Origin of the sequence: Lacinutrix sp. WUR7 (assembly GCF_016864015.1) — a bacterium.
Lineage (GTDB): Bacteria > Bacteroidota > Bacteroidia > Flavobacteriales > Flavobacteriaceae > Oceanihabitans.
Genome location: NZ_CP045067.1, coordinates 35,001 through 92,671, shown reverse-complemented (window position 1 = coordinate 92,671; position 57,671 = coordinate 35,001). Strand labels below are relative to the sequence as shown.

Here is a 57,671-nt window from a genome sequence, read left to right as displayed (position 1 = left end):
ACTTTTCGTTTTATTTGTGCATAAAGCAATCCGAAGTCGCTATCCGTAAATTGTGTGTTAATGTTATATAAGTTTTCTAAAATTTTATTGAGATAGGTGAGTTTATGAATGGCTGGTAAAAACGTTTCAATAGTTTTTGAAAAGGATAACATGCCAACTTTGTCATGTTTTTTTAAAGCGACATTACTAAAAGCTAAAGTAGAATTAATAGCGTAATCTAATAACTTTAAACCATCAAAAGGCATTTTCATTACACGTCCTGTGTCAATGATGGAGTAGATTGGTTGCGATTTTTCATCTTGATATTGGTTTACCATTAATGCACCACGTTTTGCTGTGGCTTTCCAATTCACCGTTCTAAAATCGTCACCAGTAACGTAATCTTTTATTTGTTCAAATTCTTGTGTGTTTCCAATTCTTCGAATCTTTTTAAATCCAAATTCCGTTAAATGATTACCAATAGCAAGGAAATCATATTTCTGCATTTGTATAAACGAAGGATACACACAAACCATTTGTTCTTTTTGAAACTGGTACTTTCGTTTTACAATTTTTAATTTAGAAGAGGCGAAAATATTCAAGCTTCCAAAGAAATATTCGCCACGTTCTACAGGACGAACCGAATAGCTAAAATCATGAATCTCATTTGCTATAAGACTAACTTGATACGAGAAATCTCTTTTTTGAAACTGTATAGGTAACTCATCAATTACATCTAAATACACTTGAAAAATATAACTGTTGGTAATCGTTATTGGAACTGGGTTTGCATCACTATTAGAAAATTTTTCTGGAAGTAAACGTCTTGCTTTAATTCCGTTTTTAAAACGATAGAGTAGCAGTACATCGACAAAAAGTAAAATAGCAATAAGTATGGTGACAATCCACGCAATAGGATACAAAATTTTAATCCATAATGACAGCAAAAAGCATGCACTTGCTATTGCCATGTAGATGTAAAATTGTTTATGTATGTATAACGATTTAATAAATTTCATAGGTAGTTTTCGCTTTTCTAACGAGGGATTTCTACAGATTGTACAATCATTTCAATAACTTGCTCTGTGGTCATGCCTTCCATTTCGCGTTCTGGTGTTAAAATAATTCTGTGATTTAATACCGGAGTTACTGCTTTTTTTACATCTTCAGGAATTACAAAATCACGACCTTGAATGGCAGCAAAAGCTTTTGCCGTATTTAGTATAGCAATAGATGCTCTTGGCGATCCTCCTAAATATAAATGCGGATGGTTTCTAGTCTTAGCAACGACTTCTGCTATATATTTAATAATTTTTCCTTCTACTACAATAGCTTGTGTTTTAGATTTAAACTCCGAAAGTTTTTTGGCATCTAAAATGGTTTGAATGCGTGTTTCTGGTTGTTCTCCTTTACGTTCATGATGGGTTTCAATAATTTGTATTTCTTCTTCCAACGTTGGATATTCTACTTTAATTTTAAAAATAAATCGATCTAATTGTGCTTCTGGTAAAGCATAAGTTCCTTCTTGATCAATTGGGTTTTGTGTTGCTAAAACCATAAAAGGAGATTCAAAGGTATACGTTGTTCCATCTACGGTAGCTTGGCGTTCTTCCATACTTTCAAAAAGTGCCGCTTGGGTTTTTGCTGGAGCGCGATTAATTTCGTCTATTAAAACAATATTAGAAAAAATAGGACCTTTTTTAAACTCAAATTCTGAAGTCTTCATATTTAATATAGAAGTTCCTAATACATCACTTGGCATTAAATCTGGTGTAAATTGTATACGACTAAAATCGGTTTTTAGAACCTTAGAAAATAGCTTTGCTGTTATGGTTTTTGCAATACCAGGAACCCCTTCAATAAGCACATGTCCATCTGCTAATAAAGCTACAATTAGCAATTCAATAAAATTGGCTTGCCCAACAATTACTTTGCTTAACTCTTGTTTAATATTTTCTACCGTTTGTTTTAATTCTTCTAAAGGAATTCTATTATCAAAGTTTATGTCTTGGTTTTCTTCCATGTGTTTTTAGATTTAAATGCCTCGATTAACGTATTTAGTTTTTGGAGTTCTATTTTATTAATTTCTGTTTTATGCTGAAGGGTGTCTATGGTTTTAAAAAGAAGTGTGGTTTCTGCAATTGTATTATTACTTCTCGCTGCAAGATTTTCTAAAAAAGTAGCGTCTATAGTTGCAGTATTTAAATGAAACTGGCTTCTAATAAATTCTAAAAAATGACTGACTTTATGATTTGCCATTTCTGTATGTTTTTCTTTTTCATAATACATATTAGCAATAGTTCTTGTGAAATCTATAGTTTGGTTGCGTAAGGGTTTAAGGATAGGAATAGCGCGTTGCTTACGTTTTCCGTCAAAAATCACATAGATAAAAACGGCAATAAGCATTATGTAATACGCCCATTTTAGTTCTTTGGTATGGAGCATGACATATAGAGGCGAAGAATAATACTTCTTTCCAGACTTGTAGTATTGGTCTATATATATGGTTTCGGAAGGATTTATATACGATAAAATTCCTGCTGTATAATTCTGGTTGGGAGCAATAAGTAGAAAATAATTGGTGAATGCCTGCGGAAAAGTACTCAGTATAATCGTGCCTTCACCAAAAGATTGTTTAATAGTATTTATATGTTCTTCTTCTAGTTGAAGTGTAGCGTTAGAAGCATTATCTATTACTGAAACGACCTTGGTATGTAAAGTATCAATTTCTTTATAATAGTACATGTAATTTGCTTTTTCAAAAGTATATAAGCTATCCTTTTTTAGTTGCTTATTCTTTAACTGAAACTGATAACTATTCTTCAAATTATCAAAATTACTAAGTACAGACGTTTTAATATTTAAGGTATCTAGTAGTTTTCCGCCTAACTGTTCACATGCAATAAATAACGTGTTTCCTTTAGCGGTCCATGCTAAGAGCTTGTCCAGTTCTGCATCTCCAAAAGCGAGGTTGTTGTTAATAAAAACGTAAGTTCCTTGTATGCTATCCTTTTGTTCTAAAAATTCAAAAGGAGTTTTATCGACTTCAACAATGTTTTCTTTTTTAAAAATACGTTCCATTTGTTCTTGAAAAACATACGTTCCAAAAGGTATTTTATGGTATGACGCATAGCTAGGAAACCAATTTACTTTTTGTGGTTTTGTATACTCTAAAACCACAATAGAAAGTATTGCTAAAACCGTAAGAATGATATATAGTTTTCCTCTGTTATTCAAGGTTTAATGTTTTTATGAAGTGTTTCAAATGGGGATTTTAGTTTTTCAAATCGTAAGGCATCTACTTCAAATTCACCATACCAAACATAATCATAGATTTTGGTAATGTCGGCAAATCCAGATTGTAAACTTTTAGTTTTAATTTCTGAAAGGTAATCTTCATTGGTTTTTTGTTGCTCCCACGAGATAATGTTGCCTTCGGTTAATTTTTTAAGAGATAATAAATAGTAATACCGAATTGCTAATCGGTAATTTTGTTGCTGTACTGCTTCATGAATTAACGCAAGTATATCTTCGTTTTTAATGATTTGTTCCTCTTCTGTAAATGCTACAGTCGCTTGATTCTGTTTACCAGTAATGATATTTTTTGAGTTTATTTTTAAAAAGAATTTTAGTAGTAAAAAAATAAGGAAGGCTAGAAGTAGATACGGAACTACTTCAAATATAAATTTTAAAATTCCGGTAGCATTACCAACACCAAAAATCCATTCAAAAATTTTAGTTATTATATTTTTAAACCATCGAATTATCTTATTTAAAAAGTTTTCTGTTGGAACGGTTTCTGTATAATTAAAATTTTTGTCGTTTTTATATTTGTTTAAATCTTCTTTATGGATTTGCTGCTCCGTTAATTTAGAGTCATCATATTGCACGTTTAACGTGTCTTGTTGGCAAAAAGCCCAAGAGGAAATAAGTAAAAAACAAAGAAGTATTTTAGTGAGCTGCATTTATTCTTCTTTCTTTCCTAAGGATTGAATACGTTCTAAAGTTCCTGTAAAGTTTAGTTTTTCGTTCAAATTAAAATATATAAAAGCCGAAGCGACCGTTAAGATTAGGTTTAGTAAAAACTTAAAAAGGTAACTAATAACATTTAACAGGATATATATTGGGTCGATTATTCCTGTCATTTTCTCTGGGTCTATTTCACCAGAAAAAACACCCATTTTTACAATACTATAAATTGCTGCAGGAATACCAAAAGCGTAGCTAGCAATCATAATAATTAATCCTATAACTATAATAGTTGCAAAGGTGATCCAGAATTCATTTTTTATAAGATTGAAGCTGTAGCTATAAGACATTGTGGAGTCTTTATTGGTAAAAACATAAACGCAAAAAACAATAAACATTGGAACCATAAAATAAAAGACTGGTAGCAAACAAAACATCATGGCAACTATTAATGTAATCCATTTTAAGATGCTTAATCCTAAAAAGCCCCAAAAGGTTTCTTTTACTTGTTGTTTCACTTCTAGGATGTTTACATTTCCCTCGTTTTCTATATATGATTTTATATAATGTAGTACAGCAGAATCGGCAAAGGTATACGCTAATAAACCAAAGATCATAAACATAAATAAAGAACCTAAAAGTAATGGTAAATTGCTAATATTTGCCTGTTGTCCAATATTAAAATTAAACATTTCACCAGCAGAGTAGACATAAAATGAAATTGAAATTAAGAATAATACTAAGTATATTCCAGAAACTTGGAAAATTGTTTTTATAAAAGGCTTAAATTCTTTTCTAATAAAGCCAAAAGTATCCGTTAGAATATCTCCTAATTCCCGTTGCTTTTTAAATTCTATTAATTTCTTCATACTTGTTTTAAAGTGTTTAGTTGTTTTTCTAGAGTATCTTTTAAGTGTTTTCGTCTATGTAATTTTATTGGGTAAATTACGTAGTAAAATACTATTAATGCTAAAGAACTAGAAATAATAAATATCGCTAGCCAATCTGGCATTTCGGTGTGTCTGGTTACAAAGCCTTCCAAAAATCCAGCAATAATAAAAAAGGGGATAGTACTTATTAAAATCTTTAAACCGTTTTTTACACCACGTTTAAATGATTCTAGTCTGGTGTATGTTCCAGGAAAGAGCATGCCGTTTCCTAAAACTAATCCTCCGCAACCAGCAATAATGATAACAGAAATTTCTATTGTGCCATGAATCCATATGGTTCTAGCAGATTCCCAAAGTAGGCCTTGTTCATAAAAGAAATATTGAAAACTACCAAGCATGATTCCGTTTTGCAACATAATATATAAAGACCCCAGGCCTAATAATAAGCCATAAGCAAATGCCATGAGTGCTACTTTAATATTGTTTAAGGTAATTCCTAAAAACATATTAAACTCACCTTGTTCCTTATATACAGCCATTGGATCTCCTTTTTCAATATTTTGAAGGGTCATGTTTACGTAACTATCACCTAAAAAAGAACGCACAAAATCCCCTTCGTTCGCTGCAGAATACGCGCCAACAATAACAAATAAAGCAAATACTAAAAAAGCAATAAGAAGTTCCCGAAGATGTTGGTAGAACATGATGGGGAATTCGGATTTAAAAAAAGAAATAATGCGGTTTTTAGATTCCTTTTTTGTCTTATAAATCTTTTGATGTGCTTGTGAGGCTAACTGATTTAAGTAGCGTTCTGTATTGCTATTACTGTAAAAAGTATTGGCATAACTTAAATGATCTGTGATTTCTATATACAAATCTGATAACTCATCTGGATTAATATATATATTATTTGAAAGAACCCTTTCAAACTTTAACCATTTATCTTTATTTTGCTTCACGAAAGCAGCTTCACGCATAGGAGGTGTAGTTTGCTTTCAAAGAAAAGAAAATATGGAAGAATTTCAAATTGAAACGGCTCAAAATGTTGTTATAAATCAAAACGTTGCAAATATAGGCGATAGAATGCTGGGTTATCTTATTGATAGTTTTGTGATTTTCTTGTATTTAATGCTTGTAATCCTGCTTTTAATAAGTTTGGATTTGGATATGGGCGATTTATGGGCCTTATATTTATTAGTATCTTTACCCGCTTTTCTATATTATGTGCTGTTGGAAACTTTTTGGGACGGAAAAACCATCGGGAAGTACGCTATGAAAACACGTGTGGTGAAACTAGACGGTTCAAAAGCAGGCTTTTCTAATTATTTTGTACGATGGATTTTACGTCTTGTTGATGTCGTTTTAACTTCTGGAGGAGTAGCAGTATTTACTATTTTAATAAGAGGTAATGGACAACGAGTAGGAGATATTGCAGCTGGGACGACAGTAATTAGTGAAAAGCGTAACATAAGTTTAGAGGACACTATTTTAAAAGACTTGGAATCTAATTATGTGCCTAAATATAGCCAGGTAACCATTTTTACCGATACGGAAATGGAGACCATTAAAAATATGTATGAAAATGCAAAACGCAACGGACAGCATCATGTTATTATACAATTATTTGATAGAATTGTGAATGTAATGCAAGTAATTCCAACAGAAAAACCAATTGATTTTGTGGAGATTGTTATTAAAGACTATAATTATTATACGCAAACCATGTAAGTTGTTTTACCTATCTCGATAGTAATCGCTATTGTAGAAAGATTTCATAATACAAAAAAAAACTATGTTTTATATCATCGATATTTTAGGAACCATTGCCTTTGCTATTTCTGGAGTTCTAATCGCTATGAACAAAAGAATGGATCCTTTTGGGATTCTTATCATTGCATTTGTAACCGCAGTAGGAGGAGGTACTTTACGTGATATTCTTATTGGGCAAACACCAGTTGCTTGGATGACCAATATGACCTTTACCTATGTGATATTGGTTACTACCTTTTTGACGATACTTTTTAGAAGTAAGATTAATTACTTAAGAACATCGTTGTTTTTATTTGATACTATTGGAATTGGTTTGTATACCGTTGTTGGAATAGAAAAAGGACTTTCGGCAGGACTACATCCTATAATTTGTATTGCGCTTGGTACTATTTCTGCATGTTTTGGAGGAGTTATACGAGATATTTTATGTAATGAAATTCCTGTAATTTTTAGAAAAGAGATTTATGCCACGGCTTGTATTCTTGGAGGACTTACTTATTTTTTAATACGAAAATTTCCAATAGAGAATGATTTTGTTTTTGTTATCGCAGGAGTAGTTGTTATGATAGTAAGGCTAATTGCGGTTAAATTTAAAATTAGTTTACCTAACTTATATAAAAAACAGTCGGAGGCTATTTAGAAAGGTAGTCTGTATTCCTTTCTCTCTTTAGTTAAAATGAAGTGCCTTTACCTTAAAAATAAAAATTCGGAGCGTTGTATAAAACATGCTCCGAATCTTACTTATTTATTTACGTGTCTTCTTTTATTCCGTAATAGGAAAACCTCTGTCTTTCATTAATGCTTCAATTTTAGCATCACGACCTCTAAATAATCGATATGCTTCCGCAGGATCCATAGCATTTCTAGGAGCAAATAAATATTTCACTAGTTTGTCTGCTGTTTCTTTATCGTAAAAACCATCAGGAGCTTCCGCAAAAGCTTCCGAAGCATCGCTAGTTAAAACATCTGCCCACATATAACCATAATACGCGGTTGCATATCCTTCCCCAGAAAAAACATGTCCGAAGTGTGGTGTTCTATGACGCATTGGTAATTCTTTAGGCATTTTTAATTCCGCCAAAGTTTCTCTTTCAAAAGCATCAATATCTATATCTGTTGGATCTGCAAGATGTAATTTCATATCTATTAGAGCAGAAGCTAAATATTCTGTGGTACCAAATCCTTGATTAAAGGTAGCCGCTTTTTTAATTTTTGTAACTAAAGACGCAGGAATAGGTGCTCCTGTTTTATAGTGGACTAGAAACTTATTAATGACTTGATCTGTAGATAGCCAACGTTCTAATAATTGCGATTGGAACTCGGTATAATCTCTAACGCCTCCGTTTAAAGTAGGGTATTTTACGTTAGAAGAAAAGAAGTGTAATGCATGTCCGAATTCATGAAAGAATGTAGTAGCATCATCCCACGAAACAAGCACAGCTTCTCCTGGCGCAGGTTTTACAAAGTTAGAATTGTTAGATGCAAGTACATTGGTTTCGCCTTCAAAATTAGTATAGCTCCTGTAGGTTGTAGCCCAAGCACCAGAGCGTTTTCCTTCACGCGCAAAAGGATCTAAATACCATAGGCCAATATGTTTTCCTGAGTCTTTGTCGGTAACCTCCCAAACATGTACATCTTCCTGAAATACAGGAACAGTACCTTCTTTAACAGTAGTGAATTTATAGTTAAATAACTTTTCGGCAGTAAAGAATAATGCTTCCGTTAATTTATCTAATTGTAAATATTGTTTTACTTCATCACTATCCAGATCGTATTTCTTTTTTCTTACTTTTTCAGCATAAAAGCGATAATCCCAAGGTTCTATTGTAATGTTATCTCCATTATCATTGGCAACGGTTTGCATATCTGCAACCTCTTCTGCAACTCTAGCAATTGCAGCAGGCCAAACAGCCATCATTAAATTCATAGCGTTTTCTGGCGTTTTTGCCATTCTATCTTGTAAACGCCATTCCGCATAATTGGTATATCCCATTAAAGCGACACGCTCTTTACGTAATTTTAATATTTGTGCTATAATAGCATTGTTGTCAAACTCGTCTCCGTTATCTCCTCTAGAATAATAGTGTTCCCAAACCTGCTTACGCAATGCACGATTGGTAGCGTAGGTAAGAAAAGGATCCATAGAAGATCTTGTGTTTGTAATGGCGTATTTACCATCTTGCCCTTTATCTGTAGCTATTTTTGCTGCGGATTTTATAAAACCTTCCGATAAACCATCTAATTGATCTGCATTTAAATAGGTCACATAATTCTCTTCGTCATGCAAAACGTTGTCTGAAAACGTATTGTATAAAGACGAAAGTTCTTTGTTAATAGCTGCGTAACGTTCTTTTTTTGCAGGATCTAGGTTGGCGCCATTCATCTCATACTTTTTATAAGTAAGATCTACAACACGTTGTTCTTGTGGTTCTAATGGTGTTACTTGCGATGCATCATAAACGGCTTTAATACGTTGGAAAAGTTTTTCGTTTTGTGTTATTTTAGAACTGTATTCCGATAATTCCGGAGCTAATTCTGCTTGAATACTTCTAAATGCTGGCGAAGACATATTACTACTTAAAATGCCGTAGTAGTTAAACACTCTATCTAATGTTTTTCCGGAAGCTTCTAAAGCAGCAATGGTATTGGTGAAGGTTGGTGCTTCGGTATTATTTGCTATTTCGTCAATATCTGCTAGGCTTTCGGTCATCCCAAATTCTATAGCTTCTTTAATGTCTGTAACTTTCATTTTATCGAAAGCGGGAACGCCTTGATACGGACCAGTCCATTCTTGTGTTAATATATTTTCGCTCATTTTTGTAGGGTCTTGTTTTTCTTCTTGTTTGCAATTGGTAAACGTAATTAAAGCGAAGATGCCTATTGCTTTTATGTATTGCAAAGGTTGGGGTTTTTTCATTTTCATTTATTGGTTTAAGGTTTTAAAGATACAGATTGCTAGATTGATTGCAGTACTATTTAATATTCGTTTTTTTAGTATTCGGTATGCAGTCGCAGTATGCAATAAGTAGCATACAGTATTGAAATAATATTAAAAAATTTCTAATTTGGTTAGAGTTTCTTCGTGGGACTCTGTGAGTCTCGGTGAATCTCTGTGAAATAATTATTCAACATCCTCTTGCAGCAACTACTCGATAATTTCTACCTTTGTAATATATACATTGTGTAAAGGCCATTCTGCATTGTCGGTTTCTTGTTTTGCTATTTCATCTACGACATCCATGCCGCGAATAACTTTTCCGAAAATGGTATAATCGCCATCTAAGTGATATGCGCCATCTTTTTTCTGAACAATAAAAAACTGATATGGAGAAGCTAGTTTATACGGGTTTTCAATGGCTCCGCTTGGCATGCTTAAAGATCCTCGGTCATGTTTGTATCCGCGTTTAGTATCTGTTGGAAGCAAATATTTACCTATTTTTTTTCTTTTTCGTTTTACTTTAGGATCATCAGTGTTACCACCTTGAATGATGAAGTTATTTACAATTCGGTAAAACTGTGTGTTATCAAAATAGCCTTGTTTGGTTAGAAAGATGAAATTTGCACGATGAAATTTCGTTTTATCATAGAGTAGGATGTCTATATCTCCAAAATGGGTAGAGATTCTAACTTTATTTTCTTTGTTATGCTTTTCATATTCTAAAAAGAACTCCATAGCATTCTCATCTGTTAGCAGCGGAAACTCTCTTACGGGTTCTATTACAGAATCTTTTTTAGCGACTTTTTTTTCTTCGGAAGTATTTTGAACTATTTTTGAAGGCTTCTTTGTATCTGTTTTTTTATCTTCACAATTCAGAAAAAGGAAACACATAACACATAATAATATAAGTCGCATAGATGAATTTTAATCAGTTTTTAAAAGCAACATCAAAAATAAGCAATTTAGCACTTCCAGCCGAAGCATCGCAATTTAAAATGTCGCCTCCTTTTAGAGAAGCACTTTTAAAGGAGCAACAAGGCAAAATAAAAAACGCGAAACAATCTGCCGTTTTTGCATTGTTTTATCCGGATTCACTACAAGAAACAAAGTTTGTTTTAATTTTAAGAAAAACCTATAAAGGGGTCCATTCTGCGCAAGTAGGTTTTCCTGGGGGTAAAGTAGAAGAGGAAGATAGTGATTTGAAGCACACCGCTTTACGGGAAACTGAAGAAGAAATTGGAGTACCAATGCATACTATTGAAACCCTAAAGGCTTTAACACAAGTGTATATTCCGCCAAGTAACTTTTATGTGCAGCCTTTTATTGGTTATAGTAATACGACACCTCATTTTGTTAAGCAAGAAAGTGAAGTGGAGGCTATCATAGAAGTATCTCTTGCTCATTTTTTAGATGAGCGAAATGTGATAACCAAAACGGTTTCAACGTCTTATGAAGAAGATGTGGATGTTCCAGCTTTCCAGCTTAATAATCATGTGGTTTGGGGGGCAACGGCAATGATGCTAAGCGAAATTAAAGACTTGTTAAAACTAGTCTTGTAAAGGCTTAGTTTTATTACATTTGTATTCTAATTAAAAAGCAAAACATATTTATGGGTTTATTTGATAAAAATCCTTTTGGTCATAATCTTTTTATTAAAAAATGGCTGATTCGTATTTTAGGAGCGATTTCACATAGACGATTTCGTGGATTTAATGAACTGCAAATTGAAGGTTCCGAGATTATTAAAAAACTTCCAGATACAAACGTTTTGTTTATTTCTAACCACCAAACCTATTTTGCAGATGTAGTTGCAATGTTTCATGTATTTAACGCGAGTTTAAGTGATCGAGACGATTCTATAAAAAATATTGGATACCTATGGAATCCTAAATTGAATTTATATTATGTAGCTGCAAAAGAAACCATGAGTGCTGGTTTGTTGCCTAAAATATTAGCTTATGTTGGTTCTATTAGTATAGAACGTACCTGGAGAGCTAAAGGCGAAAATATAAACAGACAAGTAAAAATGAGTGATATCTCTAATATTAGTAAAGCATTAGATGATGGTTGGGTTATTACTTTTCCGCAAGGAACAACAACGCCTTTTAAGCCTATTAGAAAAGGTACAGCACATATTATTAAGAAATACAAACCTATTGTTGTGCCAATAGTGATTGATGGTTTTAGACGTAGCTTTGATAAGAAAGGATTACGTATTAAAAAGAAAAATATCATGCAGTCTTTTGAAATCAAAGAACCTTTACATATTGATTATGAAAACGAGAGCATTGCAAGTATTGTTGAAAAAATAGAATATGCTATAGAGCAACATCCTTCCTTCTTAAAAGTTATACCACAAAAAGAACTTGCTTTACAAGAAGAGCTTAATAAGAAACGTAAATGGAAAGTTAAGGAGTAAATTTAAAATTCTAATTTTTTTAATTCTTTGTAATTTCTATTTAATCGTTTTAATAGAATACCATATACTAAGTAGTAGAACAGTAGTAAAACACCTACGGTAACTACTAATACAAGAAAGACTCCTAATGCCATGCCGGCGTAAAACTTAAAAACGTCACCATTTGCAGTAGCTTTTTCAATGAGAGATTTAGTACGTGCATCATGATTAATAGCGTAAGGCAGCATTACAATGATACTAAATACCATAAATGCTAAATTAAAACCAACATACTGTTTAACGGTGCGTCTGGTTTTAAGTATGTTCTCCATTAATTTGGTAGTATTATCTGTACTGTTTATTGTTCTATAGTTTATATAAAACTTATAAAAGAAATACCCTAAAACGGAATATGAAATAACAGAAAGCACTATGAATAGTGTGCTAGATTCCAGGCTTGTAATCTGATCACTGTTTCTAGTTGTTTTAATAATGGTTGCAAAAATTAGCCAAAAAGCAAATTCTAGTATACTTATTATAAAAATCCATTTTACTATTGAAGAAGATTTCTTCAATATCATACTGTAGATTTCATTATACGAAAGTTTAGGATAACGTGCTGTACCCTCTTTCTTCCAGTCTTTTTTTAATAATTCTAATTCATCCATAGTTTTACGGATTTAAAATGGTTCTTAATTTGTTTTTCACTCTATTCATTTTCACTCTTGCATTTACTTCACTAATTCCCATTGTTTCACTAATTTCTCTGTAGTTTTTGTCTTCTAAGTATAAAAAGACAAGTGCTTTTTCAATGTCGTTTAATTGGTGCACCGCTTTGTATAGTAGCTTTAATTGTTCTTCTTCTGTATCATCATACTCATCGGCCTTAATTTTAAACTGTATAGCGTCAAAGTCTTGTGTGCTTACTCTGCGTTTACTTTTTCTATACAGTGTAATTGCAGTGTTTAGTCCAACGCGATACATCCATGTACTAAATTTAGCGTCACCTCTAAATTTAGGGAATGCACGCCAAAGCTGTATGGTTATTTCTTGAAACAAATCATTATGTGCATCTTGATTGTTGGTATATAACCTACAAACTTTATGTACAATGTTTTGATGTTTTTCAAGTTGCTCTACAAAACTATGTTCTAACTCTTTATTCAATTTGGTGGTTTAGTTACTCTATAAGTAGCATTAATTTAAAAACGTTACAATATAAGATTAAGAATATTTAAAAGTAGTGTTTAAGAGGCTAATTTTGTACCTTTGTTTTCCTAATTTTTAGTCTTCATTTATGAATATTCCTGAGTCAAAAAACCTTAGAATTGTTATTGTTGGTGGTGGCTTTGCTGGAGTTAAACTAGCTAAGTCTTTAAAAAATAAAAAAGTACAAGTCGTTTTAATAGATAAGCGTAATTACCATACTTTTCAGCCTTTATTATATCAAGTGTCTAGTGCCGGATTAGAGCCAGATTCTATTGCATATCCTTTACGGAAAATTATTAAGAAACATGAAAATGCTTTTTTTAGGTACGCCGAAGTAGAACAGATTTTTCCGGAAACGAAATCTATTCAAACCAATATTGGAAATTTGAGCTATGATTATTTGGTGATTGCTACTGGTACCAAAACAAATTATTTTGGTAACGCTGCTGTTAAAAAATATAGTATGGCCATGAAAACCATTCCGCAAGCTTTAGATATTAGAAGTTTAATGCTTCAAAATTTAGAAAAAGCGGCTATTTCTAGTTCCGATAGTGATAGAAAATCTTTTTTAAACTTTGTTATTGTTGGTGGTGGACCAACAGGAGTAGAGTTAGCTGGTGCAATTGCGGAGCTTAAAAACAACATTCTTCCTAGAGATTACAGAGATCTAAATCCTAAGGATATGAATATTCATCTGTTAGAAGGTAATTCAAGAGTATTGCCACCAATGAGTGAGCATGCTTCTAAAAAGGCGGAAAAGTTTTTACTGGATCTTGGCGTGCAGGTGCATTGCAACACTTTTGTGACGGATTATGATGGAAAAACAGTGAAGACAAATTCAGATTTGAAATTAGAATCGGAAACATTAATTTGGGCTGCAGGTGTCACAGGAAGACCTATTCAAGGATTAAAAGCAGATGTGCTAACCGAACGCGTAAATCGTTACTTGGTAAATACCTATAATCAAATTAATGGCTATGCATCTATTTTTGCTTTAGGGGATATTGCCTTAATGAAAACCGTAGACTATCCTAATGGACATCCTCAGGTTGCGCAACCAGCAATTCAGCAAGGCGAACTTCTTGGTAAGAATTTAATGAATCTTATAAATGGTAAACCTCTAAAAGAATTTGTATATAAGGATAAAGGTTCTATGGCTACTATTGGAAGGAATAAAGCGGTTGTGGATTTAAAACGTTTTAAGTTTGGCGGATTTTTCGCTTGGTTTGTTTGGATGTTTGTTCACCTGATGTCTTTGGTAGGGTTTAGAAATAGAGTGATTGTTTTTTTTAATTGGGGGTATAATTATATTAACTTTGATAAAGCGGCTAGATTAATTATTAGACCATTTAAAAGGGTAGATTAATTGTTTAGTTTGTAAGTTGTAAGTAGTTCATTAATAGCGTTTTGACTTCCTTAGATAGATTTTATCTATCATTGCTTTTTAGTGATGAAAATAATCTGTTTTCGAATCCGGAATTTCAGTGTATAACTTTTTGGTTATGGTTTAGTGTTTAACTAATCCATCCATTCTCCTCTGTGTGGTTTTAAGGTGTCTCTAAAGATTTTTTTGTCTTCTTCATTGATAACCATAAAAGCAATGGTATGTAGTTCATGAATAATTTCATGACCAACTAAATCTACGTTTGTAGTCTGGTTTTGTATGTATTCTTTTAAATGGATTTCATGATGCTGGGCAGTTTTTTCTGCTGCAGGACCTCTAAAATCCCAGATAAGTTTTAGTTTACGCATTTTGGATATATGTTTTGTTTTCTGCAAATTTTTTAAAGTCTGCTAAATATTTTTCAGATTGTTTTTTAAATGCTCTAGGCATTAATAATAGCATCATTCTAAATAGAAATGTGGTTGGTGAAAACTCGTTTTTATTTATCCACTTCGTGTGGCCCTCCGGCGTTTTTTGAAAACTGTTTTTTTGTGTGTTACGCATTCCTTTTGTTTCGTAAGAAATAGAAATCTCATGAGGTAAATTCATGTGCGTAATGGTTTCAATAAGTTCCATCTTACGTTTGTTTATGGTGTAATTTAGTTTCATTGTATTACCAACAGTACCTGGTGTGCCAGAAACATGTTCAAAGCTTACAAGGTCTTTTTGCCAATGTTTCATGTTATCGGCATTTAGAAAAATTACAATAAATTTTTCTAAAGGAATTTTAATAACAATTTCTGTGGTGTATTTCATTATTATGAAATGATTAAATAGAGTATAAAGATAGTTTTTTTAGTATTTTAATAAAGTAAAAGTATATATAATATAAGTGTTTTAAACCAAAAGCAATTTTTTAAAGGCAACCTTGCCTGCATTTTATAGCTTATTTTAAGTGTAATACTAAATGTAAAAGGAGCGGTAATTAAAACTTATTAATGCTTTGTTAATACAGCTTGTTAAATAGGTTTATATTTCTATTTTTGCAAGAACCTATATATTATATATTTATCTGAATTATGAGAATTATTTTAACCCTTTTCTTTTTAGTATTTACCTTAAGTTTTCAAGCACAAGATAAAAGCAGTGATGTCCTTTTTACAGTAGATCAAGAACCTGTTTATGCTTCAGAATTTATTAGAGTGTTTAATAAAAATTTAGACTTAGTGAAAGATGAGTCTCAAAAAGATGTAGATGCATATTTAGATCTTTTTGTTAGCTATAAGCTAAAGTTAAAAGAAGCAAAGGCCCTAGGTTTTGATACCATGCCTAAGTATAAAAGAGAATTAAATAACTATAAAAGTCAACTTGCTAAAAACTATTTAACAGATAATAAAGTCACAGATGCTTTAGTAGAAGAGGCTTATGAGCGTGTCTCTAACGAGGTAAAAGCTAGTCATATTTTAATTAAAATAGATGAAGATGCTAGTCCTAATGATACATTAGCTGTTTATAATCAATTGCTTAAATTAAGAGAGCGAGTAATAGCAGAAGGCTATAAAGCTGTGCAAAAAGAGGTGCATAATGGTAAAACCGTTTATGCCGAAGATTTAGGTTATTTTTCAGGATTTAAAATGGTTTATCCTTTTGAAAACGCTGCATATAATACAGAAATCGGAGAAGTTTCATTGCCATTTAGAACCCAATTTGGTTACCATATAGTACAAGTTTTAGATAAACGTAAATCTAGAGGGCAAAGAGAAATTGCGCATATCATGGTTAACCTAGATAAGGAAGACGCAGAAAGTAGAATACAAGATATTTATAAAAAATTAGAACAAGACGAAGACTTTGCTTCTTTAGCAAAACAATTTTCTGAAGATAAAAGTACGGCAGATAAAGGAGGAAAGTTGTCTCCTTTTTCTAGTGGGGAATTACGTTCTCAAGAATTTGAAAATCAGGCTTTCGCTATTGAAAAGGAAGGAACTTATACAAAGCCATTTAAATCTAGCTTTGGTTGGCATATTATCAAGCTCATTAAAAAAATAGAAACTGCTCCTTTTGAAGATATGAAGTCTACGCTAGAGGCTAAAGTAAAGAGAGATAGTAGGTCTAAGTTAATAAGTACCTCAAGAATAAATGAATTAAAACAACGTTATACCATATCTAACGTAGATAAAGATTTAGCATATTTTACATCTATATTAAATACAGAGTATTATAAAAGTAAATGGAAAATCCCGTCTAACTTTCAACCGGAGAAAGCATTTGTAAAAATAGAAAACAAGCAATTTACCTATTCCGATTTTTCAAATTTTTTAATTAAAAATCAACGTAGAAATGCAAAGCAATTACCATTTAGTACAATTGTTGCAAATGCATATAATTCATTTTTAGAGGAAAACATCCTTGCTTATCAAGAAGAAAATCTAGAATTTGAAAATCAAGATTTTGCAAATATACTTGGCGAATATCGTGACGGTTTGTTGTTATTTGATTTAATGGAAAAAGAAATCTGGAAAGCGGCAGCTAATGATTCCGTAGCTGTGCAAGAATATTATACAGCAAACAAAGAGAATTACTTTTTTAATGAGCGTGTGGATGCTGTTGTAGCTTCTTCCGCAAAAAAGAGGGATATAAGTAAAGTATCTAAATTACTGAAAAAAGGAAAAACTATTGAAGAGATAAAAAATACGGTGAATACGAAAGACCAAATTAATGTAATATTTACTTCAGGCATAATGGATGTAGAGCATCAAGCATTACCAAAAGACTTTTCGTTTACTAAAGGTGTATCCAAAATATTTAACCATAATGGCTCTTATAGTGTTGTAAAAGTTAATGAGGTGCTTCCAAAGGCATTTAAAACATTCCAAGAAGCTAAAGGTAAAGTGTCTAGCGATTTTCAAGATGAAAAAGAAAAAAACTGGTTGGTAGCACTAGGAAATAAATATAAGGTTATTATAAATCAAGAAGTACTAAACACGGTAAAATCTAAATTAAATAAATAATTGAAGTTCAAATCTTACATATTAATTTTCGCTACTTTACTTCTATTGTTTTCTTGTGATTTTTTCCAAGAAACAGATAATAGAGTTCCTGTAGCGAGAGTGAATGAAGCTTATTTGTATAAAGAAGATATACAGGATTTAATTTCTTCGGATGCATCTAAGCAAGACAGTATTGTTTTAATAAATAATTATATTAACGGTTGGGCAACTCAGCAATTATTGGTGCAAGGCGCAAAGTTAAATTTAAATGAAAAAAAACTAAATCAATATAATAGGTTAGTAGAGCAATATAAAAATGATCTATACTCCAAAGCATATTTAGAAGCACTTGTGAATAGAGATTTAGATACTGTAGTTTCACAAGAAGAAGCAGAGGCTTATTATGTCGATAATAAAGAAGCTTTTAAATTAAATGAAGTGCTTATTAAGTTTCGCTATATTAATTTGGATGAAAAAATGCAAGAAGCAGATGCCATTGAAATAGCTAAAAAATTTAGAAGATTTGACACAAAAGATAAAAGAGACTTAGATTCTATATCGATTCAATTTAAATCCTACTCGTTAAACGATTCTATTTGGATAAGATGGAATCAAATAGTAGGGAAAATTCCTGTAATTAATACAGATAATAAAGATGAACTGTTAAAAAAAACTAATTTTATACAACTCAAAGATTCATTAGGTTTATATTTGATGCAAATTAATGACGTACTATTGCAAAATAGCACTGCTCCTTTGGAGTATGTAAAGCCAACAATAGACCAAATTGTTATTAATAAAAGGAAATTAGAAAAAATAAGAGAACTAGAAAAGGATATAACAAAAGATGCAATTACAAACAAAAAATTTGAAATCTACAAATAAATTGAAACACCTATTTATATTAAGTATAGCAGTATTAATTACAAACGTATTAACTGCACAAGAGATCATAGAAGATCAAGTAAAAGAAGAAGTTGTTAGTGATAGTGTCAAGACATTTCTATCTAATCAAGCTACAAAAATTGATGGTGTAGCAGCAGTTGTTGGTGACCATATTATATTAGAGTCTGATATAGATAAAACCATTTTACAAATGAAAGCACAAGGTGTATCTACAGATGATATTCCAAGATGTCAATTATTTGGTTCGCTTCTAGAAAATAAACTATATGCACATCATGCAGTACAAGATAGTATTGAAGTATCGGATGCGGAAATAAGAAGTAATGTCGATTATCAAATTCAACAATTCTTATCTCAAACAGGTGGAAACATGCAAGAGCTTCTTGACTTTTATAAAAAAGACGATGAAAAGAGCTTTAGAGATGAAATGTTTGAAATTAACAAAAGCAATGAGCTAGCAAAACGCATGCAAAGTAGTATTGTGGATGAAGTTGAAGTTACACCAGAAGAAGTTAGAATCTTTTTTAATAAAATACCAGAAGACGAAAGACCAACATTTGGGACAGAACTTAAAGTGTCTCAAATAGTAATAGAACCAAAAGTAGCGCCAGAAGAAACGCAAAAAGTAATCAACAGGCTTAAAGAATTTAAATCTGACGTATTAGAAAATGGAGCAAGTTTCCGTTCTAAAGTAGTATTGTATACCGATGATAAAGCATCGGTAGCAAAAGGTGGTTTATACACTTTAAATAGAGAAAAACCACTAATGGTAAAAGAGTTTAGAGATGTTGCTTTTGCATTGCAAGAAGGAGAAATCTCAGACCCTTTTGAAACAGACTTTGGTTACCATATTATTCAATTAGAAAAAATTAGAGGACAAGAATTTGATGTTCGACATATTCTACTAATACCAGAAGTTTCTGAATCTGCAATCACTGAAGCTAAAGAAGCTTTAGAAGATGTACGTCAAAAAATAGTAAGTGGAGAAATTACTTTTGAAGATGCAGCAAAGAGATATAGTGACGAAAAAGAAACGAGAAGTGAAGGCGGATTTTTAATAAACCCAGCAACGCAAGATTATAATTTCGAATTAACTAAAATTGATACCGAATTATACACGCAAATTCAAGATTTAAAAGAAGGTGAAATAAGTTTAGTGCAAACAGAACAAGACAGAACCGGAAAAGTGAAGTTTAAAATATTACGTGTTACAGATAGAGTAGATGAGCACGAAGCAGATTACTCTCGCGATTACTTAAAAATTAAAGAACTAGCTTTAACAGAAAAACGTTTTAATGCTATCGGGAAATGGCAAGATGAAAAAATCTTGGATACCTATATTAAAATTAATGGAGAGCATAGAGATTGCGATTTTACTAGTAACTGGTTAAAGAAATAATATGTCTGACGTAGCAGCTGTAGAACAATTTGTAAAAAAATATAAAAACTTAAAGCAAGAAATTGCTAAAGTTATTATCGGACAAGATGAAGTAGTAAGTCAGATCCTGATATCTATATTTTCAGGAGGACATGCACTTCTAATTGGTGTACCAGGTTTAGCAAAAACGCTAATGGTAAATACAATTGCTCAAACCTTAGGCTTAGATTTTAAAAGAATACAATTCACTCCAGATTTAATGCCTAGTGATATTTTAGGTAGTGAAATTTTAGACGAGAACAGAAACTTTAAATTTATAAAAGGTCCAATATTTGCCAATATTATTTTAGCAGATGAGATCAATAGAACGCCTCCAAAAACACAAGCAGCACTTCTAGAAGCAATGCAAGAAAGAGCAGTTACTGTTTCTGGGCACCATTATAAATTAAGTTTACCATACTTTGTTTTAGCAACACAAAATCCAATTGAGCAAGAAGGAACTTACCCATTACCAGAAGCACAATTAGATAGATTTATGTTCGCTATACATTTAGATTATCCGTCTTTTCAAGAGGAAGTGCAAGTGGTAAAAGCTACAACGTCTGATGTGCAAGCAAAAGTAAGTGCGTTATTTAATGCAGAAGAAATTATTGGTTTCCAACAACTTATTCGTCGTATTCCAGTTGCAGATAATGTAATTGAATATGCCGTAAAAATGGTTGCTAAAACAAGACCGGATAGTGATACTGCAGCCCACTTAGTAAAAAGCTATATCGATTGGGGAGCAGGACCAAGAGCTTCTCAAAACTTAATATTAGCAGCAAAAACACATGCGGTTATAAACGGTAAATTTTCTCCGGATATGGAAGACGTTCAAGCAGTAGCTACCAGTATTCTTCGTCATCGAATTATCAAAAATTATAAAGCGGAAGCAGAAGGTATTTCCGAAGAGCAAATAATTAAAAGCTTATTTTAATTTATTCTTCTTACAAGAAGCCACTTTTATAGTTTCCTATTACCCGCTTTTCTTCTAAATATTTCCTCTATAATATTAATTTAGAACTGTTATAAATAGATTGTTTAGCAATATTTCGAAGTTCATTTATTAATTTACTATTTTTCACTTCTTAAATTATCGTATTCGTAATAAACAGTTCTATATGTGTCTTTTTGTTGGGGTATATTTAATCATTCCAGCATATCTTTAATTATTTTTTAAACTCTCCTAAATTTTGTAATTTCGCTTGATATTTTAAAAAATCAACCCTTTTATCTTTTTTACAAATGAATATTTTTTCATTAATATAATTTGAGTATTAGCGAAGCCAACGAAAACGTTTGATATATGACATTTTCTCAAATGAAATAGCATTTAATTAAGATTGAAAAAGAATTATTCCAGTTATATGAACACGTATAAAGATTACCTTAAAGAGATTGAAGACAGAAAAGAATTAGGTCTTCATCCTAAGCCAATTGATGGTGCTGAATTACTTAGCGAAATCATTACTCAAATTAAAGATGTAGATAATGCGGATAGAGAAGAATCTCTAAACTTCTTTATCTATAATGTTTTACCTGGTACAACAAGTGCTGCAAGTGTTAAAGCAAAGTTTCTAAAAGAAATCATTTTAGGAGAATCTACTGTGGAAGAGATTACTCCAGCTTTTGCTTTAGAGCAATTGTCGCACATGAAAGGAGGACCTTCCGTGAGAGTATTATTAGATTTAGCTTTAGGAGCAGATGCTGCTATCGCAAAAGAAGCTGCAGCCGTTTTAAAAACACAAGTTTTCCTTTATGAAGCAGATACTTCTCGTTTAGAAGATGCATTCAATAATGGTAGTGAAATAGCAAAAGACATTATAGAAAGTTATGCTAAGGCAGAGTTTTTTACAAAGCTTCCAGAGCTAGACGAAACAATAGACGTAGTTACTTATGTTGCTGGAGTAGGTGATATTTCAACCGATTTATTATCTCCAGGAGGAGATGCACATTCCAGATCCGATCGTGAGTTACATGGTCAATGTATGTTCGAGCATAATAAAGACATGCAAAATGAATTATTAGCTTTAAAAGAACAACATCCAGATAAGCGTGTCATGCTAATTGCAGAAAAAGGAACAATGGGAGTTGGTTCTTCTAGAATGTCTGGTGTAAACAATGTGGCTTTATGGACAGGTGTTCCTTTTAGTCAATATGTACCATTTATTAATTTTGCTCCTGTAATTGCAGGGACTAATGGTATTGCTCCAATTTTCTTAACAACAGTTGGTGTAACAGGAGGTATTGGTTTAGATCTTAAAAACTGGGTACAACAAAAAGATGCAGAAGGAAATACCGTTAGAGATGCAGATGGGGAACCAATATTAAAAGAAATGTATTCTGTAGCTACAGGTACATTTCTTACCATAAATACAAAAGAGAAAAAACTATATAACGGAGATAAAGAACTTAAAGATATTTCTGCAGCATTTACACCACAAAAAATGGAGTTTATGAAAGCAGGTGGTTCTTATGCTGTTGTATTTGGTAAAAAATTACAAACATTTGCGGCAAAAACCTTAGGTATTGAAGCTCCTCAAGTATATGCTACTTCTAAAGAAGTGACTATTGAAGGACAAGGTTTAACAGCGGTTGAAAAAATATTTAATAAAAATGCAGTAGGAACTTCAGGAGCAACTTTACATGCTGGCTCTTACGTTCGTGCAGAGGTTAACATTGTAGGTTCTCAAGATACTACAGGCTTAATGACTTCTCAAGAATTAGAGATGATGGCTGCTACAGTTATTTCTCCAATAGTAGATGGTGCATACCAATCTGGTTGTCATACTGCTTCAGTTTGGGATGATAAGTCTAAAGCTAATATTCCAAGATTAATGAGCTTTATGAACGATTTTGGTTTAATTACCGGTCGTGATCCAAAAGGAAAGTACTTTCCAATGACAGATGTTATTCATAAAGTACTTAATGATATTACTGTAGGTGATTGGGATATCATTATTGGAGGAGATTCACATACACGTATGTCTAAAGGTGTTGCTTTTGGAGCAGATTCAGGAACCGTTGCCTTGGCATTAGCTACAGGTGAGGCTTCAATGCCAATTCCAGAATCCGTTAAAGTAACCTTTAAAGGACAAATGAAATCGTATATGGATTTCCGTGATGTGGTGCACGCAACACAACAACAAATGTTAAAGCAGTTTGGGGGTGAAAACGTATTCCAAGGTCGTGTGATCGAAGTACACATCGGAACACTTACTGCAGATGAAGCCTTTACTTTTACAGATTGGACAGCAGAGATGAAAGCAAAAGCATCTATTTGTATTTCTGAAGATGATACCTTAATCGAATCTTTAGAAATCGCAAAAGGTCGTATCCAAATCATGATTGAAAAAGGAATGGACAATGCGAAACAAGTACTTAAAGGTCTTGTAGATAAAGCAGAAACTAGAATTATAGAGCTTAAAACTGGTATGAAACCATCTTTAAGACCAGATGCTAACGCTAAATATCATGCAGAAGTTATTATTGATTTAGACCAAATTGTAGAACCAATGATCGCGGATCCAGATGTAAATAACGATGATGTTTCTAAACGTTATACACATGATAATATTAGACCATTGTCTTACTACGGAGGAACTAAAAAAGTAGATTTAGGTTTCGTAGGATCTTGTATGGTGCATAAAGGAGATATGAAAATATTAGCGCAAATGTTGAAAAACGTAGAAGCGCAATATGGTAAAGTGGAGTTTAAAGCACCATTAATAGTTGCACCTCCTACATATAATATTGTAGATGAATTAAAAGCAGAAGGAGACTGGGAAGTTTTAGTAAGATACTCTGGTTTCGAATTTGATGACAATGCACCTAAAGGAGAAGCACGTACAGGATACGAAAACATGTTATACTTAGAACGTCCAGGATGTAACTTATGTATGGGGAACCAAGAAAAAGCGGCACCAGGAGATACGGTAATGGCGACTTCAACACGTTTATTCCAAGGTAGAGTTGTAAAAGATTCTGGAGAGAAAAAAGGGGAATCCTTATTATCTTCTACACCAGTTGTAGTGTTATCTACCATTTTAGGAAGAACACCTACGATGGCAGAATATGAAGCTGCAGTGGATGGTATTGTTTTAACAAAATTCAAGCCATCAACTAAACAATTAGTGAGATAATCAACAGATTACCTTACAATAAATCAAAATCCCGAGTCTTAGATTCGGGATTTTTTGTTTTAAACGCATTTCTATTAATACTCAAGTATCCATTGTTGTGTCCATAATTTGGGCGTTACCACAAGGGTCGGGCTTTCCGCTATATCTTTTTTTAACATCATTGTAAAAAAGGAACAATAGGATAGCATCTTAAATAAACCTTTTAATACGTATTTAGGTACTTATAAAAAAAAAGGATGCCACTGCAATCCCTAACGCACTAATTCTAGAGTATGAGTAATGTCCCCTTGAGGATTATTGAAATGAAAATATATTTTCATTGAAGATACCGAGCGTAGCTCATAGGGGTGTTTTTAACAGTAAAGCATATAAAAAGCCCGAATCTTAGATTCGGGCTTTTTGTGTTTTATAAGTTTCCGAATATTGAAAAAAAACTCCTTTTTATTTCGAAGAATTATAGTATAGAAAAAACTTATTTTAGTATCATTATTTATATGTTAATTCCGTTTTTAAAGTCATTCTACATTTTGTATCTTAGTAGGATAAAATTAAAACAAAAATACTATGGCATTCGATATTGATATGATCAAGAAGGTTTATGCTCAAATGGCGGAACGTGTAGATAAAGCACGTGAAGTTGTTGGTAAGCCGTTAACACTTTCAGAAAAAATATTATATAATCATCTTTGGGATGGAAGTCCTACAAAGGCATTCACAAGGGGTACAGATTATGTAGACTTCGCGCCAGATCGTATTGCTTGTCAAGATGCAACTGCACAAATGGCATTATTGCAATTTATGCAAGCAGGTAAACCACAAGTAGCAGTACCAACTACGGTACATTGTGATCACTTAATACAAGCAAAAGACGGAGCGACATCAGATTTAAAACACGCAAACTCGGTAAGTAGTGAGGTGTTTGATTTTTTAGCTTCCGTTTCTAATAAATACGGGATTGGTTTCTGGAAACCAGGAGCAGGGATTATCCACCAAGTAGTCCTAGAAAATTATGCGTTTCCAGGAGGAATGATGATTGGTACAGATTCACATACAGTAAATGCTGGTGGATTAGGTATGGTTGCCATTGGAGTTGGTGGAGCAGATGCTGTTGATGTTATGGCAGGAATGGCTTGGGAACTTAAATTCCCAAAATTAATAGGTGTTAAATTAACTGGAAAACTTTCGGGTTGGACGGCACCAAAAGATGTGATTTTAAAAGTTGCTGGTATCGTTTCTGCAAAAGGAGGAACTGGAGCAATTGTAGAATATTTCGGAACAGGAGCTACTTCGATGTCTTGTACAGGAAAAGGAACGATTTGTAATATGGGAGCAGAAATTGGAGCTACCACATCAACATTTGGTTATGATGATTCTATGGAACGTTATTTACGTGCTACCGATAGAGCAGATGTTGCAGATGCTGCAAATAAAGTAAGAGAATATTTAACAGGAGATGCAGAAGTGTATGCAAATCCAGAACAATACTTCGATCAAGTTATTGAAATTAACTTATCGGAATTAGGACCATTATTAAATGGACCTTTTACTCCAGATTTATCTACTCCAGTTGGTAAAACAATGAACGAGAAAGCAAAAGCTAACGATTGGCCACTTCAAGTAGAATGGGGTTTAATAGGTTCTTGTACAAACTCTTCTTACGAAGATTTATCCAGAGCATCTTCTATTGCACAACAAGCTTTAGATAAAGGTTTAAAAATGAAAGCAGAACTTGGTATTAATCCAGGATCAGAACAAGTGCGTTATACAGCGGCTAGAGATGGTATTATAGGAATCTTTGAAAAATTAGATGCTAAAATATTTACGAATGCTTGTGGACCATGTATTGGACAATGGGCAAGATATAGCGATCCTAAAAATGCACCAAAAAATAGTATTGTACACTCGTTTAATAGAAACTTTGCGAAACGTGCAGATGGTAACCCAAATACACACGCTTTTGTGGCCTCTCCAGAGATAACGGCTGCTATTGCAATTGCAGGTAGATTAGATTTTAATCCGTTAACCGATAAATTGATTAATGAAGATGGTCAAGAAGTAATGTTCGATGAGCCAACAGGATGGGAATTACCGCCAAAAGGATTTGCAGTGGAAGATGCTGGCTATTTAGAACCAGTTGCAGATGGTAGTAAAGTGGAAGTTTCTGTTAGTCCAACTTCAGAACGCTTACAATTACTTACACCATTTGAACCATTAGGAAATACTATTAATGGCGCGAAACTATTAATTAAAGCTTTTGGTAAATGTACCACAGATCATATTTCTATGGCTGGACCATGGTTGCGTTTTAGAGGACATCTAGATAATATTTCTAACAACTGTTTAATTGGAGCTGTAAATGCTTTCGGTAAGAAAACAAACTTTGTTAAAAATCAATTAACTGGCGAGTTTGGCGGAGTGCCAGATACAGCAAGAGCTTATAAAGCAGCTGGTGTAAAAACTATAGTAGTTGGAGATCATAATTACGGAGAAGGTTCTTCTCGTGAACATGCTGCTATGGAACCAAGACATCTAGGTGTTGCTGCAGTTATTGTAAAATCTTTTGCACGTATTCATGAGACAAACCTTAAAAAACAAGGAATGTTAGGTTTAACTTTTGCTAATGAAAACGATTACGATTTAATTCAAGAAGACGATACATTCAACTTTACCGATTTAAATGAATTTGCACCTGGAAAACAATTAACACTAGAGATTGTTCATGCCGATGGAAGTAAAGATGTAATTAAGCTAAACCATACCTATAACCAACCACAAATTGATTGGTATAATGAAGGTTCTGCATTAAACTTAATTAAAAAAGAAAACAATTCTTAAAAGAAAATAATAATAAATGAATTAAAAACTCCTGAAGCTATTCAGGAGTTTTTTTGTGCTTATTTGTAAGTTTTTATGCCAAATAGCGACAATTAATTAAATACTGTAAAATATAATACCTATGAATTCACTTTGGTTTTTTGATGATGTAAATCTATTTAAAGTACTATGTCCTCATAAATTCAAGGCGTATAAGAACAATCATAGTTTTGATGCTTATAAGAAAAAGGATTATATCTATTTTGAAGAAGATTCTGCTAATAAAGTATATCTCATTGAAAAAGGAAAAGTAAAGATTGGTTACTACAATGAAGATGGAGAAGAAGTAGTAAAAGCCATTCTAACTAGAGGAGAATTGTTTGGAGAAAAAGCAATTCTAGGGCAATTAACCAGAAAAGAATTTGCGCAATCGGTAGATAATTTAACTTCTATTTGTCCTATTGGTGTAGATACTATGCATGATTTAATGCGAGACAATCAAACCTTCAGTTTTAAGATATATAAGTTTATCGGATTTAAATTTCAAAAACTAGAACGAAGACTACAACTACTTTTATTTAAAGATACCAAATCACGTTTAAAAGAATTTTTAAATGAATTATGTGATGAATATGGTTATAACTGTCCTAAAACAGGAGATCACGTCATTAAACATCCATACACACAAAAGGATATTGCTTCTTTAATAGGAACTTCAAGACCTACCCTTAATATACTTTTAAATGAATTAAAAGAAGAGAAAGTGTTAGATTTCAACAGAAAAGAAATAAGAATTTATAAAAAAAGTGCTTAGTGTTAGCTAGCTAACATTTTATTGTTGCTATAAGATATAATTTTGAATTATTAATAATAAAATTATAAAGCAATGATTAGAAAAACAATTTTAGCAGTTATGGTATTAGGGATTTTTGCCACTTCATGCAGTAGTGATGACGATAACAACAACACTCCTTCAACAGCAGATTTAACATTAGACCTAGCAGGTTTAGAAGCATTAGGATCCGATTTCGTTTACGAAGGATGGATTATTGTAGACGGTTCTCCAGTTTCTACAGGAACTTTTACAGATGTATCTTTTCCAAAAACATTTACTGTAGATGCTACCCAATTAACGGCAGCAACAACATTTGTATTGTCTATTGAACCAGCAGTAGATGCTGACCCTGCACCAGCAGCAACAAAAATTTTAGCTGGAGATTTTTCAGGAAGTTCTGCAAATGTAAATTCTAATTTAGTAGCAGATTTTTCGACAGCAACAGGAACATACATTTTAGCGACTCCTACAGATATGGATGATACTAATGAAGCTAGTGGTGTTTGGTTTTTAGATAATACTTCAGGAACAGCAGTAACTGGTTTAGACTTACCAACACTTGCAGATGGATGGAAATATGAAGGTTGGGCGGTAATTGACGGTACACCAGTAAGTACAGGAACTTTTACAGATGCGGCAATGGCAGATGATAATGCAGCAACTTCCCCATTTAAAGGAGATGCTGGAAATGGACCAGGATTTCCAGGAGAAGACTTTTTACAAAATGCACCAGCAGGAATGACATTTCCTACAGACTTAAAAGGAGCAACAATAGTTGTTTCTGTAGAGCCTAGTCCAGATAATAGTGCAACACCATTTACATTAAAACCATTAGCACACGTGGTTCCTACAGACGCAATGAACCATACAGCAATTGCAATGGGAGCAGGACCTGTAGTATCTCTTTCGGGATCGGTAACTAGATAATAATATTAAAGGTTTAATCCTTGTTTTTTTGTTAGATTTGAAGCGTTGTTTAATTATTAAATAACGCTTCATCTTTTTTATATTATGAAAAAAATAAAACTTAAAAATGTACTCTATTTTGTAATCATTGCGCTAATGATAATACCGCAAACAAGAAAGCCTATTCAAGTAATGTTGCATAAAGGTTTGGCTTTGTTTAGCCCTTCTGTCAAAGCGGAAGAAGATAGCAAGGTGATACACTATGCTAGTTGGGAATTACAAGATGTAAAAGGAAATACGGTTAACTTTAAAGATTTTAAAGGCAAAGTAGTTTTAATAAATTTTTGGGCTACTTGGTGTCCGCCTTGTATTGCAGAAATGCCTAACCTTCAAAAGTTACAGGATGCTTATAAAGATAAGGTGGTGTTTCTATTTGTTTCCAATGAAAAAAAGGAAGTAGTAAATGCGTTTTTATTTAAAAATAAGTATTCATTTAATGTATTTACTCCTACATCAGAAAGTTCCGAATTTAATATATCCAGCATCCCAAGAACTTTTTTAATAAACAAAGAAGGGAAAATTATAATAGATAAAGAAGGTGCTGCAAATTGGAATAGTGAAACCGTTAGAGAAACAATTGACGAATTATTATCGTTTTAATGCGTATAATAGAACGAAATCGAGGTGTTCGTCTAAATTTGTGCGCACGAGAAGATTCGAACTTCCACAGACTAATGTCCACCAACCCCTCAAGCTGGCGCGTCTACCAATTCCGCCACGTGCGCAAAATAAAAAACTAATATAAATAAAAAAAAGTTAAGCGAATGCTTAACTTTTTTTGTGACCGGGCTGGGGCTCGAACCCAGGACCCTCTCCTTAAAAGGGAGATGCTCTACCAACTGAGCTACCAGGTCATTGTTTAATAACAATTTATGTAATACTAAAAAAATGATCATACTCTATTTCTAGAGATATATAAAAAAAAACCACTAATTAAAAATTAATGGCTTTTAGTGACCGGGCTGGGGCTCGAACCCAGGACCCTCTCCTTAAAAGGGAGATGCTCTACCAACTGAGCTACCAGGTCATTATTTCAAATAACAACATATAATATTGTTGTTAGCGGGTGCAAATATAAAATGTTTAATTAATAAAACAATGGTTTTTCAAGAAAATTTTAAAGTTTTTTTGTTTTTTTGTATTCTCATAAGTGTATGTTTTTAATAATCAATTTATAACAGAAAATGATAATAGTTTTACTTGGGTATATGGCATCTGGAAAATCCTATTTTGGAAGAAAAATAGCAGATATTCTAGAATATGAGTTTATAGATTTAGATGATTTTATTGAAAAAGAAGAAAATACAACTATTAGTAGCCTGTTTTCCACCAAAGGAGAGATCTATTTTAGAAAAAAAGAACACGATTCTTTAAAAAAGCTAATTGCTACCAAAAACAAAATTGTAATTAGTTTAGGAGGAGGGACACCTTGTTATGCTAATAATATGGATTTGCTTTTAAAGGATGCAAATGTAAAAACACTTTACTTACAAGTGACAATACCTAACTTGGTAGAAAGAGTCTTAAACGAAACCGATAAAAGACCTTTAATTGCGCATCTTAAAACAAAAGAAGCATTAACAGAGTTTATTGGTAAACACCTTTTTGAAAGACTTGGATATTATTCGCAAGCAGAATTTACTATTGATGCTAATAAAAAAGAAAATGAAATAGCAGAATCTATTTTAATGCAGTTATTTTAAAAAGGCTTCAAAATTGTTTCCTTCTAAGACTACGTCAATATGTTCATGTAGTGAAGTAGAAAGCGAAATCCCTTTAAAATCTGCTTTAACAGGATATTTTTTATGATTTCTATTTACAAGGACTGCCGTTTTAAATTGTTTTAAGGGCACATCTAAAAAATGTTTAACACCATAAACTAAGGTGGTACCACTATTTAATACATCATCTATTAAAATCACAGACTTATTGGTGTAATCTTTTGCAGGTATAGAAGTACTAATTTTATTTAAAGGATTTTTTTTATCAATAATAACCTTACATAATATTGGCTTTATTGTAGATATTTTAGATAATGCAGTTTTTAGTTTTTTTGCTAAAATATAACCGTTACTGTCTATACCAGCTAAAACAACTTCTTCTTCATTAACATTGCTTTCATAAATTTGATAAGCAATTCGTTTAATTTTATGATTAATTTCTTCGTGAGTTAGAATACTGTTCTTTTTGCTAACCATTATTTAGAGTTGTTTTTTCAAAGATAATTGAGATTATTTAAATGTAATAATTTTAATCTTCATTTTCTTCATTATAATCGGTAATATCTCTTCTGTCCTTTTTAGTAGGCCTTCCAGTTCCTCTTTTTCGGTAATACTCTTTAGAGTATTTTAAAAGTTCTTGTGCTTCAAATGCTTCTTTAGGCGTGATATCTGTTCGGTAAATATCAACTAGTTTTGCGCCAACTCTATTTGGTGGTATATCATTAACTTTTAATTTATAGTTTATTTGGTTTTTTCGTACCTCAATAATATCTGTAGCATATACATCTCTACTTGGTTTTGCTGCATCACCATTAATTTTAATGTGCCCTTTTTTACAAGCTGTTGTTGCTATGCTTCTTGTTTTAAAATACCTAACACACCACAAAAATTTATCTATACGCATATAACTTATTATAAAAAACTACGTTAATGTTCTTGTGCAAAATTAGTTTAAAATTGTATCTTGCAGGCAAAAAAATAGTAATAATGAAATAACCAAAAAGATTTTTAACTATTTAGAATCTAATGGTATTCCATTTTTCAAAAGAAAAATTAAAAAATCACAAATGAAATTAACAAAAATTGCATTAATAGTATTTGCATTAATTATAGGAGTTGCAGGTTGTTCTTCAGATGATGATTCTTCTACAACTATTTCATATAGAGATAGAACAGAGGTTTATGCTGAAGATATCTTAGAAATAGAAACATTTTTAGAAACGCATTATTTGAATTTAGAAGATAATGCATTTGATTTTGTCGATCTATATAATCCATCTAATGATGATTTTGAAATTGTATTTAGCGCCTTAGAAGATGGTTCTACAGAAACCGCTTTAATAGATATGCCCCAACTTAAATTCAAAATGGTAGAAGATCCTGCAGAGGAAGGTTTGTTTTACAAACTTTATTACTTAGAGATGAGACAAGGTTTAGGGAATGAAGTGCATTTTATAGATAAAGCGGTATTAACCTATGAAGGAAGTACAACGGAAAGTTTTGTCTTTGATAATGCTATAAATCCTACAAGTTTTGAGCTTACTACGGTGTTAAGTGGTGGTGTTGTTACTGGCTTTAGAGAAAGCTTAATTGAGTTTAAAACAGCTACTAGCTTTTCTGAAAATAATGACGGAACATTAGCTTATCATGAACATGGTATTGGTGCTGCTTTTTTACCTTCAGGTATTGGTTATTTTGGACAAACGTTAACGACTGTTAGTAGTTATACACCTCTTATATTTAAATTTAACGTATTTGATCGTGTTTTGTTAGATCATGATAATGATGGTATTCCTTCTTTTTTAGAAGATTTAGACAACGATGCTAACGTGTTTGATGATGATACAGATGAAAATTCTGCTCCTGACTTTTTTGATGCAGATGACGATGGAGATGGTACAAATACCATTGATGAAATTGAATTGATTTCTTATGAATTAGATGATGATGGTTTGCCATTTTTAACTAAAGCGGATGCACAAAACCATTTTGATACTAGCGATCAAATAGATGCAAATGAAGTGCTTATTGATATTCAATTTGACTTTAGTGATAATACATACACACTTAATACATTTGTTGCTACAGATTCTAACGGTAACGGTATTCCAGATTATTTAGACGATACGTATCCTGAAGAATAAATTCAGAAAAGACTAAAATAAAAAAGCCACTTTCTTAATAGAAAAGTGGCTTTTTTATTTTGGTGATTTAAAATTATAATAAAATAGAAAAACTTAGTATCAGTTGATCTGGTCTAGTGTCAATTTTATCAACACCTTCTCCTTCTAAAAGATTATTACTAATAAAAGTAGCTTCGTTTTCACTAAAACCTCTTTCGTATCTTAAATCAATTCCAATGGAATTAAAGCTTACTCCAAAACCAAAATTTAAGCCTACTGTAAAATCATTTTCTACTTCACTAATAGTAACTCCATCAAATTCAGTATCTAAAATATATTGCAAAGAAGGTCCGGCAAAAGCATTAAAGAACTTTAAAAACTTAACACCAACTAATAATGGAGCATCAAGTTTTTGCATAATAAATGCGTCACTATCATAATCACTTTTTGTTTTGGTATATACCAATTCTGGTTTGAAAAATATTTTTCCATCTATTTTTCCAAATACACCAACATGAAAACCAACATTTCTTTCTGGGTTTTCATAAGTAGTTTCAGTAGATTCAAGATACTTTCCATTAGCATTATAATTTACACCTGCTTTAATACCAAATCCAGATCCTTGTTGTGCGCTTGAATTAAAGATAAAGGCAAAAAGCAAAAGACCTGTAATTAAGACATTTTTCATAATAATTCGTTTTATTGATTTCTTATTAAAACGAAGATACAAAGTAATTATTTTCTTTTACAAATGTTTCAATAGCTTTTATACAGATTGAAATGTAGTAGAAATTGTAATTTTATTAAATGTTTAAGAAGGTATCTTGTTTAGTTAATTATATTTGCCACTTCTTAATATGTTAAAATGAAATTTGAATTAAAAGGAAAAGATGCACAAAGTAGTGCAAGAGCAGGAGTAATGACGACAGATCATGGTGTAATAGAAACTCCAATATTCATGCCTGTTGGTACTGTAGGGTCTGTAAAAGGTGTGCATCAACGTGAGTTAAAAAACGATATTAATCCAGATATTATTTTAGGGAATACCTATCATTTGTTTTTAAGACCAAAAACAACCATTTTAGAAAAAGCTGGAGGACTGCATAAGTTCATGAATTGGGATAGAAATATCTTAACAGACTCTGGTGGGTATCAAGTATATTCACTTTCAGCAAATAGAAAAATTAAAGAAGAAGGTGTTAAGTTTAAATCGCATGTAGATGGATCTATGCACATGTTTACTCCCGAAAATGTAATGGAAATTCAGCGTAGTATTGGTGCAGATATCATCATGGCTTTTGATGAATGTACGCCATACCCTTGTGATTATAACTACGCGAAGCGTTCTATGCACATGACACATCGTTGGTTGAATAGATGTATAAATCATTTAGAGAAAACACCTTTAAAATACGATTATAACCAAACATTTTTCCCAATAGTACAAGGTAGTACGTATAAAGATTTACGTCGCCAATCTGCAGAGTATATTGCAAATGCAGGAGCAGAAGGAAATGCCATTGGTGGACTTTCTGTAGGAGAACCAGCTGATGAAATGTATGCCATGACAGAAGTGGTTACAGAAATCCTTCCAGAAGACAAACCTCGTTACTTAATGGGCGTGGGGACTCCAATTAATATTTTAGAAAACATTGCCTTAGGTATTGATATGTTTGATTGTGTGATGCCAACACGTAACGCAAGAAACGGGATGTTATTTACAGCACATGGAACGATGAATATGAAAAATGCCAAATGGAAAGATGATTTTTCTCCAATTGACGAAATGGGAATTACCTTTGTAGATACAGAATACAGTAAAGCGTATCTGAAACATTTATTTTCCGTAAATGAATTGTTAGGAAAACAAATTGCAACCATTCATAACCTTGGTTTTTATATGTGGTTGGTTCGTGAAGCTAGAAAACATATATTAGCAGGAGATTTTAGAACATGGAAAGATATGATGGTAAAACAAATGGATAAACGTCTATAATAAATTTAAACACTTAATACCCCTTCCCTTTGGAGAGGTTAATAGAGGATGAAAATACTTGATTGGTACATATTAAAACGCTATTTGTCTACATTTTTCATGATGTTGCTACTCTTTATTCCTATTGGAATAACAGTACACCTTGCCGAAAAAATTGGTAAAATTCTTGAAAATGATGTGCCTATTGGTGAAGTCCTACTTTACTTTGTAGATTTTACCATTTACTTTGCACATTTACTTTTCCCGTTATTTTTGTTTTTATCGGTTATCTTTTTCACCTCCAAACTTGCAAATAATACAGAGATTGTAGCCTTTTTAAGTTCCGGAGTTTCCTTTACCAGATTTTTAAGACCTTATTTAATTGGTGCTTCTATTGTTGCTGTATTTGCCTTGATATTAGGGTTGTACTTAGCGCCAGAAGCAAGTAAAGGGTTTAATGATTTCGATTTTAAATACTTTAAAAAAGGAAAGAGCGCAGCAAAAACACAAAATGTTTTTCGGCAAATTAATGATAACGATTATATATATGTAAGTAGTTTTAATATTAAAGAAAAACTAGGACAAAACTTCACTTTAGAGCATTTTGAAAACGATAAAATGATCTCTAAAATAGAAGCGCAAAGTATACGCTATATTGAAAAGGATTCTACGTATAGATTGATTAGATATGTAAAGAGAACTATTGGAGAACACGATGATATTATAGTAAAAGAAAAAAGAAAAGATACTTTGTTTTCTTTCGATTTAGAAGATTTAACTCCTGTCGAGTATATTGCAGAAACACTTACCTATGGAGACTTAACAAAGTTTATTGCTAAAGAAGAACAAAGAGGATCCTCTAATATTGGACGTTATAAATTAGTAAAGTATAGAAAATGGAGTTTGCCAGTTTCGGTATTTATATTAACCATTATAGCAGTTGCAGTATCTTCTATAAAACGTCGTGGAGGAATGGGAGTAAACCTTGCTTTCGGTATTTGTATTGCAATGATATTTGTGTTTTTCGATAAAATCTTTGGTGTTATGGCAGCGCAATCCGACTTTTCGCCAATACTAGCAGTATGGTTTCCTAATATAATCTTTGGTGTTCTAGCTACATACTTATTATACCATGCTAAACGATAAGCTAAAAAATTACCTGCACTTACATGTACTGGTCTTTATTGCTGGGTTTACCGCAATACTAGGTGAGCTAATTACCATTAGTTCGGTGCCATTAGTTTGGTTTAGAATGGCAATGGCAAGCATATTAGTAGGTGTTTACGTCGCTGTTTCTAAAACGAAAATAAAAATTTCTTTAAACGATATAGTAAAGCTGTCTATTGCAGGTGTAATTATAGCTTTACATTGGATTACCTTCTTTGGAGCCATAGACGCTTCCAACGTTTCTATAACTTTAGCGATGTTTTCTACTGGAGCTTTTTTTGCTTCATTAATAGAACCTTTAATTTACAAACGAAGCGTTATTTGGTACGAAATACTCTTTGGTGTCATTGTAATTATAGGAGTGATTATTATCACGCAAAGCGAAATGAAATACATTAACGGAATCATTTTAGGTATCACATCTGCTTTCCTATCCTCATTATTCGCCGTACTTAACGGAAAATTTTTAGAAAAACACAGTGCAACTACCATTTCGTTTTACGAATTTATAAGCGGAGTAGCCTTTATAACCATATTTCTTTTAGTTTTTTATGATGGTTTTTCCCTTTCCTTTTTTCAATTACCTACATCCGATTATATATACTTATTCATTCTAGCATCTATTTGTACGGCCTATGCATTTATAGCTTCCGTATATGTAATGCGATACATAAGTCCATATACGGTTGTACTTACCTATAATTTAGAACCTATTTATGGTATTATTTTAGCAATCTTACTTTTTCCTGAAAAAGAAAAAATGACCACAAATTTTTATTATGGAGCATCTTTAATTCTTGGAGTAGTGCTACTTAACGGCATTTTGAAAAATAGGAAAGCTTTAAAAGCAAAGAAGATAAAAGAGTAAACAAAAAAAATACGTAATTTTGCACACTAACTATTAATTAAACTTAAATTCAAAAATGGAATATTTAGAATTTGAACTACCTATAAAAGAACTAGAAGATCAATTGCAAAAATGCCAAATCATTGGTACTGAAAGTGATGTAGATGTTACGGAAACTTGTAAGCAAATTGAAAAAAAACTTTTAGAGACCAAAAAGGATATATATAAAAATCTGACACCATGGCAACGTGTACAAATGTCACGTCATCCAAATAGACCGTATACTTTAGATTATATTAAAGCACTTTGTGGAGACTCTTTTTTAGAGCTTCATGGTGACAGAACCTTTAAAGATGATAAAGCAATGATTGGTGGTCTAGGTAAAATTGGAGACCAAAGTTTTATGTTTATCGGACAACAAAAAGGATACAATACAAAAACTAGACAATATAGAAACTTTGGGATGGCAAATCCAGAAGGGTACAGAAAAGCGTTACGCTTAATGAAATCTGCCGAAAAATTTGGTATTCCTGTAGTTACGTTATTAGATACTCCTGGAGCTTATCCTGGTTTAGAAGCAGAAGAACGCGGACAAGGAGAAGCTATTGCTAGAAATATACTTGAAATGACAAGGCTAAAAGTGCCAATTATTACCATTGTTATTGGTGAAGGTGCTTCTGGTGGTGCATTAGGTATTGGTGTTGGAAATAAAGTATTAATGCTAGAAAATACTTGGTATTCTGTAATATCACCAGAATCTTGTTCTTCTATCTTATGGAGAAGTTGGGAGTATAAAGAACAGGCTGCAGATGCATTAAAACTTACTGCTACAGATATGAAAAAACTTGGTATTGTAGATGAGATCATCAAAGAGCCACTTGGTGGAGCGCATCAAGATAGAGAGAAAACATTTGCTTCTGTAAGTACGGCTATTCTTAAAAGTTTTGAGGAGTTTAAAAACTTATCACCAAAAGAATTAGTAAATCAACGTATGGAAAAATATACAAACATAGGAGTTTATAAAGGCTAGTCCGTATAAAACCACTTGATAAAAAAATCTGAAGTTAGACGCTTCAGTTTTTTTTATGCTTATTAACAATATTTATTACTTATTAACAGTTAAAATGTTAACTACCTGTGAAGATTGAACTATCTTTATACGTACTAATATCTCAACAATTTATTTACATTCGCTTACATGAAGCAACCAAATCAAGTAAAAGGCTATCCAGTCGATAAGAGTACAATAATCAATCTTGAAAGAGGGAAAATTCCTCCGCAAGCTCTTGATTTAGAGGAAGTTGTGCTTGGCGCAATGATGATCGATAAAAAGGGTGTAGATGAAGTTATTGATATTTTAAGTGCAGATGCTTTTTACAAAGAAGCACACCAACATATATTTGAAGCGATATTTCAACTCTTTGAAAACAGTGAGCCAGTCGACTTATTAACCGTTTCTAGTCAATTAAAGAAAAATCAAAAGTTAGATTTATCCGGAGGAGATTTTTACCTTATTTCACTTACGCAAAAAGTGTCTTCTTCCGCGCATATAGAGTTCCACGCACGTATTATTTTACAGAAATTTATTCAGCGTAGTTTAATAAAAATATCTTCAGAAATCATTGAAGATTCGTATGATGAAACACAAGATGTTTTTGATTTATTAGATAGAGCAGAATCTAAATTATACGAAGTAACACAAGGTAATATTAAGAAATCGAGTGAAACTGCTCAAGACTTAGTAATTCAAGCGAAAAAGAAAATTGAAGAAATATCCAATCAAGAAGGTTTAAGTGGTATTGCTACAGGATTCAATAAACTAGATAAACTTACTTCTGGTTGGCAGCCTTCCGATTTAATTATTGTAGCTGCTCGTCCAGGTATGGGTAAAACAGCATTAACCTTATCTATGGCTAGAAATATTGCCGTAGATCAAAATGTACCAGTAGCATTCTTTTCTTTAGAGATGGCTTCTGTGCAGCTGATTACGCGTTTGATTTCTAGTGAAACCGGATTGTCTTCCGAAAAGCTAAGAACAGGGAAACTAGAAAAACACGAATGGGAACAATTAAACGTAAAGGTGAAAGGTTTAGAAAAAGCACCTTTGTTTATTGATGATACACCTTCACTTTCTATTTTCGATTTACGTGCAAAGGCAAGACGTCTAGCATCACAGCACGGTATTAAAATGATCATGATTGATTATTTACAATTAATGACCGGTGGACCAAGTCATGGTGGAAATCGTGAACAAGAAATCTCGATGATTTCTAGAAACTTAAAAGCATTAGCAAAAGAACTAATGGTTCCTGTAATTGCACTATCGCAATTATCGCGTGCTGTAGAAACGCGTGGAGGAAGTAAAAGACCTTTACTATCCGATTTACGTGAATCTGGAGCGATTGAGCAAGATGCCGATATTGTAAGTTTTATTTATAGACCAGAATATTATAAAATTGATGAATGGGATGATGAAGAGCGTTCACCAACTGAAGGTCAAGCCGAATTTATTATTGCGAAACATAGAAATGGTGGACTAGAAAATATTCGTTTAAAGTTTATTGGACACTTAGGTAAATTTGATAATCTTGACGATTTTGATTCGCCTTTTGAGTTTCATTCTAAAATGAATGCAGCTGCAAACGATGATACTTTCATATCTGAAAACTTACCATCACCTAGCGATGCATTTGGTGCTCCTGATGATTTTGATGATAATGATGTACCTTTTTAAACTAAATTTGTAATAGCTAGAGTAATAGAAAAATAAGAACCTACATGTTAAGCGAACGCAGAACCACCAACATACTACTATTAATTATAGTGATACCAATTTTATTTTATTTATTAAAAGTATTGTCTTTTATATTTATTCCGTTGGTGTTTGCTATGTTTATAGCATTACTGTTTTTACCATTAATGCGTTGGTTAGGGAAACGTAGAGTTCCAAAAATAGTAAGTATAATTATTGTCATTTTATTAATTGGGATTGGATTAAAAGCAGGAGTAGAGCTTATCAAATTATCTAGTAAACAAATTATGGCTAGTGATACTGCTTTTTTTGAAAAAGCGGAAGTTAAAATAAATGATGCAGCACAATACCTAGAAAATACTTTTGGGGTAGAGATGCAGAAAGACAAAAACATCTTATCGCAATTTATTCAAAAAGAAAACATTGGTACAACCGTTGGTTTTTTACGTCAGTTTTTAACCATGTTACTCATGACGGCATTCTTTGTGGTACTCTTATTAGCAGAGTCTATTAACATGCAGGATGTTTTAAATAAGATGGTTTTAAAGAAAAAACGAACTTCTCTATTAGCATACGGTAAAATACAGAAAGAACTAAATACCTTTATAAAAGTAAAGTTTTTAGTTAGCTTTTTAACAGGTCTTGGTACCGGTTTAGCTTGTTATTTCTTTGATGTTAGTTTCCCAATCTTTTGGGGGCTTTTTGCCTTTGCAATTAATTTTGTGCAAATGGTTGGCTCTTTTATTGCAGTCATTGCACTTTCCATTTTTGCGTTTATAGAACTAGATCCAACAAGTACTTTGTTTTTCTTTGTACTTGCTATTACAGGAGTTCAAGTATTATTTGGAGCTATTTTAGAACCTGTTTTTATGGGAAAATCATTCTCCATAAATATTATAACAGTCTTAGTGATGTTAATGTTTTGGGGATTTCTTTGGGGAATTCCAGGACTTATTATGGCTATTCCTATTACTGTGTTTCTTAAAATTATCTTCGAACAGTTTCCTAGTACTAAAAAAATATCTGATTTAATTTCTTAGAATATTACACGCGGTTTTCATTATCTTTAATTCTCAAAATTAAAAGATAATAAGTTCATGGTTCATGGTACGCATAATGCTGTAGAAGACAGCAGAAATAAAGACATTCAAATTTATATTAACGGAGAATTCTACCCAAGAGAGGACGCTAAAATTTCGGTTTTAGATAGTGGTTATCTTGTAGGAGATGGAATCTGGGAAGCACTACGATTACACAAAGGGGTTCTCGTTTTTCTAAAAGATCATTTAGATAGATTGTGGCAATCTGCAGCAAGCGTTGGTATGCAGTTTCCTTTTACTAAAGAAGGATTGATTGAAGAAGTCTGGAAAACCTTAAACAAGAATAATATGCAAGACCATGTGCACGTGCGTATTATGATTACTAGAGGAATTAAAAAAACACCATCTCAAGATCCTAGACTAACTATTTCTGGACCAAATGTGGTTATTTTACCAGAATACAAAAAAGCGTCTCCAGAAAGTAAAGAAAAAGGAATCACTTTATTTACAAGTACCATTCGTCGTGGTTCTCCAGATTATTTAGATCCTAGATTAAATTGCCATAGTAAACTGCACGAAGTACAAGCACTTATTCAAGCCATTGAAGCTGGAGCCGACGAAGCTTTAATGCTCGATGTCAACGGTTTTGTTGCTACTTGTAACGCCACTAATTTTTTCATTATAAAAGATAACGAAGTGTATACTTCTACCGGGCAATATTGCATGAATGGTATTACCAGAGCAAAAGTTATTGAAGCGTGCAAAATAAATAATATTCCATGTCATCAAAAAGACTTCTCTTTGTTTGATGTATATGGTGCAGATGAAGCTTTTGTAACTGGAACATTTGGAGGCTTAACACCAGTAACAAAAATTGATGGTAGAATAATAGGTGAGAAATCTTATGGCGATTTTACTAGAAAGCTAAGCGGTTTATATAATGAGCTTATAGATAAAGAAGTTGCAGATGGAAAAGACTAAACGCATCTGTTTATGGTCTGGGCCTAGAAATATTTCTACCACTTTAATGTATAGTTTTGCACAAAGACAAGATACAAAAGTGGTGGATGAACCTTTATATGCCCACTATTTAAGTAATACCGATGCAAAAGACTATCATCCAGGAACCCAAGATATCTTATATACTTTAGAACAGGATGGTAATAAGGTGATAGCCGAAATGATGACCAATACTTCCAGTCCTGTTTTCTTTTTTAAAAATATGACACATCATTTATTAAACTTGGATAGAGGTTTTATGAAAGAGGTATACAATGTGATACTAACGCGAGATCCTGTAGAAATGCTTCCTTCGTTTGATAAGGTAATCCATAATCCAACTATAGAAGATGTTGGTTATGCCAAACATACCGAGTTGTTAGATTATATGGAAACAAATAATATAAAACCAATTGTTTTAGATTCGAAACGTGTTTTATTAAATCCGAAGAAAGTTCTAACCCAATTATGCGATTTTATAGGTATTCCTTTTGATGAAAACATGTTGCATTGGCAAGCTGGAGCTAGACCAGAAGATGGTGTTTGGGCAAAATATTGGTATGCAAATATTCATAAATCTACGGGATATTTAGCCTACAAACCAAAGACCGAAACTTTCCCAGAGCATTTAAAACCGTTATTAAACCAATGCAAACCTCATTATAATACATTACTTAAATACGCTATTGGTTAAAATTATATTAATGCAGGTTTTAACGTAATAATTTTAAGTATCTTTCTTGCAATGAAAAAAATAATCACATTAATTCTAATACTTTTAGTAACACACACTTATGCTTCTTACATTCTAATTCCTATGGATGCAGAAACGCAAAAGAACCATTTAAAGGCCTACGGAATTACCTATTGGACTTTAGAAAAACAGCTAAAAGTAAAATGGCTACTTAATTATCGTGGGGGATCTTTTCTTTTACCAGATAGTCAGGAAATTCAGCGCGAATGCCAAATACGAGGCGTTTCTTTCGAGGTTTTATCTAACGCTAAAGCGGAAGGTATTCTAGAAGAAATTAGTAGTCCGAGTAAAAACATGGAAGCCATTGTATTAGAAAAAGCACCAAAAATTGCAGTCTATACACCAAGAGGAAAATTACCTTGGGACGATGCAGTTACTATGGTTTTAAGCTATGCTGAAATTCCTTATGAAACCATTTACGATGAAGAAGTTTTAAACGATGCACTTTTATTGTATGATTGGTTGCATTTACATCATGAAGATTTCACAGGACAATATGGTAAGTTTTATAGAGCATATAAAACGGCTTCCTGGTATATTGAAGAAAAAAAAGAAGCAGAAGCACTAGCTACTAAATTAGGATACGATAAAGTTTCACAAGAAAAATTAGCCGTTTCCTTAAAAATACGAGACTATGTAATTGGTGGCGGATTCATGTTTGCCATGTGTAGCGCAACAGATAGTTTTGATATTGCACTTTCTGCACAAGGATTAGATATTTGTGAACCTATGTTTGATGGCGATGGAAGTGACGCTAATTATCAAAATAAAATTGACTACAGCAAAACCTTTGCATTCAAGGATTATACCTTAGAGCAAAGCCCAAATGTGTACGAGTTCTCTAGCATAGATATGACCCAAAAAAGACGGATTTCTAAAACGGTAGATTATTTTACGTTGATGGATTACTCGGCTAAATGGGATCCAATTCCTAGTATGTTATGTCAAAATCACACGGCATTAGTTAAAGGTTTTATGGGACAAACCACTTCTTTTACACGTGAAGAAATTAAAAGTAACGTTTTGGTTATGGGAGAAAATAAATCGAATGGAGAAGCAAAATACATTCACGGTATCAAAGGAAAAGGATTTTTCACCTTTTATGGTGGTCATGATCCCGAAGATTATACCCATCGCGTTGGGGATCCTAAAACCGAATTAGACCTGCATCCAACTTCCCCAGGTTATAGACTTATCTTAAATAATGTGTTATTTCCTGCTGCCAAAAAGAAGAAGCAGAAAACCTAGTATGAGATATCTTCTTCTTTGTATTTCATTGCTTATGTTTCAATTGTCCTTTTCTCAAAAGGATGAAATTGTAGATTTTGGTCAAAATTTAATTCACGAAAATAAACTAGATGAAGCAATAACCTATTATGCTAAACGCTTAGTAGAACCTCGTAGTGAGGAACAGAAAATTCATTTGCTTTTAGGATTTGCAGAAGTGTATAAACTTAAACTAGATTATAACACAGCTAGTGATTATTACATTAAGGCTTTTGAGAGCATTAAAAATATAGATGATAAGCAGTTAAAGTTTTTATACCATGTAAAAATGGCAGAGTTTTTTAGGAAGAGAACCATGCTAGCCGAATCTGCAGCTCAGCTTGATAAAGCAGCACTTATTTTAAAGGGGAATAAGGTGGAAGATCTTTATTTAGCTAAATATTACAATCGTAAAGCAGCACTTTTTACAGAGTTTTATCACATACAAGATTCTACACTTTTTTATGCCAATAAATCACTGGATTTATCAAAAAAAATAAAGGATAAAGATAATGTGTTTTATTCTTTACTTGAAATTGCAGGTGTTTATGAACGTAAAAAAGATTATAAAACGGCAATACGCTATTTAGAGGAAATTATTGATGTTGCAAGAAGTAATAATATGGAGCAACAGGAAGCTGATGCTTATATAAGTTATATTATGGCTTTATCAAGAAGCAATCAATTAGACAAAGCATTGAAAATGGCTTTATATGCAGCCGATTTTTCTAAAAAAAACAATTTATTATACAATGAAATAATCTTTAATGAGAATATTCAAAACTTGTATTTTAGACTTAATAATACAGAAAAAGCATACGAGTATTTAAAAGACAGATTAGCACTTACTACGAAGTATAATGAAATACAAAAGGAGGAATTGTTATTAAATGTAGAAGCGCAATATAAACTAACAGATAAAGAAAATCAAATTACCATTAATAATCTCGAGATTATTAATCAAAAGAAGGAATTAGCTTCTAACCAAATAAAATTATTGGTTAGTATTGGTTTACTTATAGCGGTGATATCTTTGGCATTATTGATTTCCTACTTCTTGAAAAAGGAGAAGAAGAGCAATAAACAATTGAAACATTTATCTCAAGAAAATCAGTTTTTATTAAGTGAAGCCAATCATCGTATTAATAATAATTTGCAATTAGTTGTTATTTTAATTTCCGATCAATTAAAGAAATCTAGCAAGGATAACAATTTTCAGCTAAAAAATATTTTAACTAAAGTCGAAGCTATTTCTACATTGCACAAACATCTGTATAAAAATGAGGACATAAGAACAGTAGATGCATGCAGTTATTTAAACGATGTTAAAAAGAGTTTCTTTGCATTGTTTGCAGAAAATAATATTCAAACAAATTTTAAGATTGCTTCTGTAGATATTCCTTCAGACTATGCAATGTATTTAGGGTTGTTACTTTCAGAGTTATCTATAAATTCTATAAAACACGCTTTCCATACGCAAGAAAATAAAGGAATCAATTTTGAATTGAAGCACAACGATAATTGGCTGTCTTTTCACTATTCCGATAACGGAACGACTTCATTAAATAAAACAATGAAACCCAAATTGGTAGATAAAATCTGCCGACAAATGGAAATGGATTACAAGATTACTACCGAAAACGGATTCTCATTTTCACTAGTTAAAGAACTACATAATGACTAATATAAAAAATACAAAAATACTTATTGTAGAAGATGATGTGTTTATTGCAGAATACATTGCAGAATTACTTCAAGAAGAAAACTTTACGAAGACCAAAATAGCGAAGAATAAAGAAATGGCCTTGTTAGAAATGGAAAATTTTTCACCAAATATCATATTAATGGATATTAATTTAAAAGGTGTAAACGATGGAATAGCACTTTCTAATGCTAAAAATAAAAATGCTATCATTATTTTTATAACCGGGCAACATGATTTTGCATTAATGAATGAAGCCTTAAAAACAAATCCAGATGCCTATCTAACCAAACCCGTTAAAAAAGTAGATTTGTTAGCCTCTATAAACTTGGCTTTACAAAAAAAGCAAGTGAATATGTTTCAGTTCAAAGATGGTTATGACACGGTTAGTTTAGATTATAACGATATTAAATATATAATGGCAGATGGTAATTATGTGAATATTCAAACGACTTCAAAAAAATATACCATTCGTAAATCTTTAAATACCATTGCAGAACAACTGCCAGTAGCTATATTCAAACAAACGCATAGATCGTATATCGTTAATAGTAATAAGATACAACGTGTTACGGCAAATTTTGTGCGCATTAGTGAGATAGAAATCCCATTATCTAGATCCTTTTCTAAAAAATTTTAAGTAGCCGTTTACATACAAAATAGCGCGTTTCAACCCTTTTTATGTGTATTTCATGGGTTAAAAGTTAGATTTGGAGTCTTAAAAACCTAACAAATCTATTTTACATGAAATCAAAATTTTATTTTTTTATATTGGTGTTTTTATGCCAAATTATGTCTTACGGACAAACACTTGATCAATCGAATACCGATAGTCCTTTTGCTAATGATCGTGAAGGATGGGGACAAGGCTTTACCGCGGGATTGGATGGTACATTATCTCAATTTAATTTTCAATATTATAATCTTGATAATCCTCCTTTGGCTTGTGAGTTAAAGATTTATGAAGGAGGAGGTAATTCTGGGACACTTTTAGCTACGGAAGCATTTACGTTAACTGCTGCATCCGATGCTGAATATGAAATTTCTATTTCAACAACAGTAAATGTCACCTCTGGACAACTATATACCGCATATATTACAACAGTAGATGGAGTATCAAAAATTGAGTTTGGATTAACTAGCGGTGCTACTTATGCAGATGGTCTTCTTTATGCTTTAGATGGAAGTACCATTACTGGTTTTGATTTATGGTTTAAAACTTTTGTTGTAGAAGCACCAGATGCCCCAACAGCTAGCGATCAAGCATATTGCATTGGAGCAACAGTTGAAAATTTAGAAGCAACAGGAAGTAACTTACAGTGGTATATTAGTGAAACAGAAACTACAGCCTTAAACACAACAACGGTATTAGCAACAGGAACTTATTACGTTTCTCAAACCATAGATGGTATTGAAAGTAGTAGAACTGCTGTTAATGTAACTATTAATAATGCACCAGATGCACCAACAGTAACAACACCAATAATTTATAATCAAGGAGATACAGCGACTCCGTTAAGTGCTACAACAGCTGCTAATGGTACTGGTTTATTATGGTATACAGTAGCAACAGAAGGAGTTGATTATGCATCCATAACACCAAGTACTGCAACATTAGGAAATACTTCTTATTGGGTAGTTAGTACAAATGATGCAGGTTGCGAAAGTGAACGAGAAGAGGTTGTTGTAACCGTTAATGATCCGTTACCAGCTACACATTTAAATTTTGACGGATTAGATGTTGTAGATTTAAGTGATCATTTAACAACTCATTTTGTTGGAAAAGATGCTGTTACTCTTGAGGCTTGGGTTAGACCAGAAACGAATACAGGATTTGGGACTATTGTTAGTAACTATTCTTTCCCAATAAATAATAGTGAATTTCAAATGCTATTAAGAAGAGATGGTAATAACTATGTTGTTGCATTAAATATACCAAGTTTTGCAATTTTAACGGTTACAGCATCTAATACAGTAACAACCAATACTTGGCAACATGTTGCTGCAAGTTATGATGGATCTACCGTTAGTATATATGTGGATGGAGTTTTGATAAGTTCTACAACTGCAAATGGAGCATTTGGAAATGTATCTTCTAATTTTGTAATTGGCGGTAATGCTAGAACAGAAGATTTCATTGGTGATATAGACGAAGTTAGAATCTGGGATGTTGCAAGAACTGCATCGCAAATTGACCACTTTAAGTATTGTGAATTACAATCTAGTGAAATTGGCTTAGTTGCATATTATCCATTTAACCAAGGAGATAATGCTCAAGATAATACAGCAGAGTCTATGCTTACTAATGCATCTTCAAATGCAATAAGTGGTACGTTAATAGGTTTTCCATTAACGGGAACAACAGGTAATTTTTTAGCGGGTTCTCCAATGCTTCCACAAGCGTTGATTGTAGAGCAACCTCAAGATCTAACATTTTCTGATACAGATAATTCTGTATCTTTTAGCATTGTAGCTTCAGGTGTTGCTTCATACCAATGGGAGTATTCTTTAACAGGAGAAGCACCAGGTGGTTCTCCTGCTCCAGAAGGATGGATGGAATTAGATGATTCATTAACAGACCCTGATGTTTCTGGTGCAACAACGCAGACTTTAACTTTTGCAGGAGACAATTTAGACACACTTACCATGCTTAAATTTAGAGTAGTATTGAATGGACAATCTAATTGTTCTACCATTTCTAATGAAGTTATAGCTAGTCAAACATTAGATGTTAATCAAATCGATATGCAAAATAGCATTCGTGTGTATCCTAATCCAACAAACGGAGTACTTACTATTTCAAACACATTAAATACAGACTTTGAAGTAGCGGTATATGATATGAATGGGCGTGCATTATTACATGAAAATTACAATCAAGAGAACAATCATTTAGATCTTTCTAATTTTAGTCAAGGCATCTATCTGTTAAAAATAAAATCGAGATTTGGGGAAATTTCGAAGAGAGTGATTAAACAATAGCATTAATCATTTGTAGGTAGAAAAAGGTCGTAGCAATACGGCCTTTTTTGTGCTTAGAAAACAATATAAAATGTCGTTTACATACAAACTATTGCACTTTAAATCTATTTATTTATATATATGCAAAGAACAATTAACTTTACAGCCGCTATTAATTAATAATCCGTTATTGAGGTGATTTCCTATATTATTAAACAGTGTCATAGATAATATGTCACTGTTTTTTTTTTAACCTTTTTTTTAATATTATAATGGCGTTCTATTCTCGCTCTTTTTAAAGAAGAGCAAGAATTGGCAGGCTTTTCGTTATATCTTTTTTTATTTATTATTCATGCATTTTGCGAATACTACGCGAAATACAGGAACAAACATAAAAAAAGGATGCCACTACAATCCTTAACGCAAATCCTAACAAACCTTCATCTAGGGAAGAAATATAACAAACACAATAGGGCAATTAAGCATGGCGCTTTCGAGTGCATTCATTTTTAAGGGAATAATTTTAAGGATATAGCTTTTATTTACATAAATTTACGCCACCTACTTACTTCTATGGATACAGAAAAGCAGAATAGCTTTCAGTTCCTAAAATAAGAAACAAAAATTGCGAAAATAATCCCTAGATCATGAATTTATTATTTGGTTTCCTTGTTAGTTTGATTGGATTGGCTTTTTTATTATGTAATACATTTCTATTTGTAACCAATAGTAATATGCGCAAGAAAGTCTATAGCATTTTTCTAATATACCTAATAGCCTTGTCTACCATAGAAATTGCTTGTCATATTATTGGATACCTACATCCCAATTTAAATTTATTTATCTCTCATTTCTATTTTATTTTTCAATTCGCTTTTTTAAGTGCCCTGTTTTATAAGCTTTTTAAAGAAAAAATATGGAAGCAATTAATAGTTGTAATTTTTGGTATACAAATATTAATCTTAGTTTGGATGTATGCCGCTAATCCCGAATTATTTTGGACGTTTAACATCTATGAAATAGTTTCTACATCTATAATTTTAGTCGTATACGCTTTGTCTTTTATCATTAAAAACCTGGATGTACAACATAATTATTTTAATTTTTCTATTGGTCTAATTTTGTATTTATGCTGCAGTATTACCATATTTTTATTCGGAAATTTAGATTTAGTATTATATGAAAATCCGTATATTGATATATGGATTTTCAATTCCGTATTTTATATTATTTTTCAAAGTATGGTTTTTAGGGAATATCTATTTTTAAAAAAGCACTAATATGGCAACTAAAGAAATTATCTTAAACAAAATTCAAATCCTTATTACAAACAATTTTAACACTCCAGAAGAAGCTTTTCATTTCTTTGATAAAGATAGTGACGGTAAACTTTCCAAAAGTGAAATCGTAAAACTACTTAAAGAAGCAGAAATTAACGGATTTATTCGTGGTTTAGTATCTTCAAAACTTATTGAAGGCTATGATAAAGATGGGGATGGCTTAATTAATTGGGAAGAGTTTAAATTTGCGATAGATGAAATAACAGACGATTCTAAATAATACATGAAATTTTTTCAAAAAGAAATTAAACTCAAACCTTATTCTAGAGGATTTCATCTCATAACAGAGCAAATAGAATCCACACTACCCGAAATGAGTGACATTCAAATCGGACAATTACAGGTTTTTATTAAACATACTTCTGCAAGTATTACCATAAACGAAAATGCAGATCCAACGGTTAGATTAGATTTTGAAAGTCATATCAATAAAATGGTTCCAGAAAATCTGCCGTATTACAAACATACTTATGAAGGAGATGATGATATGCCTGCACATATTAAAGCATCTTTAATGGGAACTTCGGTTCAAATTCCAATAACAAACGGAAAACTAAACCTAGGGATTTGGCAAGGTATTTATCTTTGTGAACATAGAAATCATGCTTCCGGAAGACATGTAGTCTTAACTGCCTTCGGAAACTAATTGTTCTAAAATTCGCTCCACACCAAAATCATCATTATTCGTAGTTTGATAATTCGCAATGGCTTTAATATTTTCATGCGCATTTTCCATAGCATAACTATAACTTGCTCCTTGTAACATTTCAAAATCATTATTGTAATCGCCAAACGCCATCGTTTCTGCAGGACTTATATTGTGCTTTTGTTGAAGAAAACGTAAAGCATGCCCTTTGTTAGATTCTGCTTCCGATATATCTACCCAATGATTTCCAGAAACTACTACGTTATATTCCGGAGATAAATGTTTCACAAAAGGATAAATATTTGCTTCCGAATTGGTAGCATGATACAACGCGATTTTAATCACTGGATCTTTAATTTCTTCTATAGAATCAATAATAGTATAGTTTGAATAGTATTCCGAAAACACTTGAATCATATCTGAAGAAGCTCTTTTTATATACGCTTGGTGTTTCGTGCAAAACATAGGAAAAGTATTTTCTATGCTATTTACAATTGTAAAAAGTTTAGTAAGGGTTTCATTATCCATTGCATTAGATAGAAGTAAGGTGTCTTGCTCTAAAACTAATCCACCATTTTCTGCAACAATAATAATGTCTTCCACAATAGCTGCTAGTTTTGTGGTAATACTATAATAAGGTCTTCCGCTAGCTGCAACAAACAAAATGTTTTGCTTTTTTAATTCTTTAAAAACATCAAAAAACCTGCGGCTAACTTCATGATTGGAATTTAATAAGGTACCATCCATATCTGTAATTACCATTTTTACTTGCGTCATATATTCTCTAATTTCTTTACTCTAGTATAACAAAAAAAAACCGAATCCATTAAGATTCGGTTTTATTAATTTTTAATGTGTGCCTAAGTGACAGCCGCAAGCACCTCGAGTAAAACTTTCACTGTCTTCATTCCAAGGAAAACCTGCGTTGTATTTGTTGTTTTCCCAATAAAACGGCGTTCGCTTTTTCGAATAGTTTCCAATTTCATCCATAGTTGCAGAATCGTATAAACGACCATTAATCATGGTGTAAATAATGCTCTCCGAATTTCGAATATCTTCCAACGGATTATCGTCCATAACAATTAAATCGGCAAGCTTTCCTTCTTTTAAAGAACCAATATCGGCATGCATTCCTAAGTAATCGGCACCATTTATAGTTGCAGCTTTTAGTGCTTCATGGTTAGTCATGCCACCTTGTTGTAACATCCATAATTCCCAGTGTGCACCAAGACCTTGTAACTGTCCATGCGCTCCAAGATTTACTTTTACACCAGCATCAGCCAAAGCTTTACAGGTTTCAGAAACTAAAATGTGACCGTTTTTATACTCTTCTTCCGGAGCCATAGTACGATGTCTAGATCTAGAATCAATAATGCTTCTAGGCATAAATTTCAGTAATTTTTCGTTTTCCCAAACATTGGTATGCTGATAGAAATATACTTCCCCATTTAATCCGCCATAATTTACAATCAGTGTGGGCGTATACCCAACATTACTATTTCCCCAAAGTTCTAAAACGTCTTTATAAACGGGAGCAACAGGAATATTATGTTCCACTCCAGTATGACCATCCATAACCATAGTTATGTTATGATAAAATGTAGATCCACCTTCGGGAACCACAAATATTCCCTCTTCACGAGCGGCTTGAAGTACTTGCTGACGCTGCTCTCGTCTTGGCTGATTATAACTTTTAACCGACAATGCACCAAATGCTTTTGTGCGTCGAATAGAAGAACGCGCATCTTCTAAATTATTAATAGTTGCCTTAAAATCACCATCTGCACCATATAGTATAAATCCAGTAGAGTAGAGGCGTGGTCCTACTAAAGTTCCATTTTTTTGTAATTCGGAAAGGGCAAAAACGGTTTCCGAATTTGCAGAAGGATCATGAGAAGTAGTCACACCAAAAGCTAAATTTGCGTAAAATTGCCAATGTTTTTGTGTGGTTAATCCTGCACGAAATGCGCCAATATGCGCATGTGCATCTACCATTCCTGGCATAATGGTTTTCCCAGTAACGTCATAAACTTTTGCTTCGGAAGGAATCGTGATTTCTGAAGCATTTCCAATAGCTTCAATTCTATTATTTTTTATAATAATAATTCCGTTTTCAATAACTTGATCGCCTTCCATAGTAATAAGTCGTGCACCTTTAAATGCAATTATTCCTTCAGGTTTATCCGTTTTTACAACCATATTAATTGTAATTCCCGTTTCTGTTAATTTGGTTTCTTCGGAAGCTTCCGCTGTAAAGTAAGTATTTCCTAAAGTCCAATGTACTTTTTTACTTTCTTTTGACCAATGTAAATTGATCCCCGCATCTTTTGAAAGTTGCGTGATAGGAACAAATTTTGAAGTATCTGTTAAGTCTATAGCTTGACCAGATTGTGGCATTGGTGCCATATATACTTTATGTAAATGAATAAAAGCGATCCATTTTCCATCCGGACTTGGAACTAATCGATTACCACGTTCCGATTTAATTAAAATACGTTCCTCTTGTCCGTTTAAATCAACACTTTTTAATTCTTTAGTTAGATTACCACCAAACATGGGACCTTTTTGATATATAATGCGGTTATCTTCCGCATTAAAAATAGGGAAATTTCCTTCTTTGGTAATAAACTGAATATTATTTCCATTTACATCCATAACATACAAACCTGTGTTTTTTGCAAAAGTCCTTCCTTGAGCAATATTTCCTGATTGTTTTTTAAACACAATTTGTTTTCCGTTTTTAGAATAAGCAGGAGTTCTATAGATTCCTTTTTCTTTGGTTAATTTTTTAGAAGTTCCTCCGTTTGCAGAAATAGCGTGAATACTTCCAAGGTTTTCATCATTCCAAGTAACATAAGTGATATTTTTTCCATCGGGAGAAAAGGCTGGTTCAAACTCAAAATCGGTTCCAGAAGTAAGTCGTTTCGGAGTTCCATTTGGCACTTTCATGGTCCATAAATAACCTAGCGCATTAAAAACAACACTCTTTTCGTCAGGAGAGGTTACCAAATGACGAATCACTTTAGCGTCAAAAGTGTCTGGTGAAACTGGAGTATCCACTTCTATTGCTTTGGCTATTTTAATGGTTGCGTCTGCTTGAAAAGGAATATTTGTTACTTTCAAAGTGTTGGTGTTTATGCGATTTATTTTTCCGCCAGACCAAAACACAATATCTTCATTATTTGGCATCCAACTAAAATTAGTATACACGCCAAAAATAGCCCAAGCTTCTTGTTGGTCTTTATTCAATGCATCATAAATTGGCCGTTCTTCACCAGTTTCTAAATCATGAATATATAACACGGTTTTGGTACGAACACGTTTTACGAAAGCTAGCTTTTTACCATCTCTTGAGATTTGTGGTCTCGCTGCACCACCAGGCCCACCAGTAATTCTTTCGGTTTTACCAGTTTCCATATCGTATGCATTTATAGCATAGATTTGTTGGTTAGGATCTTTGTTATACTGAAAAAATCCGCCAGGATAAACATCTTCACTGTAATATAAATGTTTTCCATCCGAAGATAGACTGGGTTCGTTTACATCCTGTTGATCATTTTTCTTTTTGGTAAGTTGCAGTCCGCTTCCACCAGATTTATGATACATCCACATTTCTCCAGCACCCAAAGATCGTCTAGAAGAAAAGTGTTTTCTGGCGATTAGATAATTTCCATCTGGAGTCCAAATAGCATTATTCAAAAGTCGGAAACTTTCTTTAGTGACTTGCTTTGCATTACTACCATCTATATCCATAATCCAAATATTATCACCACCACCTGCATCACTTGTAAATGAAATCTGTTTGCCATCTGGACTAAAACGCGGTTGGATTTCAAAAGCCAATCCTTCTCTTAAAATGGTAGCTTTTCCTCCTTGAATAGGCATAATGTATATATCTCCAAGTAAATCGAAGGCGATTTTTGAACCATCCGGACTCACATCCAAATTCATCCAAGTGCCTTCATCTGTGGAGAGTTGGAGTTCTTTAAAATCCCAATTGCCTTCTGGATTCGAAACATCCCAAGTCGCTTTTTCCTTTTCATTATCTTCTTGACTAAAAGCGGTAATTGTAAAGACGAGGAATAGGATGGGAATAAGAGATATACGATTCATGAGATAGCTGTTTTATACCGAAAGATACTTATTATATTTCAAAACGTTTGTTTTCAAAGTTTTGAAAAAAAGCAAAAAAAAATCCGAATCAATGAAGATTCGGATTTCTTTATAAGCGAAATATGTTATTATTTAGGCAAATGCCTTATTTTACTTTATCTACAATTGCTTTGAAAGCTTCTGGGCTGTTCATTGCTAAATCAGCTAAAACCTTACGGTTTAATTCGATATTGTTAGCTTTTACTTTTCCCATGAATTGTGAATAAGATAAACCATGTTCTCTAGCTCCTGCGTTAATACGCGTGATCCATAGTGCACGAAATGTTCTCTTTTTTACTCTACGGTCTCTATACGAATATTGCATCGCTTTGTCAACCGCATTTTTTGCTACTGTCCAAACGTTTTTACGACGTCCAAAGTAACCTTTTGCTTGCTTAAGAACCTTTTTTCTTCTGGCTCTCTTCGCTACTGAATTTACTGATCTTGGCATAATTTTAATTGTTTTTTGTAGTAGGCGATCAATTTAATGATGCTTTATTTGTTGCCTAACTCCAGGGTTATTAATTTGTGTTAACCTATTAAAACGATATTACTTAATACGTAACATGATTTTAACGTTTCTCTCATCTGCTTTATGTACTAAACCATCATGAGTTAATTTAAGCTTACGCTTTTTAGACTTCTTTGTTAAGATGTGACTCTTAAAAGCGTGCTTTCTTTTTATTTTACCAGTACCTGTAAGCTTAAATCGCTTTTTAGCACTAGATTTTGTTTTCATTTTAGGCATTTTTTCCTAGGTTTTTTAATTTCGCTTATTATTTTTATGCTAAACTCGTTTTAGCATAGATGCAATAGTATACACTATTGTCTATTTATTCTTTCTTGGAGCGATAAACATAGTCATACGTTTACCTTCTAATCTTGGCATTTGTTCTACCTTCCCTAATTCTTCCAGATCTTGGGCTAATTTTAATAATAAAATTTGTCCTTGTTCTTTGAAAATTATGGAACGTCCTTTAAAGAATACAAAAGCTTTTAATTTAGCTCCTTCCTTTAAAAACTTTTCGGCATGTTTCTTCTTAAATTCATAATCATGATCATCCGTTTGGGGACCAAATCTTATTTCTTTAATAATAACTTTTGTTGCCTTAGATTTTAAAGCTTTGTCGCGTTTCTTTTGTTCATAAAGAAACTTCTTATAGTCCATAACTTTACACACAGGTGGTATTGCTTTAGGCGAGATTTCAACAAGATCTAAACCTTGTTCGTCTGCTATTGCTAAAGCTTGCTTTGTTTTATATACACCTACTTCAATATTATCTCCTACTAACCGAATTTCTTCAGCTCTAATTTTAGAGTTAATTCTGTGTTGGTCCTCTTTTATTACTCTAGGCGAGGATGATCTTCTTCTACGTATTGCTATGACTTTTATATTTAAGTTAAACTTATTATTTTAAAATTGCTTTAATGTCTTATTCACTTCTGTTGCAACAATTTCTGAGAATGCTTCTACACTAATCATGCCTAAATCTTCTCCTCCATGTTGTCTTACAGAGATTTTTCCTTCTTGCTCTTCATTTTCACCGACAATAATCATATATGGGATTTTCTTCATCTCCGCTTCACGGATCTTTTTCCCCATCGTTTCATTTCTATTGTCTATCAATGCGCGAATTTCGTTATTTTCTAGCAAACTTAAAACATTTTTCGCGTATTTTTCATATTTCTCACTAATTGATAACACAATTACTTGATCTGGCATCAGCCATAGTGGGAAATTACCTGCAGTATGCTCTAGCAAAATAGCAATAAAACGTTCCATACTTCCAAAAGGAGCACGATGTATCATTACCGGCCTGTGAAGCTCGTTATCACTACCTTTGTAGCTTAATTCAAAACGTTCCGGTAAGTTGTAATCTACTTGAATCGTTCCTAATTGCCACTGTCTACCAAGGGCATCTTTTACCATAAAGTCCAATTTCGGACCGTAAAAAGCGGCTTCGCCAGTTTCTATAACATAATTTAAACCTTTGTCAATTGCGGCATTTAAAATAGCTGCTTCTGCTTTTTCCCAGTTTTCATCACTTCCAATATATTTTTCCGGAGTTTCAGGATCTCTTAAAGATACTTGTGCCGTAAAGTTTTCAAATCCTAAAGAACCAAAAACATAAAGTACTAAATCAATAACATCTTTAAACTCTTTGTCTAATTGATCTGGAGTACAAAAGATATGTGCATCATCTTGCGTAAAACCTCGTACTCGAGTTAAACCATGTAATTCACCACTTTGTTCGTATCTATATACCGTACCAAATTCTGCAAAACGCTTTGGTAAATCTTTATAAGACCATTGTGTACTATTGTATATCTCACAGTGATGCGGACAATTCATTGGTTTTAATAAAAATTCTTCACCTTCTTTAGGCGTAGTTATGGGTTGAAAACTATCTGCACCATATTTTTCATAGTGACCAGAAGTTACATATAATTCTTTCTGACCAATATGTGGCGTGATTACCATTTCATAACCAGCCTTCTTTTGTGCTTTTTTTAAGAAATCTTCTAAACGTTCTCTTAAAGCAGCTCCTTTAGGTAACCATAATGGTAAACCTTGACCTACTTTTTGCGAGAAAGTAAAAAGCTCTAATTCTTTACCAAGTTTTCTGTGGTCTCTCTTTTTTGCTTCTTCTAATAATTCTAAATATGCAGTAAGTTCTTTTTGTTTAGGGAAGGAAATACCATACACACGTGTAAGTTGTTTGTTCTTTTCATCACCTCTCCAATACGCCCCAGCAACAGATAGTATTTTAACTGCTTTAATTATTCCAGTGTTTGGTATGTGTCCACCGCGACATAAATCCGTGAATGTATCATGATCACAAAAAGTAATAGTACCATCTTCTAGATTTTCTATTAATTCTGTTTTGTACTCATTACCTTTATATAAAGCTAAAGCTTCTGCTTTAGAAGCGTCTCTCATTTTAAACTCATGTTTACCACGAGCTATCTCTATCATTTTGTTCTCAATAGTCTTGAAGTCCTTTTCCGAAACAACATGCTCGCCAAAATCTACATCATAATAAAATCCATTATCAATCGCAGGACCTATAGTTAGTTTTATTCCAGGGTAAAGACTCTCTAATGCTTGTGCCAGTACGTGAGCACTAGAATGCCAGAATGCAGTTTTCCCTTCATCATTGTTCCATGTATAAAGAATCAAAGATCCATCGGTGGTTAACGGGGTCGAAGTCTCAACTGTTGTACCGTTAAAACTAGCCGAAATAACATTTCTAGCCAAACCTTCGCTAATACTTTTAGCAACATCCATAGGAGTAGTGTTCTCTTCAAACGCTTTTATGCTCCCATCAGGCAAAGTAATCTGTATCATTGTGTAATATTAAATGTAAGTGACAAATATAATAGTATAAAAATTCACTCACAATATATATATAGGTATAAATTTAGAATTATGAAAAACCGAGCTATTAGAATGTGTTATATAATAGGAGTAGTACATCCTTTTTTTGTGTTCTTATAAAAGGAGTGCGTTTTATATATCATTTTTTGGGCGTTCCGTTATTTACCTAAAGGGGTAACTAACGTCAGGCTATCCGCTAAATCTTTTTGTTACCTTATATATAGAGTAGAGAAGTAGTCT

51 protein-coding genes and 3 tRNA genes (1 of these 54 only partly in view) are annotated in these 57,671 nt (G+C 32.6%); 30 read left to right on the top strand and 24 right to left on the bottom strand.

The window, feature by feature from the left end:
* The 6 genes in view from FG167_RS00430 to FG167_RS00405 are tightly spaced (at most 17 nt apart) and all read right to left on the bottom strand, a layout consistent with a single transcriptional unit that may run on beyond the window.
* Positions 1-998, bottom strand: partial view of a DUF58 domain-containing protein gene (locus FG167_RS00430; RefSeq protein WP_203459535.1) — the 5' portion only. 334 nt of this gene lie to the left of the window's left edge; only the first 998 of its 1,332 coding nucleotides appear in the window; its start codon is at positions 996-998; its stop codon lies beyond the left edge, outside the window.
* 17 nt (positions 999-1,015) lie between these two features.
* The gene (locus FG167_RS00425; RefSeq protein WP_203459534.1) at positions 1,016-2,002 is read right to left on the bottom strand and encodes a MoxR family ATPase; all 987 of its coding nucleotides are present in this window, start codon (positions 2,000-2,002) and stop codon (positions 1,016-1,018) included.
* Positions 1,981-3,216, bottom strand: coding sequence for a DUF4350 domain-containing protein (locus FG167_RS00420; protein ID WP_203459533.1), 1,236 nt, complete (start codon positions 3,214-3,216; stop codon positions 1,981-1,983). The genes FG167_RS00425 and FG167_RS00420 overlap by 22 nt, the downstream gene beginning before the upstream one ends.
* Positions 3,213-3,944, bottom strand: coding sequence for a DUF4129 domain-containing protein (locus tag FG167_RS00415; protein WP_239004420.1), 732 nt, complete (start codon positions 3,942-3,944; stop codon positions 3,213-3,215). The genes FG167_RS00420 and FG167_RS00415 overlap by 4 nt, the downstream gene beginning before the upstream one ends.
* Positions 3,945-4,817 (bottom strand): hypothetical protein, encoded by an 873-nt coding sequence (locus tag FG167_RS00410; RefSeq protein WP_203459532.1) that lies wholly within the window; start codon positions 4,815-4,817, stop codon positions 3,945-3,947.
* Positions 4,814-5,815: a stage II sporulation protein M gene (locus FG167_RS00405; protein ID WP_203459531.1), complete on the bottom strand. Its 1,002-nt coding sequence runs from the start codon at positions 5,813-5,815 to the stop codon at positions 4,814-4,816. The genes FG167_RS00410 and FG167_RS00405 overlap by 4 nt, the downstream gene beginning before the upstream one ends.
* A 34-nt stretch (positions 5,816-5,849) precedes the next feature.
* On the opposite strand from FG167_RS00405, the gene FG167_RS00400 reads away from it, so the two are divergent.
* Positions 5,850-6,566, top strand: coding sequence for an RDD family protein (locus FG167_RS00400; RefSeq protein ID WP_203459530.1), 717 nt, complete (start codon positions 5,850-5,852; stop codon positions 6,564-6,566).
* A gap of 64 nt (positions 6,567-6,630) precedes the next feature.
* Positions 6,631-7,248 carry a trimeric intracellular cation channel family protein gene (locus tag FG167_RS00395; protein ID WP_203459529.1) on the top strand — a complete coding sequence of 206 codons (618 nt, stop codon included), beginning with the start codon at positions 6,631-6,633 and terminating at the stop codon, positions 7,246-7,248.
* A gap of 123 nt (positions 7,249-7,371) precedes the next feature.
* Here FG167_RS00395 and FG167_RS00390 read toward each other — a convergent pair whose 3' ends face one another.
* Both FG167_RS00390 and FG167_RS00385 read right to left on the bottom strand, forming a co-directional pair.
* Positions 7,372-9,525, bottom strand: a complete 2,154-nt coding sequence (locus FG167_RS00390) for a M3 family metallopeptidase (protein WP_203459528.1) — start codon at positions 9,523-9,525, stop codon at positions 7,372-7,374.
* 228 nt (positions 9,526-9,753) lie between these two features.
* Positions 9,754-10,461, bottom strand: coding sequence for a peptidylprolyl isomerase (locus FG167_RS00385; RefSeq protein ID WP_203459527.1), 708 nt, complete (start codon positions 10,459-10,461; stop codon positions 9,754-9,756).
* A gap of 2 nt (positions 10,462-10,463) precedes the next feature.
* Here FG167_RS00385 and FG167_RS00380 point away from each other — a divergent pair, with 2 nt between their 5' ends.
* Together FG167_RS00380 and FG167_RS00375 are read left to right on the top strand one after the other, a co-directional pair.
* Positions 10,464-11,105 carry a CoA pyrophosphatase gene (locus FG167_RS00380; RefSeq protein ID WP_203459526.1) on the top strand — a complete coding sequence of 214 codons (642 nt, stop codon included), beginning with the start codon at positions 10,464-10,466 and terminating at the stop codon, positions 11,103-11,105.
* A gap of 50 nt (positions 11,106-11,155) precedes the next feature.
* Entirely contained in the window at positions 11,156-11,965 is an 810-nt protein-coding gene (locus tag FG167_RS00375; protein WP_203459525.1) for a 1-acyl-sn-glycerol-3-phosphate acyltransferase, read from the top strand.
* A 2-nt stretch (positions 11,966-11,967) separates the two neighbouring features.
* Here the strand turns inward: FG167_RS00375 and FG167_RS00370 are convergent, their stop codons facing one another.
* Together FG167_RS00370 and FG167_RS00365 are read right to left on the bottom strand one after the other, a co-directional pair.
* A complete protein-coding gene (locus tag FG167_RS00370; protein ID WP_203459524.1) occupies positions 11,968-12,612 on the bottom strand; it encodes a hypothetical protein in 645 nt (214 codons plus the stop codon).
* A 4-nt stretch (positions 12,613-12,616) separates the two neighbouring features.
* Positions 12,617-13,111, bottom strand: coding sequence for an RNA polymerase sigma factor (locus FG167_RS00365; RefSeq protein ID WP_055445338.1), 495 nt, complete (start codon positions 13,109-13,111; stop codon positions 12,617-12,619).
* 130 nt (positions 13,112-13,241) lie between these two features.
* Here FG167_RS00365 and FG167_RS00360 point away from each other — a divergent pair, with 130 nt between their 5' ends.
* The gene (locus FG167_RS00360; RefSeq protein WP_203459523.1) at positions 13,242-14,519 is read left to right on the top strand and encodes an NAD(P)/FAD-dependent oxidoreductase; all 1,278 of its coding nucleotides are present in this window, start codon (positions 13,242-13,244) and stop codon (positions 14,517-14,519) included.
* A gap of 152 nt (positions 14,520-14,671) precedes the next feature.
* Here the strand turns inward: FG167_RS00360 and FG167_RS00355 are convergent, their stop codons facing one another.
* A complete protein-coding gene (locus FG167_RS00355; protein ID WP_203459522.1) occupies positions 14,672-14,905 on the bottom strand; it encodes a hypothetical protein in 234 nt (77 codons plus the stop codon).
* Positions 14,898-15,353: an SRPBCC family protein gene (locus tag FG167_RS00350; protein WP_203459521.1), complete on the bottom strand. Its 456-nt coding sequence runs from the start codon at positions 15,351-15,353 to the stop codon at positions 14,898-14,900. Before FG167_RS00350 ends, FG167_RS00355 begins: the two co-directional genes overlap by 8 nt.
* A gap of 263 nt (positions 15,354-15,616) precedes the next feature.
* On the opposite strand from FG167_RS00350, the gene FG167_RS00345 reads away from it, so the two are divergent.
* The 9 genes from FG167_RS00345 (at position 15,617) to FG167_RS00305 (ending at position 29,207) form a co-directional block, all read left to right on the top strand.
* Positions 15,617-17,548: a peptidylprolyl isomerase gene (locus tag FG167_RS00345; protein WP_203459520.1), complete on the top strand. Its 1,932-nt coding sequence runs from the start codon at positions 15,617-15,619 to the stop codon at positions 17,546-17,548.
* A gap of 45 nt (positions 17,549-17,593) precedes the next feature.
* Positions 17,594-18,412, top strand: a complete 819-nt coding sequence (locus FG167_RS00340) for a peptidyl-prolyl cis-trans isomerase (protein ID WP_239004419.1) — start codon at positions 17,594-17,596, stop codon at positions 18,410-18,412.
* Positions 18,375-19,832, top strand: coding sequence for a peptidylprolyl isomerase (locus FG167_RS00335; protein WP_203459518.1), 1,458 nt, complete (start codon positions 18,375-18,377; stop codon positions 19,830-19,832). The genes FG167_RS00340 and FG167_RS00335 overlap by 38 nt, the downstream gene beginning before the upstream one ends.
* A gap of 1 nt (position 19,833) precedes the next feature.
* Complete coding sequence (locus tag FG167_RS00330) at positions 19,834-20,787, top strand: MoxR family ATPase (RefSeq protein WP_203459517.1); 954 nt, start codon at positions 19,834-19,836, stop codon at positions 20,785-20,787.
* Positions 20,788-21,217: 430 nt separating this feature from the next.
* Positions 21,218-23,992: a bifunctional aconitate hydratase 2/2-methylisocitrate dehydratase gene (locus tag FG167_RS00325; protein WP_203459516.1), complete on the top strand. Its 2,775-nt coding sequence runs from the start codon at positions 21,218-21,220 to the stop codon at positions 23,990-23,992.
* 564 nt (positions 23,993-24,556) lie between these two features.
* Entirely contained in the window at positions 24,557-26,827 is a 2,271-nt protein-coding gene (locus FG167_RS00320; protein ID WP_203459515.1) for an aconitate hydratase, read from the top strand.
* A gap of 121 nt (positions 26,828-26,948) precedes the next feature.
* Entirely contained in the window at positions 26,949-27,620 is a 672-nt protein-coding gene (locus FG167_RS00315) for a Crp/Fnr family transcriptional regulator (protein ID WP_203459514.1), read from the top strand.
* 72 nt (positions 27,621-27,692) lie between these two features.
* Positions 27,693-28,568, top strand: a complete 876-nt coding sequence (locus tag FG167_RS00310) for an anti-sigma factor (RefSeq protein WP_203459513.1) — start codon at positions 27,693-27,695, stop codon at positions 28,566-28,568.
* Positions 28,569-28,652: 84 nt separating this feature from the next.
* Positions 28,653-29,207 (top strand): TlpA disulfide reductase family protein, encoded by a 555-nt coding sequence (locus FG167_RS00305; RefSeq protein ID WP_203459512.1) that lies wholly within the window; start codon positions 28,653-28,655, stop codon positions 29,205-29,207.
* A gap of 41 nt (positions 29,208-29,248) precedes the next feature.
* Here the strand turns inward: FG167_RS00305 and FG167_RS00300 are convergent.
* From FG167_RS00300 to FG167_RS00290, 3 genes are all read right to left on the bottom strand, one after another.
* A tRNA-Leu gene (locus FG167_RS00300) sits at positions 29,249-29,332 on the bottom strand.
* Between the two features lie 56 nt (positions 29,333-29,388).
* A tRNA-Lys gene (locus FG167_RS00295) sits at positions 29,389-29,461 on the bottom strand.
* Positions 29,462-29,561: 100 nt separating this feature from the next.
* Positions 29,562-29,634: transfer RNA gene (locus FG167_RS00290), tRNA-Lys, on the bottom strand.
* Between the two features lie 157 nt (positions 29,635-29,791).
* Here FG167_RS00290 and FG167_RS00285 point away from each other — a divergent pair.
* Positions 29,792-30,310 (top strand): shikimate kinase, encoded by a 519-nt coding sequence (locus FG167_RS00285; RefSeq protein WP_203459511.1) that lies wholly within the window; start codon positions 29,792-29,794, stop codon positions 30,308-30,310.
* Here the strand turns inward: FG167_RS00285 and FG167_RS00280 are convergent.
* Positions 30,302-30,805 carry a phosphoribosyltransferase family protein gene (locus FG167_RS00280; RefSeq protein ID WP_203459510.1) on the bottom strand — a complete coding sequence of 168 codons (504 nt, stop codon included), beginning with the start codon at positions 30,803-30,805 and terminating at the stop codon, positions 30,302-30,304. The two genes, FG167_RS00285 and FG167_RS00280, sit on opposite strands and share 9 nt — an antisense overlap.
* Positions 30,806-30,857: 52 nt before the next feature.
* Entirely contained in the window at positions 30,858-31,232 is a 375-nt protein-coding gene (locus FG167_RS00275) for an RNA-binding S4 domain-containing protein (RefSeq protein WP_203459509.1), read from the bottom strand.
* 163 nt (positions 31,233-31,395) lie between these two features.
* On the opposite strand from FG167_RS00275, the gene FG167_RS00270 reads away from it, so the two are divergent.
* The gene (locus tag FG167_RS00270; RefSeq protein ID WP_203459508.1) at positions 31,396-32,472 is read left to right on the top strand and encodes a hypothetical protein; all 1,077 of its coding nucleotides are present in this window, start codon (positions 31,396-31,398) and stop codon (positions 32,470-32,472) included.
* A 73-nt stretch (positions 32,473-32,545) separates the two neighbouring features.
* On the opposite strand, the gene FG167_RS00265 is transcribed toward FG167_RS00270, so the two are convergent.
* A complete protein-coding gene (locus FG167_RS00265; RefSeq protein ID WP_203459507.1) occupies positions 32,546-33,139 on the bottom strand; it encodes an outer membrane beta-barrel protein in 594 nt (197 codons plus the stop codon).
* 177 nt (positions 33,140-33,316) lie between these two features.
* On the opposite strand from FG167_RS00265, the gene tgt reads away from it, so the two are divergent.
* The 14 genes from tgt (at position 33,317) to FG167_RS00195 (ending at position 49,900) form a co-directional block, all read left to right on the top strand.
* Positions 33,317-34,447 carry a tRNA guanosine(34) transglycosylase Tgt gene (tgt, locus tag FG167_RS00260; protein ID WP_203459506.1) on the top strand — a complete coding sequence of 377 codons (1,131 nt, stop codon included), beginning with the start codon at positions 33,317-33,319 and terminating at the stop codon, positions 34,445-34,447.
* A 48-nt stretch (positions 34,448-34,495) separates the two neighbouring features.
* On the top strand, positions 34,496-35,572 hold the full coding sequence (locus FG167_RS00255; protein ID WP_203459505.1) for an LptF/LptG family permease: 1,077 nt from the start codon (positions 34,496-34,498) through the stop codon (positions 35,570-35,572).
* Positions 35,559-36,461 carry a DMT family transporter gene (locus FG167_RS00250; RefSeq protein ID WP_203459504.1) on the top strand — a complete coding sequence of 301 codons (903 nt, stop codon included), beginning with the start codon at positions 35,559-35,561 and terminating at the stop codon, positions 36,459-36,461. The genes FG167_RS00255 and FG167_RS00250 overlap by 14 nt, the downstream gene beginning before the upstream one ends.
* Positions 36,462-36,516: 55 nt before the next feature.
* A complete protein-coding gene (locus FG167_RS00245) occupies positions 36,517-37,470 on the top strand; it encodes an acetyl-CoA carboxylase carboxyltransferase subunit alpha (protein WP_203459503.1) in 954 nt (317 codons plus the stop codon).
* A gap of 168 nt (positions 37,471-37,638) precedes the next feature.
* On the top strand, positions 37,639-39,174 hold the full coding sequence (dnaB, locus tag FG167_RS00240; protein WP_203459502.1) for a replicative DNA helicase: 1,536 nt from the start codon (positions 37,639-37,641) through the stop codon (positions 39,172-39,174).
* 44 nt (positions 39,175-39,218) lie between these two features.
* Entirely contained in the window at positions 39,219-40,232 is a 1,014-nt protein-coding gene (locus tag FG167_RS00235; RefSeq protein WP_203459501.1) for an AI-2E family transporter, read from the top strand.
* A gap of 57 nt (positions 40,233-40,289) precedes the next feature.
* Positions 40,290-41,213 carry an aminotransferase class IV gene (locus FG167_RS00230; protein ID WP_203459500.1) on the top strand — a complete coding sequence of 308 codons (924 nt, stop codon included), beginning with the start codon at positions 40,290-40,292 and terminating at the stop codon, positions 41,211-41,213.
* Positions 41,200-41,925, top strand: a complete 726-nt coding sequence (locus FG167_RS00225; RefSeq protein ID WP_239004418.1) for a sulfotransferase family protein — start codon at positions 41,200-41,202, stop codon at positions 41,923-41,925. Before FG167_RS00230 ends, FG167_RS00225 begins: the two co-directional genes overlap by 14 nt.
* A 51-nt stretch (positions 41,926-41,976) precedes the next feature.
* Positions 41,977-43,233 (top strand): asparagine synthetase B, encoded by a 1,257-nt coding sequence (locus FG167_RS00220; RefSeq protein ID WP_203459499.1) that lies wholly within the window; start codon positions 41,977-41,979, stop codon positions 43,231-43,233.
* Position 43,234: 1 nt separating this feature from the next.
* The gene (locus tag FG167_RS00215) at positions 43,235-44,935 is read left to right on the top strand and encodes a sensor histidine kinase (RefSeq protein ID WP_203459498.1); all 1,701 of its coding nucleotides are present in this window, start codon (positions 43,235-43,237) and stop codon (positions 44,933-44,935) included.
* Positions 44,928-45,593 carry a LytTR family DNA-binding domain-containing protein gene (locus FG167_RS00210; RefSeq protein WP_203459497.1) on the top strand — a complete coding sequence of 222 codons (666 nt, stop codon included), beginning with the start codon at positions 44,928-44,930 and terminating at the stop codon, positions 45,591-45,593. Before FG167_RS00215 ends, FG167_RS00210 begins: the two co-directional genes overlap by 8 nt.
* A gap of 104 nt (positions 45,594-45,697) precedes the next feature.
* Positions 45,698-47,935: a LamG-like jellyroll fold domain-containing protein gene (locus FG167_RS00205; protein WP_203459496.1), complete on the top strand. Its 2,238-nt coding sequence runs from the start codon at positions 45,698-45,700 to the stop codon at positions 47,933-47,935.
* Positions 47,936-49,195: 1,260 nt separating this feature from the next.
* Positions 49,196-49,474, top strand: a complete 279-nt coding sequence (locus FG167_RS00200; RefSeq protein ID WP_203459495.1) for an EF-hand domain-containing protein — start codon at positions 49,196-49,198, stop codon at positions 49,472-49,474.
* A gap of 3 nt (positions 49,475-49,477) precedes the next feature.
* Positions 49,478-49,900, top strand: coding sequence for a secondary thiamine-phosphate synthase enzyme YjbQ (locus FG167_RS00195; protein WP_203459494.1), 423 nt, complete (start codon positions 49,478-49,480; stop codon positions 49,898-49,900).
* Here FG167_RS00195 and FG167_RS00190 read toward each other — a convergent pair.
* The 6 genes from FG167_RS00190 to thrS all read right to left on the bottom strand — a co-directional run bounded on the left by FG167_RS00190 (position 49,880) and on the right by thrS (position 57,401).
* The gene (locus FG167_RS00190; RefSeq protein WP_203459493.1) at positions 49,880-50,677 is read right to left on the bottom strand and encodes an HAD family hydrolase; all 798 of its coding nucleotides are present in this window, start codon (positions 50,675-50,677) and stop codon (positions 49,880-49,882) included. The two genes, FG167_RS00195 and FG167_RS00190, sit on opposite strands and share 21 nt — an antisense overlap.
* 72 nt (positions 50,678-50,749) lie before the next feature.
* The gene (locus FG167_RS00185) at positions 50,750-54,013 is read right to left on the bottom strand and encodes an amidohydrolase family protein (RefSeq protein ID WP_203459492.1); all 3,264 of its coding nucleotides are present in this window, start codon (positions 54,011-54,013) and stop codon (positions 50,750-50,752) included.
* 145 nt (positions 54,014-54,158) lie between these two features.
* Positions 54,159-54,503, bottom strand: a complete 345-nt coding sequence (gene rplT / locus FG167_RS00180; protein ID WP_055445373.1) for a 50S ribosomal protein L20 — start codon at positions 54,501-54,503, stop codon at positions 54,159-54,161.
* Positions 54,504-54,602: 99 nt separating this feature from the next.
* Entirely contained in the window at positions 54,603-54,800 is a 198-nt protein-coding gene (gene rpmI, locus FG167_RS00175; protein ID WP_055445374.1) for a 50S ribosomal protein L35, read from the bottom strand.
* A gap of 81 nt (positions 54,801-54,881) precedes the next feature.
* Complete coding sequence (gene infC, locus FG167_RS00170) at positions 54,882-55,397, bottom strand: translation initiation factor IF-3 (RefSeq protein ID WP_255564244.1); 516 nt, start codon at positions 55,395-55,397, stop codon at positions 54,882-54,884.
* Between the two features lie 69 nt (positions 55,398-55,466).
* On the bottom strand, positions 55,467-57,401 hold the full coding sequence (gene thrS / locus FG167_RS00165) for a threonine--tRNA ligase (RefSeq protein WP_203459491.1): 1,935 nt from the start codon (positions 57,399-57,401) through the stop codon (positions 55,467-55,469).
* Positions 57,402-57,671: the final 270 nt, after the last annotated feature.

What these genes read in the sequence shown, in the direction of transcription:
- FG167_RS00225 (WP_239004418.1), top strand. Translation starts at nt 41,200, where the DNA reads ATGGAAAAGACTAAACGCATCTGTTTATGGTCTGGGCCTAGAAATATT.
- FG167_RS00400 (WP_203459530.1), top strand. Translation starts at nt 5,850, where the DNA reads ATGGAAGAATTTCAAATTGAAACGGCTCAAAATGTTGTTATAAATCAA.
- FG167_RS00220 (WP_203459499.1), top strand. Translation starts at nt 41,977, where the DNA reads ATGAAAAAAATAATCACATTAATTCTAATACTTTTAGTAACACACACT.
- FG167_RS00305 (WP_203459512.1), top strand. Translation starts at nt 28,653, where the DNA reads ATGAAAAAAATAAAACTTAAAAATGTACTCTATTTTGTAATCATTGCG.
- thrS (WP_203459491.1), bottom strand. Translation starts at nt 57,401, where the DNA reads ATGATACAGATTACTTTGCCTGATGGGAGCATAAAAGCGTTTGAAGAG.
- FG167_RS00210 (WP_203459497.1), top strand. Translation starts at nt 44,928, where the DNA reads ATGACTAATATAAAAAATACAAAAATACTTATTGTAGAAGATGATGTG.
- FG167_RS00315 (WP_203459514.1), top strand. Translation starts at nt 26,949, where the DNA reads ATGAATTCACTTTGGTTTTTTGATGATGTAAATCTATTTAAAGTACTA.
- FG167_RS00360 (WP_203459523.1), top strand. Translation starts at nt 13,242, where the DNA reads ATGAATATTCCTGAGTCAAAAAACCTTAGAATTGTTATTGTTGGTGGT.
- FG167_RS00310 (WP_203459513.1), top strand. Translation starts at nt 27,693, where the DNA reads ATGATTAGAAAAACAATTTTAGCAGTTATGGTATTAGGGATTTTTGCC.
- FG167_RS00390 (WP_203459528.1), bottom strand. Translation starts at nt 9,525, where the DNA reads ATGAAAAAACCCCAACCTTTGCAATACATAAAAGCAATAGGCATCTTC.
- FG167_RS00370 (WP_203459524.1), bottom strand. Translation starts at nt 12,612, where the DNA reads ATGGATGAATTAGAATTATTAAAAAAAGACTGGAAGAAAGAGGGTACA.
- FG167_RS00255 (WP_203459505.1), top strand. Translation starts at nt 34,496, where the DNA reads ATGAAAATACTTGATTGGTACATATTAAAACGCTATTTGTCTACATTT.
- FG167_RS00235 (WP_203459501.1), top strand. Translation starts at nt 39,219, where the DNA reads ATGTTAAGCGAACGCAGAACCACCAACATACTACTATTAATTATAGTG.
- FG167_RS00250 (WP_203459504.1), top strand. Translation starts at nt 35,559, where the DNA reads ATGCTAAACGATAAGCTAAAAAATTACCTGCACTTACATGTACTGGTC.
- FG167_RS00415 (WP_239004420.1), bottom strand. Translation starts at nt 3,944, where the DNA reads ATGCAGCTCACTAAAATACTTCTTTGTTTTTTACTTATTTCCTCTTGG.
- FG167_RS00190 (WP_203459493.1), bottom strand. Translation starts at nt 50,677, where the DNA reads ATGACGCAAGTAAAAATGGTAATTACAGATATGGATGGTACCTTATTA.
- FG167_RS00335 (WP_203459518.1), top strand. Translation starts at nt 18,375, where the DNA reads ATGCAATTACAAACAAAAAATTTGAAATCTACAAATAAATTGAAACAC.
- FG167_RS00345 (WP_203459520.1), top strand. Translation starts at nt 15,617, where the DNA reads ATGAGAATTATTTTAACCCTTTTCTTTTTAGTATTTACCTTAAGTTTT.
- FG167_RS00320 (WP_203459515.1), top strand. Translation starts at nt 24,557, where the DNA reads ATGGCATTCGATATTGATATGATCAAGAAGGTTTATGCTCAAATGGCG.
- FG167_RS00200 (WP_203459495.1), top strand. Translation starts at nt 49,196, where the DNA reads ATGGCAACTAAAGAAATTATCTTAAACAAAATTCAAATCCTTATTACA.
- FG167_RS00380 (WP_203459526.1), top strand. Translation starts at nt 10,464, where the DNA reads ATGAATTTTAATCAGTTTTTAAAAGCAACATCAAAAATAAGCAATTTA.
- dnaB (WP_203459502.1), top strand. Translation starts at nt 37,639, where the DNA reads ATGAAGCAACCAAATCAAGTAAAAGGCTATCCAGTCGATAAGAGTACA.
- FG167_RS00375 (WP_203459525.1), top strand. Translation starts at nt 11,156, where the DNA reads ATGGGTTTATTTGATAAAAATCCTTTTGGTCATAATCTTTTTATTAAA.
- FG167_RS00350 (WP_203459521.1), bottom strand. Translation starts at nt 15,353, where the DNA reads ATGAAATACACCACAGAAATTGTTATTAAAATTCCTTTAGAAAAATTT.
- FG167_RS00185 (WP_203459492.1), bottom strand. Translation starts at nt 54,013, where the DNA reads ATGAATCGTATATCTCTTATTCCCATCCTATTCCTCGTCTTTACAATT.
- tgt (WP_203459506.1), top strand. Translation starts at nt 33,317, where the DNA reads ATGAAATTTGAATTAAAAGGAAAAGATGCACAAAGTAGTGCAAGAGCA.
- FG167_RS00385 (WP_203459527.1), bottom strand. Translation starts at nt 10,461, where the DNA reads ATGCGACTTATATTATTATGTGTTATGTGTTTCCTTTTTCTGAATTGT.
- FG167_RS00410 (WP_203459532.1), bottom strand. Translation starts at nt 4,817, where the DNA reads ATGAAGAAATTAATAGAATTTAAAAAGCAACGGGAATTAGGAGATATT.
- FG167_RS00325 (WP_203459516.1), top strand. Translation starts at nt 21,218, where the DNA reads ATGAACACGTATAAAGATTACCTTAAAGAGATTGAAGACAGAAAAGAA.
- FG167_RS00285 (WP_203459511.1), top strand. Translation starts at nt 29,792, where the DNA reads ATGATAATAGTTTTACTTGGGTATATGGCATCTGGAAAATCCTATTTT.
- FG167_RS00205 (WP_203459496.1), top strand. Translation starts at nt 45,698, where the DNA reads ATGAAATCAAAATTTTATTTTTTTATATTGGTGTTTTTATGCCAAATT.
- FG167_RS00275 (WP_203459509.1), bottom strand. Translation starts at nt 31,232, where the DNA reads ATGCGTATAGATAAATTTTTGTGGTGTGTTAGGTATTTTAAAACAAGA.
- FG167_RS00245 (WP_203459503.1), top strand. Translation starts at nt 36,517, where the DNA reads ATGGAATATTTAGAATTTGAACTACCTATAAAAGAACTAGAAGATCAA.
- FG167_RS00230 (WP_203459500.1), top strand. Translation starts at nt 40,290, where the DNA reads ATGGTTCATGGTACGCATAATGCTGTAGAAGACAGCAGAAATAAAGAC.
- FG167_RS00280 (WP_203459510.1), bottom strand. Translation starts at nt 30,805, where the DNA reads ATGGTTAGCAAAAAGAACAGTATTCTAACTCACGAAGAAATTAATCAT.
- FG167_RS00270 (WP_203459508.1), top strand. Translation starts at nt 31,396, where the DNA reads ATGAAATTAACAAAAATTGCATTAATAGTATTTGCATTAATTATAGGA.
- FG167_RS00425 (WP_203459534.1), bottom strand. Translation starts at nt 2,002, where the DNA reads ATGGAAGAAAACCAAGACATAAACTTTGATAATAGAATTCCTTTAGAA.
- rplT (WP_055445373.1), bottom strand. Translation starts at nt 54,503, where the DNA reads ATGCCAAGATCAGTAAATTCAGTAGCGAAGAGAGCCAGAAGAAAAAAG.
- FG167_RS00330 (WP_203459517.1), top strand. Translation starts at nt 19,834, where the DNA reads ATGTCTGACGTAGCAGCTGTAGAACAATTTGTAAAAAAATATAAAAAC.
- FG167_RS00215 (WP_203459498.1), top strand. Translation starts at nt 43,235, where the DNA reads ATGAGATATCTTCTTCTTTGTATTTCATTGCTTATGTTTCAATTGTCC.
- FG167_RS00265 (WP_203459507.1), bottom strand. Translation starts at nt 33,139, where the DNA reads ATGAAAAATGTCTTAATTACAGGTCTTTTGCTTTTTGCCTTTATCTTT.
- FG167_RS00355 (WP_203459522.1), bottom strand. Translation starts at nt 14,905, where the DNA reads ATGCGTAAACTAAAACTTATCTGGGATTTTAGAGGTCCTGCAGCAGAA.
- rpmI (WP_055445374.1), bottom strand. Translation starts at nt 54,800, where the DNA reads ATGCCTAAAATGAAAACAAAATCTAGTGCTAAAAAGCGATTTAAGCTT.
- FG167_RS00405 (WP_203459531.1), bottom strand. Translation starts at nt 5,815, where the DNA reads ATGCGTGAAGCTGCTTTCGTGAAGCAAAATAAAGATAAATGGTTAAAG.
- FG167_RS00395 (WP_203459529.1), top strand. Translation starts at nt 6,631, where the DNA reads ATGTTTTATATCATCGATATTTTAGGAACCATTGCCTTTGCTATTTCT.
- FG167_RS00195 (WP_203459494.1), top strand. Translation starts at nt 49,478, where the DNA reads ATGAAATTTTTTCAAAAAGAAATTAAACTCAAACCTTATTCTAGAGGA.